This is a genomic window from Treponema sp., from assembly GCF_052169735.1.
In the GTDB taxonomy this organism is placed as follows: Bacteria; Spirochaetota; Spirochaetia; order Treponematales; family Treponemataceae; genus Treponema.
Window position 1 is genome coordinate 1 of sequence record NZ_JBQNBW010000010.1, and the last position, 50,536, is coordinate 50,536.

The following is a 50,536-nucleotide window of genomic DNA, read 5'->3' on the forward strand; positions in this document are numbered from 1 at the left end:
GCTGAGTTGCTGAGTTGCTGAGTTGCTGAGTTGCTGAGTTGCTGAGTTGCTGAGTGATTATGCCGACAAAGCTATGTGTGTCAACTACCTTTTGAAAATATGCCGCTACTGAAAATAGCGGTTGCGCTTTGGAGAGAGGCGGTTGGTGCTGCGGTAATACGGTAAATCGATTCAGCATATACGTTATTATATGGTAAGAAGGCGTAAAAAGCAACTATATTAAGTAAAGAGACCTGCTGCCGCTCTTTCTCATTTTTTTATAAAAAAGTGAAAAAAATGCTAAAGTTTTTTGCATATACCTCCGATACTAGATATGGAGATATTCTACATATTTTATTCAATGTGAGTAACATTGTAGAATACGAAGCAAGTTTGTCCTGTAAACTTGACTATTTTTAGCGGTAATTATTCAGCCGCTGAAAATGAACCTTCTGAAAAGCACGGATGCTTTTCATTACTACATTATTCCATGGAGGAATGTTATGGTCATCAATCACAATTTGAGTGCAATGTTTGCACAGCGTTCAGTGGGCGTTACAAATGTCCGTATCGGAAAAGACATTGAAAAGCTCTCATCCGGTTTAAGAATTAACCGCGCCGGAGATGATGCGTCCGGTCTCGCTGTTTCCGAAAAGCTGCGGAGCCAAATCAGGGGATTAAATCAGGCTTCTGCAAATGCTTCAAACGGCATCAGCTTTATCCAGGTTGCCGAGGCTTATTTACAGGAAACAACCGATATTATGCAACGCGTACGGGAATTAGCTGTTCAGTCAGCAAACGGTATCTATACTGCAGAAGATCGCCTGTACATTCAGGTTGAAGTTTCTCAGCTTATTGCAGAAGTTGACCGCATTGCAAGTTCAGCGCAATTCAATGGCATGAATATGTTGACAGGACGTTTTGCTCAAGCTGTCGGAGAAAATACAGCAACTGCATCAATGTGGCTGCATATCGGCGCTAATATGGATCAGCGCATTCGTGTGTACATCGGCACCATGACTGCCGGGGCATTGGGTGTCCGCGATCTCAGCGATAACCGCGTAATGTCCATCGAGACAGCTGAAGATGCAAATTATGCTATTGGAACACTCGACGAGGCATTGAAGAAAATTAATAAGCAGCGTGCAGACCTCGGCGCTTATCAGAATCGGCTTGAGATTGCAGTTACCGGTATCGATATTGCTGCAGAGAATATGCAAGCTTCAGAATCCCGTATTCGCGATGCTGATATGGCAAAGCAAATGGTTGAGTATACCAGAAATCAAATTCTTACTCAGTCTGGTACTGCAATGCTGGCGCAGGCAAATACCAATAGTCAGCAGATTCTCTCGCTTTTGCGCTAAAAGTGCCTTAATTATAAGGCAAAATATGCCGATACTCTCTTGCTATTTTTTTTGCAAGAGAGTATACTGCCTTTGTAATCGTAAAGCACTGCGAAATATCGTTGATGCTTTGACGGCATGATCTTTGAAAAACACCCTTAAGAAGCCCTGTATAACAGTATTATTAACGTTCTGTCCTCTTTCTGAGGTAGGAAGTTAATAATACTGTGTAGAAACGGTAGGAAAAGGCGCAACCGATTTCCGGTATCGTTTTTATACGGGAATAGACCGGCATGGATGCCGGATGTAGACTTCAAGGAGGGTTATATGATTATTAACCACAACATGAGCGCTATGTATGCGCAGCGTAACACAGGACTTGTCGGAACAGGAATTGCAAAAGACATAGAGAAACTTTCAAGCGGTATGCGTATCAACCGCGCCGGTGATGATGCTTCTGGTCTTGCAGTATCTGAAAAAATGAGAAGCCAAATCCGCGGTCTGAATCAGGCTGGTCAGAATATACAGAATGGTGTTTCCTTTATCCAGACAACAGAAGGATATTTAGCAGAAACTACTGACATTGTGCAGCGCTTGCGCGAATTGGCAGTTCAGGCTGCAAACGGTATTTACTCTGCTGAAGATCGCATGCAGATACAGGTTGAGGTATCTCAGCTCGTAGACGAAGTAGATCGCATTGCAAGCCATGCTCAGTTTAACGGTATGAACCTGCTCACCGGACGCTTTGCCGAAAACTCCGAAACAGGTGCTATGCAGTTGCAAGTTGGTGCAAATATGGATCAGTCCGAGAAGATTTATGTCGGCACAATGACTGCTGCTGCTCTCGGTCTTACAGGCGGTGCACAAGGTGGTGAAGGCGATATTATTACCCTTTCTTCAATGGATGGGGCTAATATGGCTATCGGTACCCTTGATAATGCTCTCAAGCAGATTAGCAAACAGCGTGCAGACCTCGGCGGATACCAGAACCGCTTTGAACTTGCTTATAACGGTGTTGCAATCGCAGCAGAAAACCTGCAGGCAGCTGAATCACGCATCCGCGATGCTGATATGGCGAAAGAAGTTGTCGAATACACCAAGAATCAGATATTGATGCAGTCCGGCACAGCAATGCTCGCACAGGCAAATACACAACCTCAGTCTGTTGTACGTCTTTTACAATAGTGCTCATAAGATTGGGATATACTCGTAATACGTGATTCAACAGCAGGTATGAGAGTAAAAGAGAATACTGGATGTTATCTCTTTTCCCGAGCTGAAAGGAAGAAGAAGACGCGCCCTTCTTCTTCCTTTTTTTTTTATTTAAATCTTTCCTTACGATCCATCTTTAAAATTCGGCAATTACGCCGATAATTGCAGCAGATAGTGTTTACTGGGCAGTCTTTAAAATACAGCAACTACCGAGGACCTCTTGAGTTTTTGAAATTTCATTTTTAGAGGTTCCCCATATTGGCACTGTCTGCAGGATTTTTATACGAGAGGGGTACGAGTGTCCGATACGGCTATTCCAGGCATAGGCGCCGGAAAATATGACAATCTTATTGAAACGCTGATGAAAAAAGAGCGTGCCCCGCGGGATTCTGCTGCTGAAGATCTCAAAAAATACGAGCAGCAAAATACTATTTGGCGTAAAATCGGGCAATTTTCTTCGGATATCCGCGATACAACACGGGAATTATATTCATTTAACACCCCTTTTGTCGAAAAAACAGTTGATTCCTCAAATGAGCGGGCTGTCACAGCTACTGCTTCGCGAGATGCCCGCCGGCAAACTTTTAAAATCTCTATCGATCAGATAGCCAAGGCTGATAGTTTTTTATCGCAAGAAGTGCCGAAAGATTTTCAGGTACCGAAGGGGCAATACGGTTTTACCGTCGGAGAAAAAACGGTTTCGCTGAATTGGCAGGGCGGTAAATACCGCAGTTTTATTGAAGCGCTTAATAAAAAAGGCAAGAACATTATCTGTGTTTCAGAGATAAAAACATCACCCGCTGCTGTTTCTCTTCTATTTGAATCTCAGCTGACCGGAGAAGCCAATAAACTTGAATTTACCGATGATGCTCTTGACTTTGCCCTTGAAAACGGCATTATCAAGAAAAATGACCGCTCTGCGATTGAACCCGCAAAAACAGACACAGCTGTGGCTGCACAATCTACCGAACGGATTGCCTTTGCACAACCGGTGCGGGCAGCCCAGCAGTATACATTGGAATACAGCATTGCCTTGCAGCCTGCAACCGCGGGGGGCGGAGCTGCTGCAGCAGGGAGCGCCTCCGCAGCATCGGAGCTGCAAAATACTGCTTCTGCCGCTCTTACCGAAGGCTCTGCCGGAACCGGAGATGCTGCGTCCGCAGCTGGGGCGGGTCTTGTGTATGAACAGCCCGGTTCTGTCTCCTATAAAGGGGTGAGCATAACCAATGCCTTAAGCGATTCCAGCCTCACTACCGAAGCGCTCGGTGCGGCAGCCGGTACCGAATCGGTTGCCCGTGTAGAAAATTACGATATTCTTTCTCTCTATGCTCCCCGTGGAACGGTTATCCCGCTGCCGCCCCTTGCCGAAACAACAGAGAGGCAAACGTTTACCATCCCCTTGAGCGAATACGGAGATATTGCCGGTATTACGGTGCAGAATACCAACACCGATAAGATAGCTGTGCTGAGTAATATCAGAATTTATGATCCGAAAGCAACAGGAGACTATATTCCGGTGAATCCTGTTTCTCAAGCGCAAGAGGCTGTGCTGAATTTTGAAGGTATACCCGTTAAACGGAGTACCAATAAAATAGATGATTTAATCCCCGGTGTAACGTTGCAGCTCGAAGATAAAACCGATAAGAAAGAAACGATCGCCGTTAAACCCGATACGGAAGCTGCAAAGAATGCTATTATCGAATTTGTTGCAAAGTATAACAGACTTTTAGCCGAAATTAATATTGTAACCAGTAATCAGCATACGGTTATTGACGAACTTGAATATTTTACCGATGACGAGCGCAAAATTGCGGAAGAAAACCTCGGAAAGCTCTTTGGCGACACAACCTTGTCCGGTCTAAAAAACAGCTTACGCCAAATTGTCAGCAATGTGTACCGAAAAAATGCAGACACCGATATACGGTCGCTTGCTCAGATCGGTATTTCGACAAAATCAGATACAAGTTCAGGCGTGAACGAATCCCGCTTGCGCGGATATTTGGAGATTGATGAAAAAAAGCTGGATGAAGCGCTCAAAACCTCGATAGAAGATGTACGATATCTTTTTGGTTACGATACCGATAACGATGTATTGATTGATGACGGCGTTGCCTTTCAAGTATTTAAGCAAATAGATCCCTACGTGCAGCGCGGGGGGATTTTTTCTACACGGACAAATGGCTTAACCGCTCAGATTAAAACCAGTAAAGATAAAATTGCGCGCTACGATAAAGAACTTGAAAAGAAAGAGCAGGCGCTGCGTCATAAATATGGAAATATGGATGGGTCTCTCCGGAGTTTGCAAAAGCAGTCGGATATGATCAGTAATTTTAGTAAGCAAAATAGGGGCAGTTCGGATAATTAGGAGATTGAGGATATGGTGATAAAGATAAATGGAGAGGTCCTTTCGTATAGCCTTGAGACGGAAAAGAATGTAGGGGAACTATTGGGTTCGATTGAAGCAGCTTGCAGGAAGGCTCAGGAGACAATAGTAACGGTTTCGGCGGATGGGAAAGAGCTTGGGGCTGAAAAGCTGGATGATCTTTTTGCACAACCTGTTGATGCCGATATTATTATTGAGCTTTCAACGGTTTCGGGAGCAGATATCCGCAGCTACATGCGAAGTCTTGCACAAGAACTGCTTGCAACTGCGGCTGCTCTCGAGCAAATTCCGGTGTATATGCAAACCGGTAAGGATACGCAAGTACTTGCCCTACTTGAATCTCTTTCTCAAAAGCTGAATGAGTTCTACCGAGCCTTGCTTTTATCCGATATAACGGGACTACCTGCTGACATTTCTATTGAAGGGAAACTGCTGGCAGAATACCAAAAGGAGATAACAGCTTTTTTGCAAGATATTGTTACCGGTATTGAAGAAAAAGATATTATACTGGTCGGTGATTTAGCCGAATATGAATTGGCACCCCTTGTCAAAGCTCTGATAAATGGGGTATTATCATTTTTAATTTAGGCGGAGACGGAAACCGTGATTGTAGAAGATATTATCGATATTCAAAAAAAGAATTCACTGATCTATTATCGTGAAGAATTTGAGGCAGTGGCCATTTATAATATTCTGGGAAGAGAACAAACCGGTAAAATTGATTTTTTGATAGAAGTTAACCCTATCGGACAAAAACAGCTTTTCCTGGAGCTTATTGATAAACCGGATTATCCGCTGTTGCCTATCCGTCTTGATCTGAAAGAAAAAATACAACGTCTCATTGATTCTTCAACCTTACCGCTTTAGAAGAAAGGAAAAGCCCGTTGCTGTTGGATTGTGCGTATTACAACACCTCAGCAGTGTAAAATAGCTGGTAAATGGAATTCGTGCAATCCGTCAAAAGAGACTGTACCGAACCTCGGTTTTGGACAGCTTCCTTGGTTGTAGCGGCGGAGTTTAAAATTAAGTCATTGCTATAACAAGACGTGATTTTAAACTCGTCATGGATGTACCGAAAACAGCTGACTTGGAACATATCTGTGTTCCGTACCGGCGGTTTGACAAGTCAATGGATTGGGAGCAGCGCATGGATGAGTATTATATTGAAGGAGGCTTTCCGGTAAAGGGAACCGTGAAAGCAAGCGGCAATAAAAATGCTGCACTTCCTTGTATTGCCGCCGCCGTCTTGACCGACAAACCGGTGACGTTACGAAATCTTCCTGAAATTGAAGATGTCTCTGTGATGTTCGATATATTTAAGTCATTCGGAGGAACTGTAACCAAACTGGCGCAAAATGAATATACTCTCCAGCTCAAAACGGTAACCGGTTGTGAAATTCCACCTCCGCTTTCTCAAAAAATACGCGCATCAATTCTCTTTGCGGGACCGCTGCTTGCACGATACGGTAAAGCCTCCATGCCTCCTCCCGGCGGGGATGTTATTGGACGACGACGACTCGATACTCATTTTTTGGCGCTGACAGAGCTGGGCGCTCAAGTAAAAATCAATGGTCATTTTCTATTTACAGCAAATAAACTCATTGGACAAGATATCTTTTTAGATGAAGCATCGGTAACGGCGACTGAGAATGCTGTAATGGCAGCGGTTACCGCTGAAGGTACCACCATTATTACGAATGCTGCAAGCGAACCCCATGTACAGGATCTGTGTAAACTGCTCATTGCAATGGGGGCGCGAATCAGTGGTATCGGCTCCAATATTCTCACGATTGAAGGGGTAAAGGAGCTGCACGGCGCTGAATACCGCATTGGGGCAGACTACATGGAGGTAGGTTCCTTTATCGGATTGGCAGCAGTAACACACGGTTCGCTTACTATCACCGACATCAACCCGCTTGATATGCGTCCGATCAAGCTGGCATTCAATAAATTGGGCATTCGCTGGGAAATCGATGGGACTAATCTAACCGTACCAGCGCAGCAAAGCTTAAAGGTTAACAGCGATCTCGGCGGGATGATCCCAAAAATTGACGATGCCCCATGGCCGGGTTTTCCTGCTGATCTTACCAGCATCATGGCAGTCATTGCCACACAGGTGGAAGGCACCGTGCTTATCCACGAGAAAATGTTTGAGTCCCGTATGTTTTTTGTAGATAAACTTATCGGTATGGGTGCCCGTATTACCCTTTGTGACCCGCACCGCGCGGTTGTTACCGGCCCCAGTACCTTGCACGGTTCCGAATTGGTTTCTCCTGATGTACGTGCGGGAATGGCGCTCGTCATTGCCGCCTGCTGTGCACGCGGAGAGAGCCTTATTAGAAACGTGTATCAAATTGAGCGGGGCTACGAGCGTCTTGTAGAGCGTTTCCGGGGGCTTGGCGTGCAAATTGAACGCCGGTCGGTACGCTGATGCTATTTTAATAAAAATATGTAAATATAAATATATATAGAATAAATTGACAGTTACCACTATTTGCAATAAAATGATAATATATAGTACACATTAGGGGTTCTGTTCCCCCTTTCAAAAAAGTACAGGAGGTCACTATGAAGCTTGAACTGGGAATTATCCCTATTCATGAGATGCGGTTTTCCGACAAGACCGCTATCAAAGGAACTTGTCTCGAAATCAACAAAGATGAGCTTATCGCTCTTATCAAAGAGGATCCGCTTATCACGAATGTTTCGCTGACAATTACAAAGCCGGGAGATAAAACCCGTATTATTTCTGTCAAGGACGTTATCGAGCCGCGTTGCAAAATCGAAGGAAGCGGTGTTTGTTTCCCCGGATTTTTTACCGGTGAAGAAGATACCGTAGGCTCCGGTAAAACAGCTGTCCTCCGCGGCGCTGCGGTTGTAACAACCGGTACGGTCGTCGGCTTCCAGGAAGGTATTATCGATATGAGCGGTCCCGGCGCTGAGTACACGCCATTCTCCCGTACAGTCAATCTCGTTGTAGAAGGTACGGTTAAAGATGATACTACCCGTGCCGTTAAAGAAAAATCCCTGCGCTTAATGGGGCTGAAAACCGCCCGCTATTTAGGCGCTGCTGCAAAATCCGTTGCTCCAGCAGAAACCGAAGTATACGAAACCTTAAATCCCATTGAACAGGCAAAGCAATATCCCAATCTCCCGAAGGTCGGCTATGTGTATGCACTCCAGAGCCAGGGCTTGCTGCATGATACCTACTACTACGGTATCGATGTTAAGCAGATTGTACCGACGATTATGTACCCCACCGAATCTATGGACGGTGCGGTTGTGAGCGGTAACTGCGTTTCTGCTTGTGATAAAAACCCCACCTACGTACACCAGAATAGTCCCGTTATCCATGAGCTGTACAAACGGCACGGAAAGGATTATAACTTTATCGGTGTTATCGTTACCAACGAGAACGTAACCTTGGCGGACAAAGAACGCTCTTCATCCTTGACTGCGCGGCTTGCTGAACAGCTTGGACTTGATGCAGTTATTATCTCCGAGGAAGGATTTGGAAATCCGGATGCTGACTTGATGATGAACTGCCGCAAGATTGCTGCAAAGGGCATTAAAACCGTATTGTTGACTGACGAATATGCAGGTCAGGACGGTGCAAGCCAGTCTCTTGCTGACGCTCATCCCTCTGCTGATGCAGTTGTGTCCAACGGAAACGCTAATCAGGTTATCAAGCTGCCGAAGATGGACGTGGTAATTGGAGATCCCAAACAGGCAAATGTTATTGCCGGTGCATGGGATGGCAGTTTGCATGAAGACGGAAGCATTGAAGCAGAGCTCCAGGTTATTACCGGAGCAACCAATGAGTTGGGCTTCTGGAAATTATCCGCACGCGGACTATAAGAGGTAGACAATGAAAAAGATTGTACATTATATCAATCAATTCTTTGCCGGAAAGGGCGGAGAAGATGTAGCAGATTACAAAATTGAGGTAATCGACGGAAATGCCGGACCCGGTATGGGTATTCAGGGCGGTCTCGGCGATGCCGGGAAGATTGTTAAGACAATTATCTGCGGTGATAACTATTTTAACGATCATACCGATGAGTGTATGGCATTTATTCAGGATGTTCTCAAGAAAGAGGAAGCTGACCTCCTGATCGCAGGTCCCGGTTTTAACGCAGGCCGTTACGGTATGGCATGCGGCGGTGCTGCAAAGGCTGCTGCAGGGCTTGGTATTCCTGCCATCTCCGGTTTGTACGAAGAAAACCCCGGGTACGATGTGTTCAAAGCATTTATGTACACGGTGAAAACAAAGAACTCTGCTGCCGATATGCGGAAAGCAGTACCGGCAATCGCAGCGGTTGCAAAGAAAGTATTAAACGGCGAAGCAATCGATGTTGAAGCTGACGGTTTACTGCCGCGCGGTATCCGCCAGAATTACTTTGCAGAAGATCGCGGTGCAAAACGTGCCGTTGATATGCTCGTGAAGCAGCTCAAGGGCGAAGCCTTTGTTACCGAATATCCGATGCCGGTGTTCGACCGCGTACCGCCGCATGCACCCGTTGCCGATATTTCCAAGGCAGTGGTTGCATTGGTTACTTCCGGTGGTGTTGTCCCGAAGGGAAACCCCGACCATATCGAAGCCTCTTCTGCTTCTCACTACGGCGAGTACTCCATTGCAGGACTTGCAGAGCTGACATCCGAAAACAGCGAAACAGCACATGGCGGTTATGACCCAACCTACTGTAATGCAAACCCCAACCGTGTTTTGCCGGTTGATGTTTTGCGTGATATGGAACGTGAGCATAAAATCGGAAAGCTGCACGACTTCTATTACACAACTGTTGGTAACGGTACCAGCGTTGCGAATGCAAAGCGCTTTGCTGCTGAAATTGCCGGAAAGCTTGTAAACGCCGGTGTTCAGGCAGTCGTTCTTACCTCCACGTGAGGCACCTGTACTCGTTGCGGTGCAACGATGGTTAAAGAAATCGAGAAAGTTTTGCCGGTTGTGCATATTGCAACCGTCGTTCCGATTTCAAAGACAGTAGGTGCAAATAGAATTGTACCGGCGGTAGCAATTCCGCACCCGCTTGGAAACCCGGCAATGAATGCAAAAGACGAAAAAGAATTACGCCGTGCGCTTGTTGAAAAGGCATTAAAAGCGTTACAAACACCGATTACAGAGCAGACAGTGTTCTAAAATATGCAGCGCAGCTTCTCTGATAGCTGCCTTTGCACTTTCTGAGCTTTTGCGGTTACCAAAATAAGCGCTAAGATACGGAGATCGTGCAAGGACTATATAAAGAAACGCCGGAATAATACCGGTGAAACAGCTCTTGTATGAAAGCCCTCTAAGACAGATGTGTTTTAGAGGGCTTTTTTCTGCATAATTTTACAGCCCTCTCCTTCTGTTTTTTGTCAAATAGAAATTCTTTTCTGCATGACCGGTACCCACTCTTTGTTAATCAGATACTCTAAAAGATTATGCTAATAATTTTCGCTAAAATATTATAAAAGAAAATAACATAAGTTATTATGCAATACAGCTTTATAATTTTAATGCTCCCACTTGCATAATCCACGTCTACTTGACATTAAGAGGGGGGGGGGGGGGTAATATGGAAGGAAATTTATTATCTTAAACTGTTGTCCCTGACTAGGCAGGTTTAAGCAGTTGGGCAGGTTCCCGGTTATGGGACTCCTTGGTCAGCTGGTGCTGAAGTAAGGTGAAAACGTATATCTATTTTGCCAAGAGTAATACGGATATTGCGGAACCGTTAAAATAAGAAACCGAACTTCATCACATACAACACAGTACAATAAACCGGAGGATTGCTATGAAAAAACACAGTGTTTTAAAAATGATTTCACTGCTATTACTTTTGATTGCCCTCACAACCATGGGAGCAAGCTGTATGTCACATAGGCATACCGTAGGAAAAGGTTCACAAACCGGCGTAGTAGAAAAGAGCCGCCAGTGGTATGCTCTATGGGGATTAGTGCCGCTAGGGAACTCAGATACAAACACAGTAGCCGGTGAGACTGCTGACTATAAAATTGAAACGTATTACGGGTTCGTTGACTGGTTGATCAATTTATTTTTAGGACCGTTCTCTATAGGCTCTAGAACAATAAAAGTCACAAAATAAAAATGCTTATCCGTGTATTATACAGTTCCGCAATATAATATACGGATACTTATCTCTGTTATGTCAATTGGCTCTATACTTCGTTATTCATCTTTGATCAAAATAAATAGAAATCTTTGTTTAGGAATATTGTTGTGCTTAATAACGCCGCTGTATGCAGAACGGTTCGCTGCCGGGGTTAAATTTATAAGTTTTAGCTTGCATCCTAAAGGTTCCCCTAATGCGCCGCTCATGCCGCTTAAATTTGATTCCCGCGGAGTGTTTGTGTATAATCCCGGAGGCACACTAAATTTCGAATATTTTATTGTTGATGATATACTTTCAGCAAAATTTGTACAGGGCTTATATGGCGATTGCGCACTGCAATTTTTAGGGTACACGCATCTTGGTTTCCGGCTCCGTCTGTTCAAAATTAAGCAATTTTCAGTAAATATAGGAATTGGTCCGACCCTGATATACCGGCAAAGTTGGTTTCGGCTGAAGGGCTATGATATAGCAGAAAAATTCTTAAAAGGCAATCCGTTCGAAAAGTGGGAATATCGTTTTATTTGGTATGGCGGTGAATTTGAATGTAATTTCTGCGTTAACAATGCATGGGATCTGTCATTATCGGTTATCCCTGCGGGATTTGATTTAATCAATCTCAGCACAGGGTTCCGATACCGTTTTGGGAAATAACCTATTCTTTACAGCCGCGGGTCGGTCGGCTCACTTTCCATAGCAAGCACGCCGAATGCACTTTCGTGAATACGCCGGAGCGGTTCTTTCCGTACAAAGCGTTCGAGCGCTTCGATACCGAGGGCGAACTCATGGAGGGCGAGGCTCCTCTTTTTTGCAAGTCCCCGTTTTTTAAGCCGGGTAAGATTTTCCGGCTTGCAATATTCCGGACCGTAGATAATCCGGAGATATTCTTTCCCACGGCATTTTACGGCAGGCTGCAAAAGCGTACCGTCCGTACCATAAGCGGTAAATTGATACGGCTTTACCACCATTCCTTCGCCGCCCCTACCCGTCAGCTCAAGCCACCACGCTACCGCATCGGCAATTTCCGCCTCGTTGTCCAAATGCACCATTTTATACGGCGTTAGTTTAAAAAGCGTGGAATCCGCATGGCATATCTCGGCGATCTGTTCCATGTGCCATTGGTGGGTTTTATCGGCATGAACAGCACCCTCTGTTGCTAAAATATGGAACGGCGCAAGTTTGTAATCATCAATGCCGGTAACCTCCCAGCAATAGGCGCGGTATGCGGAAACAAATTTTTCCGCTGCCTGCTTTTTCTCTGCAAAGGTATGCAGCATCTCGTGAGCGCCTTCTATACCGCGCTGTGCCGTTAAATGCAGCACTGCTTCCGCTTCCGCAAGTGCATTGAGCGCCGCAGATCCCGTTGCTGCATATTGCGCCTGAATAAGGCTTTGAGCCTTTACCGACCACGGCATCAGTTCTGCATCCAGACACACCCAATCGGTCTGATGCTTTTCCCAAAAGCCTGAACGGGTAAGCCCATCCCGTACCTTTGTTAGAAACGCTTGTTCGGTTTCCGGTTCGTTAAAGAAATTCCGCCCCGTGCGGGTATAACAGATACCAAAGCCTTCCCCGGTAATACCGAAGCGGTGCGCTGCGGTCTGTTCATCTTTACAGATAATGAGTACCGCACGGGAACCCATGTGCTTTTCTTCGCAAACCACCGCTTGAACCCCGCGGTTTTTGTAATAGCCGATTGCTTCGGCGGGATATTCCAAAAAGCCGTCGAGTGTGCTTGTTTCGCAGGGAGACATGGTAGGCGGCAGGTAGATAAGCCACTTGGGGTTTACTGCAAACCGGCTCATCGCTTCAAGGGCAGCGATGGAGTTTTCTTGCCGAATCAAAATGTTGTGTTTCAGCCGTGTTTGAACAATCCGCCGCCCCGTTACGTCTTCTATATCGAGTACATCATCATCTTGCTGCTGCAATGACATGATTGTATGGTGTGCAGGGTTGCTGCCATCCGCTTGCAGGTTTTTCAGCGTGTTCGATGCACCGTACACTGCCGCTCTGTTCAAAGCCGCTGTATTGACCGGCGGCTGTACAGCTTTGCTGCCAGCGGTGCGTGCTGCTGCTTTGTCCCCCGACGGCTGCGTTGTTCCGCTGCCAACTGGAGGTACTGCCTCCTCGTTCATTGGCAGCAGGACTGCTTGGCCTGTCGCGCTGCTGAGTTCTGCTACCTCAAGTGGCTTTACCGGTTCGCAGTACATTGTGTGAGCCGGTACCGAAACGAGTTCCTCTTCGGGGTAGCGCAGCGCGGTGAGGGAGCCGCCGAAGACGCAGCCCGTGTCAATATCGATGGTGTTGTTCAGCCATTGTGCGGATGGCACAGGGGTGTGTCCGTACACAACCTTTGCACGTCCACGGTATTCCGCTGCCCAGTTGTACCGCACCGGTAAGCCGAATTCATCCGTTTCTCCGGTGGTTTCTCCATACAGACAGAACGAGCGTACTGCTCCCGAACCGCGTCCCTGCATCTCCTCTTTGAGTCCCGCATGGGCAACTACGAGCTTTCCTGAATCCAACACATAGTGGCTGATAAGCCCCTGCAAAAATTCTTTTAGGTCATTTTTGAATACATCAGTTTCACCTTCCAGCTGCCGGAGTGTTTCAGCCAAGCCGTGTTTTTCCTGCACTGCTTTTCCGGTGAGCTTTTTGTAGAGTTTCATATCATGGTTGCCCGGTACACAGAGCGCAGTACCGCTTCTAACCATGCTCATAACCAGTTTGAGTACAGCGGGCGATGCGGGGCCTCGGTCAATCAAATCACCTAAAAAAATGACCGTGCGGTTTTCAGGATGGCTGACTTTTAACCCGTAGTTTGTTCCGTCATCTGCTGTTTCTTCTATTATATAGCGGAGTTTTCGCAGCAGCTCAATCAGCTCTTCGTAACAGCCGTGTACATCTCCGATAATATCGAAGGGACCATGCAGCTCAGCCTTATCGTTATAGAGCTTCTCCCGTATAATCGAAGTAACGGCATTAGACTCTTCTTCCGACCGGAATGTGTAGAGTTTTACAAAGCCTTCTTTTTTTATGCTCCGGAGGGAACGCTTTAAGTCCTGCAGCTGCCGCCGGATAACATGGGGCGAAACGTTCCGGTCTGTGCGCTCCTTATTCCTGTTTTCGCATAGCTCCTGCGGCATATCAAAGACAATGGCAACAGGCAGGACGTGAAAGGAGCGGGCAATGTTGATGAGTTTTTTCCGTGCATCAGGCTGAATATTCGTTGCATCCGCAACCGTGAGTAAGCCTTTTTTCAACCGCATCGAAATAATATAGTAGAATAGTTCAAAGGCATCGTTTGAGGCTGCCTGATTATTTTCATCATTGGAAACAATACCGCGGCACGCATCCGACGAAACGGTTTCATACTGAGCAAAATGTTTTTTAGCAAAGCTGCTCTTGCCTGAGCCGGAAGCGCCCACGAGCAGCACTAAGGCTGTCTTTGGTATACTAATTTCCATACGTAAATACCGCCATTTGAGACGGCGCTCCTATGTTTTCTTCTTCTTCACCGACTGGGAAAAATGCGACCGTATAATTGTTTTCACGCGCAACCCGTTCCGCCCATGCTGCAAATTCCGAGCGTGTCCATTCAAACCGGTGATCACTGTGCCGCACTTTTCCTGCTGAAAGATTTTCGTACCGCACATTGTATTCCCGGTTCGGCGTAGTCAGCACAATGGTCTGAGGCTTTGCGTAGGTAAACAGCGATTTTTCCAACGCAGGCAAGCGGTTGGGATCGAGGTGTTCTATTACCTCAACAACGGCTGCGGCATCGAACCCGCTGAACCGTTTATCCCGATAGGTCAGTGAACTTTGAAAGAGCGAAATCCGCTCACGCTGCTTTTCAGGCATTTCGTTCCAGTGGAGTTTGTCTTGGCTTTTTTCCAATTCCGAATACGAAACATCAATACCGGCAATCCGGGTAAACTGCTTTTCTTTTAAGAGTAGTCTGAGCAGCTTGCCGTCGCCGCAGCCTAAATCAATAACGCTTGCAGCCCCGCTCTGCTTCAATTTTTCTGCGACAAGTTTGAGCCGTATGTCATGGAGCCGCTCTTTTTTTACTTTTTGCAGCTGAGTGTGAGCGGCAGCAGTATCTTCTATTTTCGTAAGTTCATCTTGTTCAGTCTCATCATCAGTGTCGGGTATGATGCCGTCTTCCGCTGCCTGCAGTACTTCAAAGGCAGAACGCACCAGCGATTTTAGGTTGATTAGATACCGCGAAATAATAATTTCCCGTTCAGGGTGCTGCACAAGCCAGCCCTTGCCCTTTTGCAGCAATTTTTCAACTTCATTCTGTGTGATAAAATAGTGTTTTTCGGTATCCAAAACAGGAATGAGCACGTAGAGGTGCGACAGTAAATCCTTCAACGGCAGGGTATTTTTAAGTGTCAGGGTAAAATACTTTCCATAGCCCCATTCGGAAAATTGTGTGTCGAGCAGGTGCCGTTCCGCTTCAACTGTATACCCGAGCGGTTCAAAGAGCCGTTTAATCAACAGTTCACCGCCCCGCGGTGCAGGCAGCACGGAAATTTTTGCGGTTAAGGCAAGCAGCATATCGATAAATTCAGGATGCTCTTTGCAGTTGCCGTTCATCGCACTCGAAAACGCCTTTGAAATTGCGCTGCTCATAAAAGAAGACGCAACATACGGCCGATCGTTGACATACTGTCCCAATAAAAAATCTTTTCCGGCAAAATTCTTTGCGTTGCGTACCATTCCGATGGGATCAATATCCAAAAGGAGAGCCGCTGTTACTTTTTCGGTTCCGTATTCGGGATAAAATATATATGCAGCACCGACTGACAGCTCAACCTGCTGTAATTTATCGGGATGCTTATGCATCAAAAAGCTTAAAGCTGCGGCATTCTCTCCTTCCGCCGTTATGGTTAATAACATACATACTCCGTTTTTCAGTCTCTTATCGTACGTGCTTCTTCATCAGTGGAGAAACGCTCAAAAAATGGATGACGATAGCCTCGCTTGCAGCATCGCTTTTCGGTTTTGCTGGGTGCACCCTGTTCGGCGGACTATCAAGTGGGCGTTTAAGCTCACAGTTTGCAAAAAGCGGCATTATTTATAGTAACCAAACATTTGGGGCTGTAAAGCTCTCTTTTGATGACAGATACTTATCTTAATTACACATTGTTTCTACTTCGACCTCAGTAAGTCCAGTCATTAGGCAAATTTCTGCTGTCGAGTAATTCCGTTGCAGCATTAGCCGTGCTGTTTCAAGTTTTGCTTGACGGGAACCGAGAGATTTGCCTTCTGCAAGTCCGAGGGATTTGCCTTGCTCTAACCGCAATGGTGTCAATGCTGATACATTATCCAGATGCGTGTTATGCAAGGCATTATATAATGAGAGAAAATTTTCTTTTGCTGCTGTATCTTCGCTAAACAGGTCTACAAAGACGGAATCTTTATAATTTCTATTTGCCGCTTGTTTTCGCTCTTCCATGTTTTTAAGTATAGCAGAAAAAGCATACAGTGCAAACAGATGTTATTCATTAGAATAGCCGGAACCTATTTTTGTTGTTCACAATGGTGGCGGCAGAATTTTCCGCGCTATGAAGAAAAGCTAGCGGCATGGCTGGAAAGTCTTGCGGATAAGTAACGGCTCTTCTGTTCATCCGGCGTTAGAGTGGGAAGCCTCTTTTAAGGGTAGCAAGTAATACAAGAGCTTCTTCAAGAGACAGCGACGAGTCAAACTGCACACATGAGCCTCTCATCCTTTAAAATCCAACCCGATTAGATATGTTTCAAAGCTAGTGCTGCGGCATGCCTCAGGCTTAAAAGCCCGGGCAGTTTTAAAGAGTGTCCGCATGTGTTTGAGGTACTGTTGTTCGGTACCGCCCTGAAAAATTTTAATAGTGCAGTTCCCATGGCTTTCCAACTGTGTTTCCGCATAATAAAGCGCCATTTCAACAAGGGAAGCCGAACGGGCTGTATCGACGGTTTTATTCCCCGTTGTAGCAGGCGCTGCATCACAGATCACAGAGCGGTAAGGACCGTGTTGTTTTACGGCAGCCAGCATCGCAGGATCAGTGAGATCACCTTGAAAAAAAGAGAGCCGGGTGTCTTGTATCTGTTCGGAAAGGGGCTGTAAATCTACGGCGCATACTCGCCCTTGCGGAGAAAGAAACCGGAGGAGAAATGTTGTCCAGCTTCCCGGCGCTGCACCTAAATCCAAAACAGTATCGTTTTTTCCAAACAGATTGAATTTTTTCTGCATCTCTTCCAGTTTATATACTGAGCGTGCAGGATAGCCTTCCGTAAAAGCTTTCCGTGACCAATAGTCCGGTTCTTGATACTGATTTCCCATGATTTTCGTATTCCTTTCAGTTTTTCAATGATTAAACAAGTCCGGAAACTTCCTCTTCTGAACAGGTTACCTTGAAATGCGATGTTCTAAACCGTGCTATTTGTGCGAGCTAGAACTCGTCGATCTGTTCGACAACTTGCGTTATCGAACAGACCTATTATGTACAATTACAAACCTCTCAAGAACTTCTTTTTTGAACTGTCCGCCCGTCTGCTGCCGACAATGTGCGTGTTGTTTTACGTGTAGAGGTTTCCGTTTTTTAAAATATCAGCTATGATAGTACTATGAATACTTCATTTACGCAACAGCTTGAAAAAATAGAACATGCACTGCATACAGCATTTTCCCGCGTACCCGCTGAATCCAATGTAAGAGCCGGTGAAAATCATACTCCGGTGCACAATACGGATGCTTTTACCCTTCTTTCCGCACCGTGTGCAAATCTTCTTTCCGGCGGGGGCAAACGGTGGAGACCTTTATTAATGCTGCTTGCGTATACCTTTGCAGGCGGAACCGACGAGCATATTTATACGCTTGCTCCTTTAATTGAAGGCATCCATACGGCAAGTCTTATCCATGACGATATAGAAGATAATTCTGAATTGCGCCGCGGAAAACCGGCTGCCCATATTGTGTACGGATTGGATTCCGCCCTCAATGCAGGAAGCTGGCTGTATTTTCAGGCGCTCAAATCAATTGAAGTATATCAGGCTCCCGCAGACATAAAACTCGATCTGTATGCAGCAGCGCTTACACAGATACAGGCATTACATAAAGGTCAAGCGCTCGATATTCACTGGCACCGTACACCAGGCTTTTTCCCATCCCGGCAGGATTATGAGCGGATGATCAAATTAAAAACCGGTGCATTGGCAGTCCTGGCTGTGTATACCGGAATGCGGGCGGCAGGAAAAGCTCATGCAGAAGCGGCTGCCTTTTCGTCGGTGTTTGCAGACTCAGGAGTCGGTTTTCAAATTATTGATGATGTAAAAAATATCACGATAGGAAACGCCGGAAAAAAACGAGGCGATGACATTGTTGAAGGAAAAAAAAGCCTGCCGGTTATTCTCCATATAGAAAAATATCCCGATGATGCGCCTCTACTCACCGCGCTTTTTACACAAGCTCAACAGGAAGGGAGCGATTCTCCTGCGGTTGAACGCGCTATTACCCTTCTGAGTAATGCAACGGCAGAAGCGCAGCGCTATGGAAAAGCAGCGGTCTCCGCTGTAGGTAATCGGCTATCTGCGGAGTACGGCAGCAGAGCCATCGAAGCATTCAACAGCCTGTTTGAGCTGATGCAAATCGGGTAATAGCTTTACTTGAAAAATTTTATCAATTTTATTCGTGCGGAGGGGTAATGCTCACATGCCGCGTCGGGGGTGTTGATTTCATCATTCGTAAAACTGTAACAAAGTTTTCATACCGGCAGTCATACTATTTCTTTGTATAAAAATACAATTTTAGTGTTTTTATGCAATCATTTTTGTATGTTTATGCAAAATACTTGACATTTGTGATCTAAGAACTTACTATCACCATAGGAGTTATTATAGGGCATCTGTAAAATCTCAGTTTTTTTAAGATTCCCTATAGCTTAATCAACTTTGAGAAGTGACAGCTTTCTTTAGATGTTTCTTTACCATAGCAAAAAGAGGTTTAACATGAAAAAAGGAATAAATGCTTTTGCTGTTTTGGTCAGCGCTGTACTTTTAACTGCAGCAGGATGCAGCAAAAAAGCAGAAACACCTGAAACAAAGCAAGAAATCGCTGCACCAAAGAGCGGAAGAGCTTCGTATCACATTGGGATCGTAACAGGCACGGGGTCTCAGTCGGAAGATGATCTGCGCGGTGCTGAAAAACTGATCGAAATGTACGGCTCAGTTAAAACCGGCGGTATGATTCAGCATATTACCTATCCTGATGACTTTATGTCACAGCAAGAAACAATTATTACACAGATTGCATCCCTTGCGGAAGATCCTTTAATGAAGGCTATTATCGTAAACCAAGGAATACCCGGTACAGCAGAAGCATTTAAACGTGTTCGGGAACAACATCCCGGCATTTTATTATTTACAGGCGAACCCCATGAAGATCCGCTTGTTATTCAAGCTGCTGCCGATATGGCAGTTAGTAATGATTTCATTTCACGCGGTTATACCATTATCTGGGCAGCAAAAGAACTCGGTGCCAAAACATTTGTACATATTTCATTCCCGCGCCATATATCGTATGAAACCTTGAGATTACGCTGTCAAATTATGGAAACAGCATGCAATGATCTTGGATTAAAATTTATATTTGAAACAGCTCCTGACCCAATCAGCGATGTCGGTGTTGCTGGCGCACAGCAGTTTATTCTTGAGCAAGTACCGCAGTGGATCGAAAAATATGGAAAAGACACTGCATTTTTCTGTACAAACGATGCCCACACAGCCCCATTGCTGAAGCAGCTGTTTCTGTTCGGCGGTATCTTTGTTGAAGCAGATTTGCCGTCTCCGCTGATGGGATATCCTGAAGCGCTTGATATTGACCTGACCGGACAGACAGGAGACTTTGCTGCTATCTTGAAGCGAGTTGAACAGTCTGTTATTGATAGAGGCGGAGCCGGAAGATTTGGAACATGGGCATTCTCTTACGGCTTTAGTGTCAGTGCCGGGTTGGGTGAATATGCCCGCCGCATTATTGACGGTGAAGCAGAAAAAGACAGCTTGGCTGATCTTTCCAAAGCACTTGAGCTGTTTACCCCCGGCGCACGCTGGAAAAGTGCCTACTACACCGATGTAACTACCGGTATCGGTTCAAAGAACCAAGCTTTGATATTCATGGATACCTATGTCCTTGGGCGGGGGTTCTTGCCGACAACAGAACAAGAAGGTGTCCACAGGTATACAAGTATGAAATTTAATTAAGTAATGAAATTGTCAAAAAATTTCAGTTTTTGGTCAGTTTCCTGAGATTTAGATGCGATGCTTAAAATTAAGTCATTGATATATAAAGACTCGACCTATTCGATAACTGCGTTTTCGAATAGGTCGACGAGTTCTAAATCGCGCAAATAGCACGATTTAGAACATCGCATTTCAAGGTAACCTGTTCAGAAACGGAAGTTTCCGAACAGGTTTACTTAATCTTAAACTCGCTGGGGATACCCCGAAGGTAACCAACTTTTGAGGCATCCCCGCAGTACTCAATGTTTTGCATTGTATGTGCAATCCGGCACGGATGCTAGAGGTTCCATGTGTTACGGCACAGCGTGTGAACATTAACCCTTTGCACGAATACGTGAGCATTGAAAAGTTGTCTCCATGCTTCGGATGCTCTGTGCGTCTATCGGTTACCTTCGTGAAAAGATTATAAAAACAATGCAGAATACCGGTATATCCTGTCAATTCCAAAACCTTTCAGCGGGTGCAATGCGGATAGTTGACAGGTTAGGCAGCTTTTTTTACTATATTCACTTATGAATAAGAACATTACAGCAGACGAACTTCGTTCCAAGTATATCGCATTTTTTAAAAGCAAAAACCACACGGAAATTTCCGGCAAATCGGTAATCCCTGAAAATGATCCCACGGTATTGTTTACCACCGCAGGTATGCACCCGCTTGTGCCCTATCTGATGGGAGAACCGCACCCTGCCGGAACCCGCTTAACAGACTATCAAAAATGTATACGCACCGGAGACATTGAGGCAGTGGGAGATGCATCGCACCTCACTTTTTTTGAAATGCTCGGAAACTGGTCACTCGGTGACTATTTCAAAAAAGAAGCAATCGAATACAGCTTTGAGTTTCTCACCAGTCCGGACTACCTCAATATTCCGGTTGACTTACTTTCCGTTACTGTCTTTGCAGGAGACGACAAAGTACCCCGCGACACCGAATCGGCGAAGATTTGGACTCGGCTCGGTATTCCCAAAGAGCGGATTCACTTTTTGCCCCGCGAAGATAACTGGTGGGGACCGGCAGGAGAAACAGGGCCGTGCGGACCGGATACTGAAATGTTCATTGATACGGGAAAACCCGTGTGCGGTGCGGAATGCCGTCCGGGCTGCAGCTGCGGTAAATATGTCGAAATATGGAATGACGTGTTTATGCAGTACCGCAAAGAGCAGGACGGTTCATACCGCATTTTGGATCGGCACTGCGTAGATACCGGCATGGGAATAGAACGTACGGTAGCTATGCTGCAGGGCAAAAAATCAGTCTACGACACCCCGATTTTCACCCCTCTTATCAGCTCAATCGAAGGCATAACCGGCTACCGGTACGGCAGCGATTCTGAAAAAGATGTATCTGTCCGCATTATCTGTGACCATATCCGTGCAGCAACGGTTATCCTTGGAGACCCCAAATCGGTAGTGCCCTCCAACATTGGTGCAGGATACGTGCTGCGCCGTATTATCAGGCGGGCTGTCCGGCATGGGAAAAAGCTTGGTATCGACGGCATTTTCCTCTCCGCTCCGGCACGGGTTGTCATCGAACAATACAAAGGGGCGTACCCCGAATTACAAGAAAAAGCGGCGGCTATTACGGCAGAGCTGGAAGCTGAAGAAAAACGCTTCCTTGAAACACTGAAAAAAGGCGAAGCCGAATACGAAAAGATGAAGCCGAACCTCTTAAAGAACCCCAAAAAACTCATTCCCGGGCGGCTTGCCTTCAAGCTCTACGATACATACGGCTTCCCCATTGAGCTCACGCAAGAACTTGCACGGGAATCCGGTTTAACGGTCGATATGCCTGAGTTTGAAGCAGCCTTCAAAAAGCACCAGGAGTTGTCCCGTGCCGGAAGCGAGCAAATCTTTAAAGGCGGTTTGGCAGACCATTCCGAACAGACAACGGCATACCACACAGCAACACACCTTCTCCATAAGGCATTACGCATGGTGCTCGGTGATCATGTTGAGCAGAAGGGATCGAACATCACCGCAGAGCGGCTCCGTTTTGACTTTTCCCATCCGAAACCGATGACAGCTGAGGAAAAAGCCGAAGTTGAACGGATTGTCAACGAACAAATTCAAGCGGATTTACCGGTTACTATGGAGATGATGCCGCTTGAAGAAGCAAAGTCTTTAGGAGCAATGGCGTTATTCGGCGAAAAATACGAAGATGTTGTAAAGGTCTACTCCATCGGCGATTTTTCAAGAGAGGTATGCGGAGGTCCGCACGTAGAACATACAGCGGTGTTGGGACATTTTACCATCCAAAAAGAGCAATCATCCTCTGCTGGGATCAGACGTATTCGAGCTGTTCTGACAAAATAGCCAAGAATGCAAAAAAAACAAAGTTTTAATGGGTAGGTGCGTAACTTACCGGCTTTTTGTTTGTTTACTGATAATCAAAATCGCGAAGAGGATGTAATGAAACGATATTTAATTTCATTTTGTATGGTGATTGTCTTGTCTGCCGGTGCGTTTGCACAAACAACACTGCAGCCTATTGCTGAGGTTAAACTCACTGCACGGGCGCCGATTACGCTCGGTCAGCTTAAAACCCGTGTTTCAGCGCTTGAAAAAGAGCTGGGACGGAAGATGACTGTTGAAGAACGGAAACAAACTCTTGACGGTCTCATCAACGAAAAATTAATCGTACAGGCTGCCGAAAAAGACGGTATCAAAATTATGGACTCCGAAGTAAATAACTACTTCAATGAGTATGTGTCCAGTCAATTAAGGCGGCAAGTAACGGAGACTGATTTTGCTCAGCTTATCAAGGAAAATACCAATATGTCCCTTGACGAGTATATGAAAGCTCAAAACGGTATGACCCTTGCGGAATTTAAAAACTTTCTGCGGACACAGCTGACTGCGCAAGCGTATGTGATGCAGAAAAAGCAAAAAGAATTACAGTCCATTGCAAGCCCCTCTGACGACCAAATCCGCTCATACTACGAAGTCAATAAACAATCTTTTGTACAGCCCGATATCGTGCAGCTTTTTTTAGTAGTCGCACCTAAAGAAAATAAAGCCGGCGCTGCAAAAAAAACGATAGAAGATATCCAAAAAAAACTTACTGCAAATATAAAAGCAACCACTGAAATCCGGACAAAATCGCAGGAGAAAAATTCCGCTTATCAGGCTGGAGAGTTATTTGTAAGCAAAACAGAACTTGCAGCAGAGCAGCTCGGTATGCCGATGGAGGAGCTTTTAAAGATTTTCAAGATGAAAACCGGTGAAGTATCTCCTGTAATCGAAACAGGTGCGAACTATCAGTGTTTTGTTGTACTGGAAAAAAAAGATGCTAAAATACTGGGCTTAAGCGATGTTGTAGAGCCGGGAGGGAATATCAGTCTCTACGAATACATTAAAAAAATGGTTATTATGCAGCGTCAAAATGAAGCTCTTAACAACGCTCTTGTCTCTGTAACCAATGATCTGCGCAAAGCTGAAAATTTTAAAATACTGCAAACCGGCGCCGATTTCGATAAAACACTGTCGTGGTAAAAGATGGCTATTGGACGACGACGCGGAAGGATTCTCGCCTTTCAGGCACTCTATGCTTGGGATGTCGGCGCTCTTCCGCCTACCGATTTATTACAGTTTCAGTGGAGTGACCAAACCGAAAATAGTCCGCAAGACGAGGATTTTTTATTTTCCCGTCTGCTTTTTCTCGGTACTATTGAACATAGAGAAGAAATAGACGCAGAAATCAGAAAAAACCTTCAGAATTGGGATTTTAACCGGTTAATGCCGGTTGATAGAGCTGTTCTGCGGCTTGGCGCTTATTCCCTCCTGTTTCAACGGGAAACCGACCCAAGGATTATTATTAACGAGGCTGTTACTATTGCCCGTAACTACGGTACGGATGATTCTTTCAAGTTTGTAAACGGAGTACTTGACAGTATCAAAAGAGAGTGTTTAGACTGTTCGCATGAACAAGTTACAACATAAGCTTTTTTTTCTCGCCTGTATTTCTCTTTTCCTCATAATCAGTGCTGCCTCATGTTCAAAGACTGATAAAAATAAGGTTTTTCAGCAAAAGCTCGGTTCGGTTGATGCTGCAATAGAAGAAGGGCGGGAGCAGAAAGCTCTCAATACTTTACAGGCGCTCAGGAAGAAAGCGGAAACACCTCTTCATTATTTAAGTATAGCAAAGCGGGAATTGCAACTGCATGCGCCTGTTCAAGCTGTGCAATCCATTCAAGCTGGGTTAAAAAAGCATCCTGCTGATGCAATGCTGAATGCGGCTATGGTTTCTATTTTATTACAGGAAAATAAACTGAATGATGCCGCATCCGCCGCCGACAGTTTAGCAGACACCGTGTATGCCGGGCTCGGAGCAGAGGCTCTTATACAAGCAGATACGGTCAATGGGACACATCAAACACCGATTGCTCTATGGAAATATGGCTACAGGCTTACCGGTGAACATACCTTTCTAGAAAATGCGGCAGTATTGCTTGCTTATAAGGGAGATATTGCTGCCGCTGCGGCTCTCCGGTCTTCTATCAGCAAAGAAGAAGCCCTTCATAATCCCTATTTTTGGTCATGCTTAGCTTATGATATCGGCAGCTTTAAGCCTGTATTGGATGATCTTGTCTATACCCTAGCGTATGCTGATATGGCTGGTCTCCCTGAGAATAATCCCAAGGCATTTGAATACGCCCGGCGGCATATTATGCTGGCAGCTGATGCAAGCGCAGGTTTGGGTGAATTGGAACAGGCGCGCGGTTATTGGCAGGCATATATCGACCGCTATCCTGATTTATCAAATGATGTCTTCTACAATTTAGCCATGACTGCCCCTACCCAACAGGAAAAGGCGGAAATACTCATCGAATGCATGACGCAGGATCCGGGCTATTATCCTGCGGTTGCTCAATATGTCCGCTCTTATGCTGCGATTCGCGCCGCAAATACACAAAAAGATACCTTAACTGAATACTTGCAGAATAAGGATTTCTTTTCGCTCGAAATGGAAAAAGCGCTTTTTGTATCTTCAGCATTTACACTTTCAGCGGAAGAAGTGCTGGATCATGCAATCGCAATGAACAAAGAAGACCTCCGGTTCTTACTGGAAAATTTCCGGTACCGCTATCTCCTGCCGAAAAATTATACGCAAGGCAACGGAGAGATGTGGAAGTTATTGGAAGATCACCAGCACAATCCGCTTATAAATGCCTATGCCCGCTGGTACTTTGCTGTTTCAAACGATTTTAATGCCTGTTTCAGTATTGAGAAAACCGAAAATAAGGCAGAAAATGCGTTTTACAATGGAATCCGCAGCGCTGTCCAAGGCTATTCAACAGCCTCGCTCAAACACTTTGCAGATGCGGCACAAGACACGCGGTATGCAGGCGCTGCAGCGCTTAATCAGGCATATATTTATGATGCCCGCAATGAGCCGGATAAGGCTGTAACTTGCTTTAACCGCGCTGCTGTGCTCTTTTCCGATAAAAAGCTTAAAAGCAAAATATTATACGAAACAGCAAAGATATACGTCAAACGGAATGGAATTTCAGATGCAATCACCATGTTGAACCGTGCGCTTGAGCTGGACTCGGAAAATCACCGTGCAGGGGTTCTCAAACAAAAACTAACGGTTGACGGCAGCATCAACCGTTCTACCCCCTCACCGGCTGTTACCGTACCCGGCTCTAAAAGTTGAAAGATTGTTATCAACATTTACCGCGGAGACATACTATGAATGATTGGTTTGAAAATGAAGATTTTTGGGTGCAATATGCTCCCATTATGTTTGATTCTTCACGATGGGCTGAAGCCTCTGCTGTTGCTGAAGGTATTTTTAAACTTGCCGGAAAAGACCGTGATCCGCATTCACTGCATATTTTAGATGCCGGCTGCGGTTTAGGGCGTATTTCCGTTGAACTTGCCCTCTGCGGTGCACAGGTTACCGGGGTGGATATGATACGTCCCTTTTTGGATGCCGGGGCCGAGGCTGCAGCTGCAGAAAAGGTAGAAATAGAATGGGTGCAGGCAGATTTACGAAATTTTGTGCGCCCAGCAGCCTTTGATATTGCAGTAAATATGTATACCAGCTTCGGTTACTGCAAAACGATTCAAGAAGATGCTCAAATTTTACATAATATTGCAGAGTCAGTAAAACCGGGAGGCTTTTTTATCCTCGAAATGCTTGGGCGAGAAATTGCTGTGCGTGATTTTACTGCAGGTGAATGGTTTGAACGGGCTGGTTACACCGTACTTACTGATTTTTCCGTTGAAGGCGCATGGGAGGGTTTACGTTCCCACTGGCAGCTGTACACAAAAGAAGGACTCAAAGCCGATCATTGCTTTGTGCAGCGTCTCTATGCTGCTACCGAGCTGCGGGAACTCCTACTCAAAGCCGGATTCCATTCCGTTGAAATATACGGAGATTTTGACCGCTCTCCCTATAACGAAAAAGCCCGTACTATGATTCTGCTGGCACAAAAATCTTCATAGCTTAACACAGTCATTATGCGCTTACTACACTGCATGAAACAAAAAGCCCCTCACGGAGAACTCCTGAGAGGCTTTTTTATTGCTGAGAAACAGCATTTTCACTATTTTAGAGCAGAAGCGCTTACCGGTATACGAACATACACATACCGTTAAAAAATGCACACAATGGCTCTCTTAACACAAGACGGCAACTTACTATGCAAAGAACTTTTCAAGCTCCGGCATATCGATGGTCTTTAAAAGCTCTTTTCCATCTTCATCAAGAACAACAACCATCGGAGCAGCTGATACTCCATGCGCACTCATAAAATTCTTCCCTTCATCAGATGCCCCGTCCATAACTTTTTTATCGACATCAGGAAGACCGTTACAGTACGTCATTAATTTTTCACTGACAGCATCACCTGCTGTTATTACATTTACAAGCATAAAGCCTCCTTACATCCTACTTATCCGCTTACGCGGATTCGATTGAACCTGTTCCCTATTCGGTTAAAATACGAATAACTTCGGACTTATCTTTTGTATTCAGTATTTCTTGCCGTTTTTCAGCACTTTTGAATAAAAGACTTACTTCTGCTAAAAACTGCAAATGAGGTCCGGTCTTATCAATCGGTGACAGCGTCATAATAAAAATTCGGCAGGGTTCCTGATCAAGCGAATCGAAATCCACCGGATTATCCGAAATACCGATACAGGCAACAAGATCGCTCACAGAATCTGTTTTTCCGTGCGGTATAGCAATACCATGCTTCATACCGGTAGACATTTTATGTTCACGGTCTAACACACAGGCACGGGCAACAGCTTTATCTTTTACCTTTCCTGCTTGAACGAGCATATCAAGCAACTCATCGATAATTGCCTCTTTCGAGGTCCCTTTTAAATGAAGGTTGACAGTTTCAGGTGTCAAAACAGTTTTCAAGTTCATATATTTAGTGTACGGGACTTTGTAGGAAAAGTCAAGGTTTTGTTTTTTTATTTATGCAGTTTTCTCCCTACACCGGCATAGTGCTGTTGGACGCTCCTGCTTCTCCTTTTGCTGCAACTGCCGTACCTTCATTCGGCACTTTAATATGATAAAGCGTATAGTCATCCGCTATATACTTAAAGCGTATCTGCTGTTTTTGCACGGTCGTAGTAACGGCACGGATAGACCGCTTAATCGCGGGATTATCATAAAGCTTTTGAGAAATAACAATCTCATTTGCACGTGCTGTACGGTGGATATGAGCGGCAAGATTTACGGTTAAGCCGAAATAATCAAGACGATTATTCAGTGTTACAAGCAATGCGGAACCGCTATGCAGCCCCATTTTGATTTCCAAGCGTTCTGTTTCAGCTCTGTTTTGTACTTGTTGTGTTAATATCTGCTGAGCTTTTACCGCAGCATCAAACGCAAGACACGGATCGCTAAACACAGCCATGATAGAATCTCCCATGGTTTTTACCGGCACCCCATGGTAGGATTCAATAATATCAAAAAAAATGCGGATATATTCTTTTACCAGCACGAAGGCTTTTACATCCCCTTGATCGAGATAGAACCGTGTGGATGCATTGAGATCGGTGAATAAAACCGTTGCCTGCTTCAATAGAAGGGATTGCCCGCCTATCAGCAGCTCCGATGCCATCAAAGTCCGGTAGAGATTGTTTTGCACAATATCAACACCCCGCAATACATGGGGATGTTCCCAGCTGCGTAATTTCCCGTTATGAATATTTTGCCCAATATCAGCCATATACTGTGCTTGAAATGAAGGATCGAGTACTTTTAACTGCGGATGAATTGAAAAACATACCTCAATATTGTCATCAAGAGTGTTGTTAAACACCTTATTACAGGCAGTGCAGAAATTTTGAGAGGAAGCGTAATGCAGCGAAGGCGCTTCAAATGCAACATTACCGCAGATTGGGCAATGATATATCCACTCGAGGATAAAAACGCCGTCGTATACTCCCTGAATAAAAATATTGAGTACATCTTCCCGCTTCATATTGAATATTTTTGTAATTTCATACAGCGGAATATGAAATAGAAAGCGGTCAGATACATTTGAGAGAAAAGCGGTAATTTTATCAGCATCCTTTTGATTCTCTTTGTAGTGCAATTTAATTTGCATAAATTCTCCTTCAAGTAAAAAGTGGATGATACCGTTGGAAACCGGTTCAACCTGTAACAGATTGGAAGATTTCCTTGTTATGAAAAGCATGGAGTGTACACATATCCCCGGTAGGCAGATAAAAAGGCTATGAGGTAGAGCGGCTTTGTTTTATCGTACCATACTAAACAGCTGCATTTCAAAATGGTTATAAAAATTATTTGAAAAATTACATTTTTAGCAGCAGCTCCGGATTTTTTCCCCTTTACATACAATATATCTTCAGGATAGAGTACTTCTATGAAACTGCTCCATGTTGCCGATCTCCATTTAGGCAAGACCTTGCACGAAATGCCGCTGCTGAATGTGCAGGAAAAAATGCTGGATGATATCTGCGCGATTCTCAGTGCCGCAGACTATACCGCATTGCTGATTGCCGGTGATGTGTATGACCGCGCAATTCCTTCAGCTGAAAGTGTTTCGCTTTTCAGCCGATTCCTCGCACAGATACGTGAACGCTGTCCGGATATGGCAGTGTTCATTATTCCGGGTAATCACGATTCAGCACAACGGCTCGCATTTGCGCACGAAATACTCCAAACCCAGCGCATTTATATTGCTCCGAACACCGCACAACTTGACAAACCTGTCATCCTTACAAAGAAAGATGAAAAACTTGCAGTGTATATGCTGCCGTTTTTAAGTTTCGGCTCTTTTCCGGAAGAAACGAAGGCTGTATATGGTGTAACCGGTGATTCTCAGGCAGAAATGGCAGCAGTTGCATCAAAAATACTCCACCAAGCAGTACAGCCGGATATTCCAGCCCTGTTAATTGCGCACCTGTTTACCACCGGCGGGCAAAGTTCAGCAAGTGAACGCAGTTTTATCGGTACGGCAGAGTATATCAATCCCGAACTCTTTTCTTTTTTTGATTACACAGCCCTCGGTCATTTGCACCGCTGTCAGCGGGTAACGGATAGAATGTACTATGCCGGTTCTCCCCTTGCGTATTCATTTGATGAATCGGAGGATTCAAAGTGCGTCCTTTCTATCGATATTGATTGCACACCGAAAAAAAAGAATACTACAGCGCAGCAAAAAAAAGAGGCAACGAGAAAGCCGCAGAGCGGAGCAGAAACACAGCTGCCCTTGCTTACAGACAGTTTTGCCGAGAAACAAACCTGTACTGAACGCATCATGGCTCCGCTCAGCATAGAACGGATTCCTATTGCGGCAGAACGTCCGCTTAAACGGCTGGAAGACTTTTTTGCAGCCTTTTTTACCGGACATACCTATGACGAATGGAGCAGCTGCTATCTGGAAATCACCTTGACTGACCCGGAGGTTATTACCCATCCTATGCAGCTCTTGCGGCAGAAATTTCCATTTTTGCTCAGCATCCGGCAAAAGAGTTTTATGGACAGGGTGCAAAACGGAGCAGAACCGCAGCTGCAGGAACACGAGCGGACGGCAGAGGATCCGCTCACCTTACTGGAAAATTTTAACCGTTTTGAAACATTGATCAATGGAGAAACCAATCAACTAAAACAAGAGCTTTTTGAGCAGCTTTGTAAAGAGGTTCCGCATGAGACCTAAAACCCTCGTACTTCGCAATATCGGTCCGTTTAACGGTGAACACACCATCAACTTTGAAGACCTCGGTACTCTTTTCTTAATTTGCGGGCAAACCGGCGCAGGAAAGACCATGCTCTTTGATGCTATTTCCTATGCTTTTTACGGAAAGCCGCTCGGCGGCAGATCGGACAGTACGCGGAATCTGCGGAGTCATTTTGCGGATGAGTATGCCGCTGCCGACGTTATATTGACATTTTCTATCGGCTCGCAACTGTATCGGATTAAGCGCCGTCTTCCCTATACCAAGGAGGGACGGAAAACAGAAAGCGCAGAAGAAGTTTCCTTAGAACACTACGAAAACGGCAGCTGGGTCAATCAGTCTTCAACCAACAAAAAGGAAACCGATAAGTCCATCGAAAACTTGATAAAACTAACAGACATTGAATTCAGCCGCATTGTCCTTTTACCGCAGGGGGAATTTGCTCATTTTTTGCGTGCTTCATCAAACGATAAGAAGAATATATTGATGCGGCTCTTCCCCATACATCGGTATAGCGAGCTTATGGACGCAGCAAAAAAACGTTCGGATCAACTGCAAGAGGAAGTGCAGAGAATAGAAGCAAACGTGAAGAGTATGCAAGAGCATTTTGTGTATCACCGGTACGAAAGCGATCATGCAGAGCTGCTGAATGAGATTGCCCTGATGCGGGATGAACACGGTTCAGTACTGAAAGCCTTACAGACAAAGAACACAGAGCTGGAGCAGGAAAAAATCTTAGCAGATAAGCGGAAGGAACTGGCTCACGTGCAAGAAGAGCTGGAAGCATGCCGTACTCGTGAAGATTCTATCCGTGCATTAAAAGAGACAATACAAAAAGCGCAGCGTGCAGCGCCGCTTGCTGTGCAGCTTCGTCAAGTCCGTGAGTTGGAGGCTGCCTGTGCTGCTGATGCACACAAAATAGAAGAAACTCAGCAGCGGCTTTTAACGCAGACAGAACTCATACAAGGTTTGCAGCAGCGGCTGCCGGAGATAACCGAAAAAGAACAACAGCGGGATAGCCTCTATGCCGTAATAGATTCTCTACAAAAAGCTGCGGTGCTGGAGCAGGAGATTCATGCCACAGCCGATGAAGAAACCAAACTTACCGATACAGCCGCCGCTGCTGAAGCACAGTTGCAGGAAAGCGAGGCAGCGCTTGCAGCAGCTCAAGCACAAGCCGCTGCACTCATCCCGCTGATAGAAGCATATCCGGCGCGTACCCAGCGCTATGACACACTCAAAACTCAGATCGGGTTGGAAAAACAGCTGCAGGATCGTGTGGGCAAACAGGAAGAACTGACTATCTTGCTCCGCAGCCATACACAGGCAGCGGCACGCATCCGGGAACGGCTGGCAGCACTTACCAAAAGTTACAGTATTCAAACCGAACAGGTAGCCTTACTGGATGAAGAAAAACGGAGTGCAGAACGGCAAAGAACAGCCGCATCTCTAGCAGAACAGCTGGAAGAAGGAACTCCCTGTCCTGTGTGCGGTTCGGTACATCACCCTGCACCGGCACACGATAGCGTTCACAGCGCATTCAGCTTTGACGAACGCATTGCAGAAGCAAAACAGCGGGCTGATGATCTGCAAGAGCAGGCGGCTCAGGCGCGGGAGCAGCTTGCCGGAGCAGAAGCTCAAACGGCAAGCTATCAAATTCAGTACGATGAATGTGCTGCAGCTCTTGAATCTTTAGAGCAGCAGCTGCAAGCCTGCGGGGCAGCTCCATTTCCGCGTACGAAAGATGAGGCAAAACAGCGGGTGAAAGAAACGTCCCGGCAGATCAATGAAGCGCTGCAGGCAAGTAATGCATCCGGCAAGGCAGTAACTGAAAAGCAAGTATACGAAAAGGACATTATCCGCTTGCAGCATACCAGCCGCAGCTGTGAACAGCAGCTGCAAAAACTCCGGCAGCAGCTGAGCAGCGTAACTGCTGTTTTGCAGGAAAAACGCCGGTTGTTTGACCGTACCTTTTCTCAGCTGCCGGATGTTCTCACTGCCCTTCCCAGAGCAGGAGCAGCTGCTGCGGAAACTGCGGATGCCGAAACAGCATTGGAGCAGTGTGAAGCATTGCTGGAGGAACTCAAGCTGACCGTCAATGCTTATCATACCGATACAGCCGAGGCTACACAGAAACTTGAGGGAATACGTGGCTCCTTGTCTGCCGCACAAGCGCATGAGGAAGACAACCGGCAGCAGCTTGGTAAGAAACAAACCCAGCTTGAGGCAGACTATAAAAAAGAGGGCTTTGCGCATTTAGATGAACTTGAACAGGCAGTATGCAGCGAATTGGATATACGGCAGTGGAATGAGGAAGTAGAAAGCTTTTATGAACAATATACTGCGTATAAACAAGCCGCTGCTGGGCTGAAAAAAGAGCTGAGCACGGCGGAGTCCCGCAATCTTGAGGAATTAGAAGCAGCGGTTGAAGCATTACGGCAGCGGTATGATGAAATACAGTCGCGGTTGGAAGTACTGAATGCAAAAAAAACAAACCTTGAAATGCTGCATACCCAATATATGGAATACACCGAGGCGCTCAACACAAAGACAGCAGAAGCACAGGGCTGGGTCTCGTTAGCAAAAGACCTCACCGGTACCAATCCGCGAAAACTGCAATTCGACACTTGGATTCTCTCATCTTTTTTGCATGAAGTAACGGAATTTGCCAATAAGCGGCTGGAGCGGATGAGCGAAGGGCGGTATCGGCTTGCAGTCAGCGAGGAGCAGGGTTCGGGAAAAGGCTACCGGGGGCTTGATTTAGAAATTGCCGATGCCTATACGGGAAAATGCCGCCCTTCTGCAACCCTTTCAGGAGGAGAAACTTTCATGGCATCGATCAGCCTTGCACTGGGACTTGCCGACTCTCTGCAAGTACGGGCAGGCGGCATTAGGCTCGATTCGATGTTTATTGATGAAGGATTCGGCACGCTCGACGAGAAAGCGCTGGAAAATGCTATCGGTATTTTAGACGAAATACGCGGAGACCGGATGGTCGGGATTATCTCCCATGTCAGCGAACTGCAAAGCTGTATTCCGCAAAAAATCGAAGTCATAAAAACCGGTACCGGCTCTTCGATTAAGCAAATATGTTAAGGGGCGAAAGTCCCGTATACCGGGCATATTCTGCGGTTATACAAGAGGCTGTCTCAAAAGTTGGTTGCTTTTTCGGACAGCCCGTTCTCATAAGTCTTGTCAATGCCTGCCCGCTGTGATACTATGCCCCCCGTGATTTTATTTAAAAGGTTCGGACTTTTCGCTTTTCTCTTTTGCTTGACAGCTTTTTTCTTATCGTGCTCACAGGAGCAGAATGCCTATTTGTATGCCGGGCTGCATGAGCACAAGAATGAGCAAAAAACATTAGTGTCTTTGCTGCAACAAGTACAGGAAGTTCCTATCCGCTTCGCTTTAATTGATAAAATTGCGTCTAACCTGCAAGCTGAACAGAAAACAAAATCTCTTGCCGTGTTTTTGCAGTCAGTGATTGATGCTGAACCGGCTAATCCGTATAATCCGTATTTTCTTCTACGGTTGGCGGCAGCATACCGGAACATTCAAGAAGATACCATTGCTGCATACTATTTTGAATACATTGTACAAAATTATACCGATATGCAAGTCAACGGGCAATCCATTCATCTCGTATGTCTTAAAAATTTGATTGAACTGTCGGGAACCCATGCAAAATCGATTGTATACTATTCACGGCTGCTGGCTGATTTTTATGATGAGATTGATCCAGCACAGGCATATTTTATGCTGGCACAGGCGTATGAAAAACAAGGCGAATGGCAGCAGGCAATTCAAGCGTATACTCAGTTTCTTAATTTACACCGCTTTGATGTTATTATTCCGGGCATTCCCGACAGTTACGGGTATGCACGGAAAATAGTTGACTATAATGCTTCAACAAAGAACTGGACGTTTAATACGCTCGATGAATTGATAAAAACCGTCAAAACTGCCATCCGTGCCCGTGATTATACAACACTTGAACGCTGCCGGTCTAAAGTGAATTTTTTTGCTATGTCGTGGAAGCAGGAAATATCTGATACACAGCAGCAGTCAGATGTGAATTTACGGAATTTTATGTACGGAAGCGCTATTTCCATCGCTTCCGAATTAGACCCCTCTTCTACACCTTATGAAGCTTATTTACGGACTGCCGGGTGGAGTCAGTATATCCGTACATGGTATCTCTACTTTAGAAAAATTAATTTTCCTGCGGATCCCGCGATTCACGGCCGGTGGGAGTGGGCAGGTATCTATTATGGAGAAAAGATTTGATAACAAAAAGCGTGTTTGCTCATTTAAAATATGAAATATGCCGGCAAGCTCAGTACGCGGTGCTGATAACACTGCTTGGCACGTTGTGTCTCCAGCCGGTATGCGCCGCTGTACAGGTTCCGCCCGCTATGGAGGAGCCGCAGGATAAAGCTATTCTGCATGAATTTCAGCGGAACACACTCCTGCATAACACGATTGTCGGATATGGTCATCCGCTGGTCGAAAAGTTCCGTAAGCAATATATGAGCGCAGACGGATATTCCTATCTTTCAAAGATAATGAAGCGGTCGGCTCCTTACCGTAACTTTATTATCGATTTATTAGAAGCAGAGAATATGCCGGCAGAACTGCTGTTCCTCCCTGTTATTGAGTCCGGCTTTTTTGAAACAGCGACCTCAAAGTCCGGCGCAGTCGGTATTTGGCAGTTTATGAAAAATAGTATAGGCGGTTTTAATATTCATATCGACGATTGGGTAGATGAGCGCCGCGACCCGTGGAAAACGAGTATTGCAGCCGTCAAAAAACTCAAATGGAATTACAGTCAATTCCACGATTGGGCGCTCGCTCTTGCTGCGTATAACTGCGGTGTCGGCGGTGTACGCTCTGCAATCAAAAAAGCAGGCAGAGCAGACTTTTGGTATCTGGCAGAACACGGCTACTTAAAAAAGGAGACCGTGTACTATGTACCGAAATTTCTTGCCATTGCGGAGATTCTTGCCCGCAGCAATGAGTATGGCATTGATTGGGGCAGCACCGCAGATCATCCGCCTACGTCTACGATTGCAATTAAGCGAGCTATTGATGTACGGCTTTTTGCCGAAGCGCTCGGACTGGAGGCGGAAACCGTCCGAAAACTCAACCCCTCGCTGCGCTATTTTATTACCCCGCCGAGTATTACCTATCAGCTCCGTATCCCCGCCGCCTACGAAGAGGCAGCGCAGACTGTTTTAACACAGTCTGATAAGCTCTTGATAAAATACTACCAGTATCGAATTAAATCGGGAGATACTCTCTATGCGCTCGCAAAACACTACGGGGTAAGCGTCAAAAGTATCTTAAATTACAATGAAGGCTTAAGAGCCGAAACACTCAAAATAGGGAAGACGATTTTAATTCCTGCTTTAAAGGCTGTAGAAATGTATGCAGGTAAGGCTTCTGCGCATACCGGAGATTTTACCGGTAGTCATAGTATTCAGCAGGGAGATACCCTCTGGTCGATTGCTCTCAAGTATTCAGTATCGGTAGAGCAGTTAGCTGAACAGAATAACCTCAATGTGAATAGTGTACTTAAATTAGGTCATATATTAAAAGTTCCGCGCTTATAGAAAAAAGAAACGAATAGAGATATACTCTTACCATTATGCGGAAATATTTTTCTTTTATTTTGATTGGGGTTCTGGTTATTACTGCCGGGCTTGCTTCTTTAAGCTGTACGAAAAAACAGGAAACAAAGTATATCGCCTTTTATTCACTGCCTGCAGAGACTATTCAGGCGGTACAAACAGTACTCAAAGACCGTTTTCCTACCATAGAAAAGTCTTTTGAGTGGCGTATTATCGACCCGGAACTACCAGTTGTCTCCTTTATGGAACAAAATCCTCAGACGGTATTTGTATTTTCTTCTGATAACCGAGGTCTTTTTGAAGCCCGCGAGTCTTTTATCCGGCATCCGGCAGAGACCTTTCAACCGCTGCCTTCCACCTTCTTACATCATTTTTTTACACAGGAAGATGACAGCTCCTCTTATGCGTTTCCGCTCCTGCTCGATCCGGTAAAGCTCGCTTGCAGTACTGCCGTTGCGGAAAAACTCAATCGAGGTTCTTATATGCTCTATGAGGATTTTGAACGTATACAGCACGCTACCGGTTCCAATGTATCATTTCCGCTCGCCTGTGCTGGAGGCATTGACGAGCAGCTTTTTGCGATGATTTCTTCGGTTGCCTCAATGCAGGGCTTGCTGCTCAATGCTGATACCGCTACCGCTCTGGGAAAAAATCCCGATCTGCATACAAGCTGTCCCCCTGTGCTAAAAACGGTACTCGACACCCTCGTTGCATGGCGGCAGCAAGGCATTTTGCACCCTGAATGGTTCCGGCTGGTGGAAGGCGATGTTGCAATATTCATGGAGTTTAATAGTACGGCGCTTGCAGCACTGCCTCTTTCGGCAAGCAGGCGGCTTAAAAGAGAGGTTTTGGAGCATTTTACTACAATGCAGCTCCCCTTACCAGATATGCTGGTTAAAAAAAATATGCCGGCAACAACAGTTGTGTGGGCACAAGCCATTCAAACTGAAGAAGAAAAATTCCCGATTATCGGTGAAATCCGGTCTTTTCTCTATGCTCAGGAGACGGATGAGCTGTTAGCACGAGCGGCACACCTCGCGCCTGTTTTTGCCGCAGCACAGACGGAAGATGCAGAAGCCTCATCAGGACGGTATTGGGCAGCCTCATCAAATATGGTTATACCCTTCTTAGGAGATGCCGCCTGTGTAACAGCAGCGGAAAAAAAGCAGCTCGCCGAAAGCATCCGCCGATATTTAGAGGTCAATGGTGTGGGGTATTAACCCGTCTACACGAATCAGTGTGCATTGCGGTGTAAGGAATACCAAATGAACTTTGAATGGGATGACTACAAAAATGAAATCAATAGAAAAAAACATGATGGTATTACGTTCCAAATGGCTGTAAAAGTTTTTTTGGATAGAAAGCGTATTGAAAGGTTTGATATACAGCATTCAACTCCTCATGAAGAAAGGTAGAATGTGATAGGTATTGCCGAAGATGTTCTATTTGTAGTGTTTACCGAAATCGTGGAAGATACAATACGGATTATCTCTGCTCGTAAAGCTGCTAAGGAGGAAAAAAATGAGTACTATCGTAACTATGACGCTCGATGAGGTAGAAAGAAGACAGCTTACAGAAGAAGAAAAACAAATTATCCGCAATGCAAAACCGACGCCTACAGATGATTGCCCTGCGCAGAGTAAAGAAGAGTTAGTTACATTCCTACCGTGGTATGAAACACATCCTCATTTTCATAAACCGAAAAAAACGGAGCTTCATATCAGGATTGATGCTGATGTATTGGAATGGTTCAAGGCACAAGGCACGGGGTATCAGACAAAAATGAATGCTGTTTTGCGTGAATATGCCTTCGGCTCAGCATAGTGTACTGCAATGTATGGAAACGTCTGAGAGTTACTGTATGGCATTTCTAGAAACTTGGGTAGATTTTTAGAGATTTCTCTATATAATGGCGTTCGGACGAGGAAGATGCTGAAAAGATCAGGGCAGTTTAATCAACAGCATTAAACTGCCCTGCATTTGCGGGTGTATAAGAAACGGCGTCTGGATGTTGATACCGCCGTTTAATGTCCCGTTATATCCTATATATCGGATGTTACTAAGAAAGCTTTAGAACTTTTTTATTCGTGCGGAGGGTTTAATACCCCGACGCTTGCGTCGTAACGAAGGGTATTAAAGCCGACTGTAACCACCTTATGAGAACAACACCTCCGACGCTCGCGTTGGGGGTGTTGATTAGTTCAGTTGACTGAAAATTTGTTGTTTAAGAGGTCGTATGGAATCACACGTAGACATTTTAGAACAGACTGTTCCTCCGTTCGATGCACAGCTTGGTGCCATGTACAACGCAGAGGATAAAAGCTGCCGCTTTTCGCTTTGGGCGCCCTCTGCCCATGCTGTCAGTGTAAATATATACCGTAACGGAAGCGATGAGCACCCGCTGTACACTGTAGCCCTTACCCGTGATAACACTACCGGGGTATGGCAGACTACAGTAACTGATCCTGATACAGAGCTGCTGTTTTATGACTATCTTGTAACCGATGAGAAGGGTACCCGTACAGTACTCGACCCGTATGCCGTATCAATGGCAGCTCATACCGGTGATAACAGCATCGGTCGCGGGGCTATTATCAACTTACAGAAGAAAACGCTCAAACCGGAACGGGAATATCCCTTCGCTGCATTAGCAAAGCGTGAAGATGCAATCGTTTACGAAGTGTCCGTCCGCGACTTTACCGTTAGCCCAGATTCCGGTGTTCAAAATATTCCGGGCACCTACCGCGCCTTTATCGAAAAAATTCCGTACTTAAAAGAACTAGGTGTAACGCATATTCAGCTCATGCCGGTACTCAAGTTTTACAATACCGACGAAACAAACCGCCGTTACGAAGATGCCGGTACCGTGCACAACAATAACTATAATTGGGGCTATGATCCGCACAATTATTTTACCCCGGAAGGCTGGTATGCAAGCGAACCGGAAAATCCTGAAAGCCGTGTGCGGGAATTACGCGAACTCATCAACGAGTGTCATAAAGCAGGACTCGGTGTTATCCTCGATGTTGTGTATAATCACCTCGCGCGGACTGATTTTTTCGATGCTATCGTTCCGGGCTATTACTTCCGAACAAACCAGGACGGCAGTTATACAAACGGTTCCGGTTGCGGCAATGATATTGCGTCGGAGCGGCTGATGGTACGAAAGCTCATCGTAGATTCTGCCGTACACTGGGTGCGGGAGTACCGTGTTGACGGTTTCCGCTTTGATCTGATGGGCTTGCTTGATACCGAAACGGTACTGGAAGCATACCGCCGCTGCAGTGCGCTAAACCCTTCAACATTGTTTATTGGGGAAGGTTGGAAGATGTATACCGGAGCGCCCGGCACTATCGGTATGGATCAGCGGTATATGACGCAGACTGATGAGGTTGCCGTTTTTAACGATGAATTGCGGGACTTGCTCAAAGCCGGCGGTATGAATGAAGCCGGTAAAGGTTTTCTGACGGGTGGGAATCCTGATCTTCAGCAGCTCTTTTATAATTGCATCGGCTGTCCGCAGCAGAATTACACTGCTGACTGTCCCGGCGATAATGTGCAGTATCTGGTATGTCACGATGGGCTTACCCTGCATGACTGCATTGCCCATAACGCCGAGCTTGATGAGCAAAAGCCTGCGCAAAAAAAAGAGCTGATAGCCCGGATTAAGCTCGGTAATGCATTGCTATTAACCAGTCAGGGAATAGCATTTTTGCACGCTGGGCAAGAGCGGGGACGCACGAAGCCGAATATCCATAATGCTGCCGAAGAATGCACCGGTGCCTTTGTCCGAAATAGCTATGACTCCTCGGATTCTATCAACAGAATTGTCTGGACGCTTGATGAAGCGTATACCGAGCTGCTTGCATATACACGCGGACTTATTGCCTTGCGGAAACAGCATAACTTGTTTAGAATAGGAGATGCTCAGCGGATTGCACAGGCTGCTGCGTTTTTACCCCTAGATGCTGTTCCATCAGTCTATTCTGATATAGTCGGGGCAGCCGGTAATAGAACTGAGGAGTATACACAAGCCGGTGCCGGAACTACTGACTGTCCACAAGCTGCCGGCGATGCCGATGGGAATACAGCGCTTGCGTTCGGATATACCATTGATTGGGAGGATGGTACGTGGTATTTGCTGTTTAACGCAGATGGAGCCGAGCAGTCTTTTACCCCGCAGAGCGAAGTAAAAAATCCGGTTGTTTTTGTTGACAGAACGGCGGCTTCTCCCGATGGAATTAAAAATGTTACCGGTATGCGATTTGAAAAAAAGCGGATTATAGTGGATCCGTATACTGCGGTAGTGTTCCGCAGTGAATAAAGGAATATTATCGTCCATCTGTAATGCCGGATGATAATGCTCTCGTTTCATTTTTCATAACAGAACGGAGGTATTGTATGAAAAAGACAGTTACAGGTGTATGCGCCTGTCTATCACTTGTGCTTCTTCTCGGTCTTGTCGGTTGCGGCGGAGATTCCGAAAAGAAAGAAACCAAAACAGCTGATACAAAAAGCAGCGGATCGGAACCGGTCACATTAAAGATATGGGAGTCCGAAGGCGCGGAAAAAGATTTTATGCTCTTTGCAGCAGAAGAATATAAAAAGACCCATCCGAATGTGTCTTTTGTATATGAGCCGGTACAGTCAACCGATTCACGCACAAAGATCGAAATGGACGGCCCTGCTGGTGTAGGTGCTGACATTTTTGTTGCTCCTCATGATCACATCGGTGCCTTAGTTGAAGGCGGACATATTCTGGCTTTTAATGATTCATCCGTAATGGATAACTTTATCCCTGCTGCACTGACATCCGCTGCATACGAAGGACAGAATTACGGCTACCCCTTAGCAATCGAAACCTATGCTTTGTTCTATAATAAGGATGTGTTGCCGGAAGCTCCCAAAACATGGGAAGAGGTAGAAGCCTTCGCCAAAACATGGAACGATAAGGCTCAAAATAAATATGCTCTGGTATGGGAAGTCAGCAATGCATACTTCAACTATATCTTTATGAGCGGCTTCGGCGCCCCGCTTTTTGGACCGAACGGCGATGATCCTAAACAGCATAATGTCAATAGTGCAAACGCCATTACCGGTTTAACCTACTTCCAGGGACTCCGGTCAAAAATGCTGGATATCCCCTCCCTTGATGTAAGCGAAGACTTCTGTAACTCTTCTTTCACAGAAGGAAAGGCTGCAATGATTATTACCGGACCGTGGAAAATATCTGACTTTTCAAAGACAAATATTAACTTTGGTATTGCACCGATTCCGGTGTTCCCCGGCATGACCAATCCTCCTGCTTCATTCTCAGGTCTCCGTCTGGCATTTGTTAGCGCATATAGCGACCATCCGCAAGAAGCTCAGGATTTTGCAAAATTCTTGACCTCCAAGCCGATACTGGAAAAGCGCTATGAAATGACCAAGCAGATTCCCCCGCGTTCCGATATCACTATTAGTGATCCGCACAGCCAAGGAATCTTAGCTCAAGCACAATACGCAACCCCGATGCCCACTATTCCGGAAATGGGCAAGTACTGGTCTTCTATGGGCGCTGCATTTGCTAACATTTGGGACGGCGGTAATGTTAAAGAAAAACTCGATGCCGTTGCCGGAGCAATGGAAAGCATGTAAGGATTTTATCAGGACATTTTATCCAAGACTCAGTTTGTATCCCCCTTTAACGGCGACCGAGGCTATTGAAGGGGGCTTTTTATGAGAAGCTGTAGAAGAACGTTGATTTTACAGCTGTCCGGAAAATACGATACATTTTATACTTTGCATCAGTATTGACATATTTCTTTTTTTACGATATAGTCGTACTACATTTTGCGGATGTCGTATAACGGCTATTACCCCAGCCTTCCAAGCTGGAGACGAGGGTTCGACTCCCTTCATCCGCTGATATATCGTTAGAACTTATTTTATATCAAACACTACTTCTCCCAGTGTATCGGTTGGAAACAAAATCATTAGTTATCATCCTAATTACAAAAATATTTCCTTACACACAGTGCGAGGTGAGTGCATACTGCCTAATAACGAGTTTGTACGGTTATACGGCTGTATAACACAAGCTCTTGTATCCATTCTAAAACCACTAACATACTTCCCGTCTCTTTAAAAAAAAGGAAATATACTCTATAATAAGGACATGGGTGTTCTCATAAGGTGATTGCAGTCGGCTTTAATCCCCTTCGTTACGACGCAAGCGTCGGGGTATTAAACCCTCCGCACGAATAAAAAACACCCGAAACGAAATAGAGAGGAGATTCTATGCGGAAATATTTTATCGCAGGCAACTGGAAAATGCACAAAACGAAGAGCGAAGCAGCCGCTCTGGCAAAAGGTGTTGTTGAAGCCGTCAAAAACGGGAAACATAAGTATATGATAGCCCCGTCATTTACAGCGCTTGACGCAGTGTCTCAGATCGTAAAAGGAACAAATGTACTGCTTGGTGCGCAAAACATGAGTACGGATGAACAAGGCGCTCACACAGGAGAAGTTTCTGTGCTGCAGCTCAAAGACCTCGGTGTTCAGGTTGTGATACTTGGGCATTCGGAACGGCGGCATATCTACGGTGAAACGGATGAGATGATTAATAAAAAAGTAAAACTCGCATTGCAGCACGGGCTTGAGGTTATTCTTTGCGTGGGTGAATTGCTGGAAGAGCGGGAAGCGGGACATGCGGAGCAGGTTTGTGCAGAGCAAACTGAAAAAGGCTTGGCGGGTGTAAGCGGTCAAGACCTTGCGCGGGTTACCATTGCATACGAGCCGGTATGGGCAATCGGCACCGGAAAAACGGCAACGCCGGAAGATGCCGACCTTATCCATGCGCATATCCGCTCGGTTATTGAACGGCTCTACGGCAAAGCGGCTTCCGAGGCAATGATTATTCAATACGGCGGCTCTATGAAAGCGGAAAACGCACAAGCGCTGCTGGCAAAAGCCAATATCGACGGCGGTTTAATCGGAGGAGCAGCGCTCAAAGCCGAAACATTTGCGCCAATCGCCCTGTGTGAGTAATATTGCACAGGAGTGTTTTTCAGTATATACTGAAACAGTTTATTACTTTATAGGAGGAACTATAATGAACAAGAAAATACTTGCCTTATGTACCTTTATGCTGCTTGCAGCCGTGATGACAGCTCAAACAGCCCAGCCGAAACGGGAAAAAATTAAGGTCGATGGACGCGATGCCGCGTATATCTACATGACTGAAATTTACAAAACCGATAACTGGGCAGAGTATTACTGCATATACGAAGAAGATAAGACAAAGTTTAACGAAAATGCCGCTGAGAAAGCAATGTATGAATTTTTTTCAAACTATAAGCGTGAACATGCCTTTTCTTCAGTTGAAGTGGAAGACTTAAAAGGGGTTACCATCGGAAAATCAACCACAACAATGGAAAAGCGGATTATTTTCCGCCATGTCAATAAACGCTAAATCAGCAGCATATCTCTGAGCAGCTCTAAAAATCTAATAAGGTCTTTAGAGCTGTTTTTATATTGAAAAGTTTGAAAAATGGAGGAAATAACATGAAACCTACGCTCTTGGTATTAGCAGGAGGCATGGGAAGCCGCTACGGAGGCGTTAAACAAATTGATTCAGTTGGTATTCATAATGAAACCCTCTTGGACTATGCAATTTATGATGCAGTAAATAACGGCTTCGGTAAAGTAGTATTTGTTATCAGAAAAGATATTGAAGCAGATTTCCGTGAACGCTTATTTGACCGTGTTGCCCGCAATTGCAATGCGGAATATGTCTTTCAGTCTATCGACTCATTAATCACACAGGATCAGCTCAAACAAGCGGTTAACCGGAAAAAACCGTGGGGTACAATCCATGCGGTACTCTGTGCAAAGAACAACATCAAAGAACCTTTTGCCATTATCAATGCCGATGACTATTATGGCCGCAGCGCATATAAGACAATGGCAGCACACCTTGCAGCATTAGACACCTATTCTCCGAATCATGCCATGGTAGGCTATATCTTGGAAAACACCATGAGTGAATCAGGTTCCGTGTCGCGCGGCGTTTGCAATATTGAAAACGGTATGCTTGTCTCTATGAAAGAACACACGAAGATTTCTTATGGAACAGAAAATGGTCAGCGCGTTATCCTTTCTCAGCTGGACACCGGTACCGAACACCTAACCGGAAAAGAAACTGTGTCTATGAATCTCTTCGGCTTCAGTTTAAAAGCGTTCGAAGGTTTTGAATCCTTCTTTGAAGATTTTATCAAAAAACAAGCTGCAAGCGAAAAAGCAGAATGTCTCCTACCGGAAGGAGCCAGTATGCTGGTAACAAAGGGATTAGGCACTATAAAATGCTACACCACGGATGAACGTTGGTTCGGTATGACCTACCCGGAAGACCGCCTCATCGTAAAAAAAGAAATAGCGCAAAAAATTCAAGAGAACTATTACCCCGAATACCTGTGGAAATAAGGTTATAAAAAAAGGCATCTTCCCGCTTTGGAAAGATGCCTTTTTAGTTATACGGACTGAATCATACGGCAATTTTACTCCCCACGACTGTTTTAACCGAAATCAACATACCTCAACCACGAATCAACAACTTTGACCGGCGGGTGGATAAAGGGAGAAAAACCGGCTGCAAGCTCCTAAGAAGCTGTTTAGATAGAGCTTGCAGTTTTCAGCGCCCGCTTACCTTATTTGTTCATGAACTTCAACAAGTCGATAACGCGGTTTGAATATCCCCATTCGTTATCATACCAAGAGACAACCTTAAAGAAGCGTTTCTCGCCGGGAAGGTTATTCTGGAGTGTAGCCTTGCTGTCATAAATGGAGGAACGCTTGTCGTGAATAATGTCTGTAGACACAATTTCTTCGTTGCAATAGCCTAAAACACCCTTCATATAGGTTTCAGACGCTTTTTTGAACGCTGCATCCAATTCTTCGATAGAAGTATCTTTTGTTGCGCGGAATGTTAAATCAACAACAGAACCGGTCGGTGTCGGGACGCGGAATGACATACCAGTCAGCTTACCCTTTGTTGAAGGTAATACTTCACCGACAGCCTTTGCAGCACCTGTCGTAGAGGGAATGATATTGATAGCAGCAGCCCGTCCGCCGCGCCAATCTTTCAGCGAAACCCCGTCAACGGTCTTTTGTGTTGCTGTGTAAGAGTGGATTGTCGTCATCAATCCCGTTTCAATACCGAAACCTTCTTTTAAGATGACATGCACAATAGGAGCCAAACAGTTGGTTGTGCAGCTTGCATTAGAAACAACGTGGTGCTTTGCAGCATCGTATTCGTTTTCATTTACACCCATAACAATGGTCTTAATGGGCTTTGCAGCATCAGCGCTCTTACCGGGTGCGGAAATAATAACCTTCTTTGCGCCGGCTTCTAAGTGCCCGTATGCTTTCTCGTTCGTATAAAGACCGGTACTTTCGATAACAATATCGATTCCCAAATCTTTCCACGGCAGTTCGGCAGGGGTTTTGCCTTTTCCGGAAATACATTTAATTTCATGTCCGTTGATAACCAGTACATCATCGCCTTTTGTACCGATCTCGGCGTTCATTTTACCCTGAACGGAATCATATTTAAGCTGATATGCAAAATACTTTGCATCGGTTGAAAGGTCTACAACAGCCACTACATCAAACTTATCTTTTCCAAGCAAGTTCTGTTCTACTAAAGCCTGAAATACCAGCCGTCCGATTCTTCCGAACCCGTTAATTGCTACTTTCATCATTTATCTCCTTAAGTATACCTATTATATGGATAGATACCGGTTCATATCTGCGACACTATATGCAGTTTCACCGTATATCTTCAGCTTTAAGAGTAAATAAAAATAGCACGGTTGTCAATATCAGCATTTAAGAGTAAAAGTATCAGAGCATGAAACAAAACTGCAAGCAATCCTAGCCGCTATCTTGACGAGAGCGGAAAATTCGCATAAGCTGGAAATGTGGAGGGTGATCCGTGTTCAAGCTAAAAGCGCCATTAATAATCGCCGGTGCAACATGCCTTTTATCTATGCTTATCGGTTTGATAAGCGGTGTTCAGTTCATAACTATGCTAGGCAGAGGGCTTATTGCCGGTATTGGAGCCGGAGGTTTTGTATTTCTTGCACGGGTTGTTTTGGAAAGATTCATTCCTGATCTTTTTACGCCGACGGTTCAAGCGGATACAGCCCCCACTGCGGACACGGCATCCGGTACAAATGTAAACATTACACTTGATGACGATAACGGGATCCCTATAGAAGGAAAAGACGCAAGCTCAGACAGCAGCATAGCTGCAGGTTCGCAAACCGGTCATACTGAAGCGGGCAGCACACCCGATTCCGGTAATGAGGATTCTGAACAAACGGGCAGTGCAGCAGAAGCAGGTAAGATGCCGTCTTCAGCAAATGTAGAGACTGCGCCGGCATCAGCCGACACATCTCCCGCTGACAATGATACACAAAATACAGCCGATCTATCGGATTTACCTGATATGGGTGCATTTATGGATTCGAGTGATGATATTGAGCAAAGTTCGGCAGGAGGCGCAATAGGTACTCCAACAGGTTTTTCGGTAGAAAGTATTCAGACCGGCGGCGGCGACAGTAAGCTGATGGCTCACGCAATTAGAACAATCTTAGCAACTGAGGATTAAGAGGGCGGGTATAGATAGAGTATGGAAAATAGTAGTTTAGATACACGGTCGGAAGACGAGCTTTGGCTTGAATACAAACATACTCAAGATCCGCAGCTTCGTGAGTTTTTTATTGTGAAATATGCTCCTCTTGTTAAGTATGTTGCCGGTAAAGTTGCGGCTGGTATGCCGAATAATGTTGAGTTTGATGATTTAGTCGGATACGGTGTATTCGGGCTGCTTGATGCCATTGATAAATATGATCCTGAAAAGAATGTAAAGTTTAACACCTATGCCGTTACACGAATCCGCGGGGCTATTTTTGATGAATTGCGGTCAATAGATTGGGTGCCCCGCTCTGTACGCCAACAATCCCGTGAAATTGAAGAGGTTATTGCCGATTTGGAAGCACGGTTAGGGCATTCTGCAACAGATGTAGAAATTTCCGAAGCGCTGGGAATGAGTGTAGAAGAGTTTCATCAAGTATTGCTGAAAATTTCGGGAACAAATGTTATTTCCCTCACCGATCTGCGCTTTGGAACGGATGACAACGAACAAACACCCGTTGCTGATAGTATTGAAGCCCCTGCTTCACTCAATCCTGATGTCATTGTTGAACGCGAAGAAATGAAGCGCATTATTGTTGATGCCATTAACGAACTTCCTGACAGAGAAAAAAAAGTACTGATTATGTATTACTATGAAGATATGACCTTGCGGGAAATAGGGAAAGTATTAGAGGTTACGGAATCGCGGGTTTCGCAAATCCATTCAAGCGCTAATCATAAGCTGAGAGCAAAGCTCAGTAACATCCGAAAGGGTATTCGCTAGGAGTGCTGCATGATTCATTTTGAACAAATCCAAGAACAGATGAAGGAACAATACGAAAAAGATTCCAACCGTTTTTTTGTTGAAACTACCGGCGCGACCCTTGATGAAGCTATTGAAAATGCAGCAGCGGAGCTGGGATTACGCAGTTCGCTTATCAACTATGAAATTCTGCAAAAAGGGGCTTCAGGTTTTTTTGTCTTAAATCCAAAGGAATGGAAGATTCGTGCCTATGAAGTTCAAAAAGTAAAGAAAGGCAACAGCAGTATAGAAACCGCAGATGAGACCGGCAGTGAAGAGATAAAACCCGAAGATGTCAACAAAGACGGTATTGCATCGGTATTCTGTGCGCCGGATGGGGTATTCCTCAAAGTTACCCCGCCTATCGGCAACGGCAGACAAATTACGATTGTCGATGTTGTAGAAAAAATACGGGACAGAAATCTACCTGTTCCTGCTGACGATGTACTAAAACCGATTATTAAACAATGCGCAGAAGAGTATGTCCGTATTGCTCCGTATGAATATATCCCCGGTAATGATGCCCTGATGTCTGTTGAAATCACTAATGATGAAATGAAGGCATACCTCTTTGTATCTCCGCCAATGCCGGGAGGTGCAGATGTATCGGCAGATATGATTATTACCTTCCTCTCTAACAATCGGGTTATTTCCGGCGTGAACGAAAAGCGGGTAAAACAATTTCAAGATAATCCTATTTATCGGGAGAACTATCTCATTGCAGAAGGTATTGCACCTCAAAAAGGAAACGATGCAAAGATATTATACAATTTTGAAATCGATAATACACAGGTTCGCTTAAAAGAGGCTCAAAACGGACAAATTAACTTTAGAGAACTGAATCTTATCCAAAATGTTATCGAGGGACAACCGCTCGCGCAAAAAATACCGGCAGAGGAGGGAAAATCCGGCAGAACTGTTACCGGTAAGTATCTGCCTGCATCTGCCGGCAAAGATGTAGAATTGCAGCTTGGAAAAAATACCCGCTTAGCAGAAGACAACTTAACTGTTGTTGCCGAAACCAATGGGCAGGTCTTACTGATTAAAAATAAGATAAATGTTGAACCGATTATGACTATTGAAGGCGATCTTTCTCTAAAAACCGGAAATATTCAATTCCTCGGTACGGTATATATAAAAGGAAATGTTCCGGACGGGTACTCTGTTAAAGCTGCAGGAAACATTGAAGTAAAAGGCACTGTAGGAAAAGCTGTACTCGACGCAGAAGGAGATATTGTCGTAAGTCAAGGTATTGCGGGAAAAGAAGGCGGTTATATCCGGGCAGGTAAATCTATCTGGTCAAAGTTTATTCAAAATATTGAAATGGTTGAGGCAGGCGATTGTGTTATTGTGTCAGACGGTATTTTGAATTCCAAGATAATAGCCAACCACAAAGTAATTTGCCGTGGAAAACGTGCAGATATAATCGGAAGTCAAGTGACTGCGTGTGATGGTGTTTATGCACGTAATCTCGGCAGTCCGGCTGGAGGTACCGACACTGTTGTCAGTGTGGGATTTGATCCGAGAAGCAAAGAACGGCTGACCGACTTAGAGAAAAAGCTGATTGCAGCGGAAAAAAATCTTGCCGCTCTAAAGTTAGATATGCAATCGCTTGAGAACCAAAAGAAGGTACTTAAGGATATTGGCGAAGAAAAAGAAACTCTTCTCAAAAAGAAGAAACAAGAACGGTATATTGCAGAAACGGAAATTAAAGAAATGCGTACGGAAATTGAACATATCCGAGAGTATTTGGCAGCATTGAAAGTCGATGGACGAGTTTCAATTTCGGGAAATGTTTTTACCGGTGCGCGGGTTATCATTAAAGATATTATTGAGGATGTTCGGGTTGACTGCAAAGCAACGACCTTTTTCTTACAAAACGGTCTCGTACGGTATGGTCCTTATGTGGACTATACAAACGATGAGGACGTAAAGAGAGCGCCCAGTGGGTATTCAGCCAATTGATCTCCAAACCCTCTATACCCAGCTTGATAAGGTAGGCAAGCTGCAAGGCGATGCCCGGCAAACCTTTGCCGCTGAATTTGAAAAAAGCCAACAAGCGAATAAAGAAGATGCTGCACGGCGGCAACAAACAGTACAAAAAGCGGAAGCAGCCGGTGCCGAAAAAATCGCCGTCAATAAGGATGGTTCGGGGGGAGCTTTTAATCCTCCTGAACACGATTCACATCATCAAAAACAAAAACCGCCGGTAGAATTAAAACGCTCGTATTATATTCAAGATCCGTCACTCGGAAAAAAAATCGATATTTCAGGATAAAACTCTATGCTTGTTGCCTCCTTTGTGCTCCTTTGTGTCAATATTATACTTATGATCATCTTCTACCGGAAAGTAGCGCGTACTTTTTCTCAAAATGCGTATCGCGATAAGCTGCGGGAAGAAGTAAACCGTCTTATTATAGATATTGAGCGCGAATCGGATCATGCGGTAACTGTAATGGAAGATAAAATCCGTCAGATTGAAAAACTTATCAGTGATACTGACCGGCACATTGCGCTCGTGGAGCAAGAACACGAAAAATGGAACAGTCAAAAGCAGTTTATACAAGAATATCAAAGCGCACAAAGGGAAGGACAGAATCCTGCTGAACAAAAAAAGGATTCTATTGTGGTGTATACAAAACCGAGGGGAACCCCTGAGGCGGCAGTAAAAACGCCGTCAATCCTTGATCCGCGTAAACAGGTAGTAGAGCTTGCCCGGCAAGGTTTTTCTATTGACTTTATTGCCCAAAGAGTTGATCTTCCTCTTGGAGAAATTGCGCTTATTCTTTCTATTGATAAATAGGCGGCAGCAAAATAGGGCAAAGAGCCAAAGCTCTGCTATATGCTCAATACTTTTAACGCCCCCTGTTTTGTATATTAAACCTGTTCGGAAACTTCCGTTTCTGAACAGGTTACCTTGAAATGCGA

At 45.2% G+C, this 50,536-nt stretch carries 41 protein-coding genes, 1 tRNA gene and 1 pseudogene; 35 read left to right on the forward strand and 8 right to left on the reverse strand.

The window, feature by feature from the left end:
• Positions 1–482 precede the first annotated feature (482 nt).
• From ACTTJ8_RS02815 to ACTTJ8_RS02860, 10 genes are all read left to right on the forward strand, one after another.
• Positions 483–1,343: a flagellin N-terminal helical domain-containing protein gene (locus ACTTJ8_RS02815; protein ID WP_442715145.1), complete on the forward strand. Its 861-nt coding sequence runs from the start codon at positions 483–485 to the stop codon at positions 1,341–1,343.
• Between the two features lie 306 nt (positions 1,344–1,649).
• Positions 1,650–2,507 carry a flagellin N-terminal helical domain-containing protein gene (locus ACTTJ8_RS02820; RefSeq protein WP_442715144.1) on the forward strand — a complete coding sequence of 286 codons (858 nt, stop codon included), beginning with the start codon at positions 1,650–1,652 and terminating at the stop codon, positions 2,505–2,507.
• Between the two features lie 325 nt (positions 2,508–2,832).
• Complete coding sequence (gene fliD / locus ACTTJ8_RS02825) at positions 2,833–4,899, forward strand: flagellar filament capping protein FliD (RefSeq protein WP_442718838.1); 2,067 nt, start codon at positions 2,833–2,835, stop codon at positions 4,897–4,899.
• 12 nt (positions 4,900–4,911) lie between these two features.
• A complete protein-coding gene (locus tag ACTTJ8_RS02830) occupies positions 4,912–5,505 on the forward strand; it encodes a DUF8042 domain-containing protein (RefSeq protein ID WP_442718839.1) in 594 nt (197 codons plus the stop codon).
• 15 nt (positions 5,506–5,520) lie between these two features.
• The gene (locus ACTTJ8_RS02835; RefSeq protein ID WP_442715141.1) at positions 5,521–5,784 is read left to right on the forward strand and encodes a hypothetical protein; all 264 of its coding nucleotides are present in this window, start codon (positions 5,521–5,523) and stop codon (positions 5,782–5,784) included.
• 280 nt (positions 5,785–6,064) lie between these two features.
• A complete protein-coding gene (gene murA / locus ACTTJ8_RS02840; protein WP_442718849.1) occupies positions 6,065–7,348 on the forward strand; it encodes a UDP-N-acetylglucosamine 1-carboxyvinyltransferase in 1,284 nt (427 codons plus the stop codon).
• 137 nt (positions 7,349–7,485) lie between these two features.
• Positions 7,486–8,775: a glycine/sarcosine/betaine reductase component B subunit gene (locus ACTTJ8_RS02845; protein ID WP_442718840.1), complete on the forward strand. Its 1,290-nt coding sequence runs from the start codon at positions 7,486–7,488 to the stop codon at positions 8,773–8,775.
• Positions 8,776–8,785: 10 nt separating this feature from the next.
• Positions 8,786–10,075, forward strand: coding sequence for a glycine reductase complex selenoprotein B (gene grdB, locus ACTTJ8_RS02850; RefSeq protein ID WP_442720249.1), 1,290 nt, complete (start codon positions 8,786–8,788; stop codon positions 10,073–10,075).
• Positions 10,076–10,712: 637 nt separating this feature from the next.
• Positions 10,713–11,024, forward strand: coding sequence for a Bor/Iss family lipoprotein (locus ACTTJ8_RS02855; RefSeq protein WP_442715138.1), 312 nt, complete (start codon positions 10,713–10,715; stop codon positions 11,022–11,024).
• A 231-nt stretch (positions 11,025–11,255) separates the two neighbouring features.
• A complete protein-coding gene (locus tag ACTTJ8_RS02860) occupies positions 11,256–11,702 on the forward strand; it encodes a hypothetical protein (RefSeq protein ID WP_442715137.1) in 447 nt (148 codons plus the stop codon).
• Between the two features lie 8 nt (positions 11,703–11,710).
• Here ACTTJ8_RS02860 and ACTTJ8_RS02865 read toward each other — a convergent pair whose 3' ends face one another.
• From ACTTJ8_RS02865 to ACTTJ8_RS02880, 4 genes are all read right to left on the reverse strand, one after another.
• The gene (locus ACTTJ8_RS02865; protein WP_442720250.1) at positions 11,711–14,515 is read right to left on the reverse strand and encodes a polynucleotide kinase-phosphatase; all 2,805 of its coding nucleotides are present in this window, start codon (positions 14,513–14,515) and stop codon (positions 11,711–11,713) included.
• On the reverse strand, positions 14,505–15,953 hold the full coding sequence (locus ACTTJ8_RS02870) for a 3' terminal RNA ribose 2'-O-methyltransferase Hen1 (protein WP_442720251.1): 1,449 nt from the start codon (positions 15,951–15,953) through the stop codon (positions 14,505–14,507). Before ACTTJ8_RS02870 ends, ACTTJ8_RS02865 begins: the two co-directional genes overlap by 11 nt.
• A gap of 235 nt (positions 15,954–16,188) precedes the next feature.
• Positions 16,189–16,512, reverse strand: a complete 324-nt coding sequence (locus ACTTJ8_RS02875; RefSeq protein ID WP_442715149.1) for a hypothetical protein — start codon at positions 16,510–16,512, stop codon at positions 16,189–16,191.
• Positions 16,513–16,779: 267 nt separating this feature from the next.
• Entirely contained in the window at positions 16,780–17,379 is a 600-nt protein-coding gene (locus tag ACTTJ8_RS02880; RefSeq protein WP_442720268.1) for an SAM-dependent methyltransferase, read from the reverse strand.
• Between the two features lie 281 nt (positions 17,380–17,660).
• On the opposite strand from ACTTJ8_RS02880, the gene ACTTJ8_RS02885 reads away from it, so the two are divergent.
• From ACTTJ8_RS02885 to ACTTJ8_RS02915, 7 genes are all read left to right on the forward strand, one after another.
• Positions 17,661–18,689 carry a polyprenyl synthetase family protein gene (locus ACTTJ8_RS02885; RefSeq protein ID WP_442720252.1) on the forward strand — a complete coding sequence of 343 codons (1,029 nt, stop codon included), beginning with the start codon at positions 17,661–17,663 and terminating at the stop codon, positions 18,687–18,689.
• 351 nt (positions 18,690–19,040) lie between these two features.
• A complete protein-coding gene (locus tag ACTTJ8_RS02890; RefSeq protein ID WP_442720253.1) occupies positions 19,041–20,291 on the forward strand; it encodes a DUF3798 domain-containing protein in 1,251 nt (416 codons plus the stop codon).
• Between the two features lie 551 nt (positions 20,292–20,842).
• Positions 20,843–22,645 (forward strand): alanine--tRNA ligase, encoded by a 1,803-nt coding sequence (locus ACTTJ8_RS02895; RefSeq protein WP_442720254.1) that lies wholly within the window; start codon positions 20,843–20,845, stop codon positions 22,643–22,645.
• Between the two features lie 96 nt (positions 22,646–22,741).
• Positions 22,742–23,824: an MOSP complex formation periplasmic protein, TDE1658 family gene (locus ACTTJ8_RS02900; RefSeq protein WP_442720255.1), complete on the forward strand. Its 1,083-nt coding sequence runs from the start codon at positions 22,742–22,744 to the stop codon at positions 23,822–23,824.
• A gap of 3 nt (positions 23,825–23,827) precedes the next feature.
• Positions 23,828–24,271, forward strand: a complete 444-nt coding sequence (nusB, locus tag ACTTJ8_RS02905) for a transcription antitermination factor NusB (RefSeq protein WP_442718845.1) — start codon at positions 23,828–23,830, stop codon at positions 24,269–24,271.
• Positions 24,252–25,988 carry a tetratricopeptide repeat protein gene (locus tag ACTTJ8_RS02910; protein ID WP_442720256.1) on the forward strand — a complete coding sequence of 579 codons (1,737 nt, stop codon included), beginning with the start codon at positions 24,252–24,254 and terminating at the stop codon, positions 25,986–25,988. The genes nusB and ACTTJ8_RS02910 overlap by 20 nt, the downstream gene beginning before the upstream one ends.
• Before the next feature lie 35 nt (positions 25,989–26,023).
• A complete protein-coding gene (locus ACTTJ8_RS02915; protein ID WP_442720257.1) occupies positions 26,024–26,782 on the forward strand; it encodes a class I SAM-dependent methyltransferase in 759 nt (252 codons plus the stop codon).
• Between the two features lie 195 nt (positions 26,783–26,977).
• Here the strand turns inward: ACTTJ8_RS02915 and ACTTJ8_RS02920 are convergent, their stop codons facing one another.
• From ACTTJ8_RS02920 to ACTTJ8_RS02930, 3 genes are all read right to left on the reverse strand, one after another.
• A complete protein-coding gene (locus ACTTJ8_RS02920; protein ID WP_442715127.1) occupies positions 26,978–27,211 on the reverse strand; it encodes a hypothetical protein in 234 nt (77 codons plus the stop codon).
• A 55-nt stretch (positions 27,212–27,266) separates the two neighbouring features.
• On the reverse strand, positions 27,267–27,713 hold the full coding sequence (locus ACTTJ8_RS02925; protein ID WP_442715126.1) for a PTS sugar transporter subunit IIA: 447 nt from the start codon (positions 27,711–27,713) through the stop codon (positions 27,267–27,269).
• Between the two features lie 67 nt (positions 27,714–27,780).
• The gene (locus ACTTJ8_RS02930) at positions 27,781–28,905 is read right to left on the reverse strand and encodes an adenylate/guanylate cyclase domain-containing protein (RefSeq protein WP_442715125.1); all 1,125 of its coding nucleotides are present in this window, start codon (positions 28,903–28,905) and stop codon (positions 27,781–27,783) included.
• A 279-nt stretch (positions 28,906–29,184) separates the two neighbouring features.
• Between ACTTJ8_RS02930 and ACTTJ8_RS02935 the strand changes: the two genes are divergently transcribed.
• The 13 genes and pseudogenes from ACTTJ8_RS02935 to ACTTJ8_RS02995 all read left to right on the forward strand — a co-directional run bounded on the left by ACTTJ8_RS02935 (position 29,185) and on the right by ACTTJ8_RS02995 (position 44,592).
• A complete protein-coding gene (locus tag ACTTJ8_RS02935) occupies positions 29,185–30,480 on the forward strand; it encodes an exonuclease SbcCD subunit D (protein ID WP_442720258.1) in 1,296 nt (431 codons plus the stop codon).
• A complete protein-coding gene (locus ACTTJ8_RS02940) occupies positions 30,470–33,595 on the forward strand; it encodes an AAA family ATPase (RefSeq protein ID WP_442720259.1) in 3,126 nt (1,041 codons plus the stop codon). Before ACTTJ8_RS02935 ends, ACTTJ8_RS02940 begins: the two co-directional genes overlap by 11 nt.
• 123 nt (positions 33,596–33,718) lie before the next feature.
• Complete coding sequence (locus tag ACTTJ8_RS02945) at positions 33,719–34,786, forward strand: tetratricopeptide repeat protein (RefSeq protein WP_442719475.1); 1,068 nt, start codon at positions 33,719–33,721, stop codon at positions 34,784–34,786.
• An 11-nt stretch (positions 34,787–34,797) separates the two neighbouring features.
• Positions 34,798–36,111 carry a lytic transglycosylase domain-containing protein gene (locus ACTTJ8_RS02950; protein ID WP_442720269.1) on the forward strand — a complete coding sequence of 438 codons (1,314 nt, stop codon included), beginning with the start codon at positions 34,798–34,800 and terminating at the stop codon, positions 36,109–36,111.
• A gap of 35 nt (positions 36,112–36,146) precedes the next feature.
• Positions 36,147–37,349, forward strand: a complete 1,203-nt coding sequence (locus ACTTJ8_RS02955; protein WP_442720260.1) for a hypothetical protein — start codon at positions 36,147–36,149, stop codon at positions 37,347–37,349.
• A gap of 45 nt (positions 37,350–37,394) precedes the next feature.
• A pseudogene (locus ACTTJ8_RS02960) lies at positions 37,395–37,682 on the forward strand (BrnT family toxin).
• The gene (locus ACTTJ8_RS02965; protein WP_442720261.1) at positions 37,651–37,953 is read left to right on the forward strand and encodes a BrnA antitoxin family protein; all 303 of its coding nucleotides are present in this window, start codon (positions 37,651–37,653) and stop codon (positions 37,951–37,953) included. The pseudogene ACTTJ8_RS02960 and the gene ACTTJ8_RS02965 overlap by 32 nt, the downstream one beginning before the upstream one ends.
• A 412-nt stretch (positions 37,954–38,365) precedes the next feature.
• Positions 38,366–40,453, forward strand: a complete 2,088-nt coding sequence (gene pulA, locus ACTTJ8_RS02970; protein ID WP_442720262.1) for a type I pullulanase — start codon at positions 38,366–38,368, stop codon at positions 40,451–40,453.
• A 77-nt stretch (positions 40,454–40,530) separates the two neighbouring features.
• Entirely contained in the window at positions 40,531–41,766 is a 1,236-nt protein-coding gene (locus ACTTJ8_RS02975; protein WP_442720263.1) for a sugar ABC transporter substrate-binding protein, read from the forward strand.
• A gap of 197 nt (positions 41,767–41,963) precedes the next feature.
• A tRNA-Gly gene (locus ACTTJ8_RS02980) sits at positions 41,964–42,035 on the forward strand.
• Positions 42,036–42,408: 373 nt separating this feature from the next.
• Positions 42,409–43,158 carry a triose-phosphate isomerase gene (gene tpiA, locus ACTTJ8_RS02985; protein ID WP_442715115.1) on the forward strand — a complete coding sequence of 250 codons (750 nt, stop codon included), beginning with the start codon at positions 42,409–42,411 and terminating at the stop codon, positions 43,156–43,158.
• Between the two features lie 64 nt (positions 43,159–43,222).
• Positions 43,223–43,582 carry a hypothetical protein gene (locus ACTTJ8_RS02990; protein WP_442715114.1) on the forward strand — a complete coding sequence of 120 codons (360 nt, stop codon included), beginning with the start codon at positions 43,223–43,225 and terminating at the stop codon, positions 43,580–43,582.
• A 92-nt stretch (positions 43,583–43,674) separates the two neighbouring features.
• The gene (locus ACTTJ8_RS02995) at positions 43,675–44,592 is read left to right on the forward strand and encodes a nucleotidyltransferase family protein (RefSeq protein WP_442720264.1); all 918 of its coding nucleotides are present in this window, start codon (positions 43,675–43,677) and stop codon (positions 44,590–44,592) included.
• Between the two features lie 224 nt (positions 44,593–44,816).
• Here ACTTJ8_RS02995 and gap read toward each other — a convergent pair whose 3' ends face one another.
• Positions 44,817–45,866: a type I glyceraldehyde-3-phosphate dehydrogenase gene (gene gap / locus ACTTJ8_RS03000; RefSeq protein WP_442720270.1), complete on the reverse strand. Its 1,050-nt coding sequence runs from the start codon at positions 45,864–45,866 to the stop codon at positions 44,817–44,819.
• Between the two features lie 236 nt (positions 45,867–46,102).
• On the opposite strand from gap, the gene ACTTJ8_RS03005 reads away from it, so the two are divergent.
• Genes ACTTJ8_RS03005 through ACTTJ8_RS03025 form a run of 5 tightly spaced genes read left to right on the forward strand, consistent with a single transcriptional unit; the run spans position 46,103 to position 50,411 of the window.
• The gene (locus tag ACTTJ8_RS03005; RefSeq protein WP_442720265.1) at positions 46,103–46,780 is read left to right on the forward strand and encodes a hypothetical protein; all 678 of its coding nucleotides are present in this window, start codon (positions 46,103–46,105) and stop codon (positions 46,778–46,780) included.
• 21 nt (positions 46,781–46,801) lie between these two features.
• Entirely contained in the window at positions 46,802–47,590 is a 789-nt protein-coding gene (gene whiG, locus ACTTJ8_RS03010) for an RNA polymerase sigma factor WhiG (protein WP_442715111.1), read from the forward strand.
• A 9-nt stretch (positions 47,591–47,599) separates the two neighbouring features.
• Complete coding sequence (locus tag ACTTJ8_RS03015; RefSeq protein ID WP_442720266.1) at positions 47,600–49,573, forward strand: FapA family protein; 1,974 nt, start codon at positions 47,600–47,602, stop codon at positions 49,571–49,573.
• Entirely contained in the window at positions 49,554–49,886 is a 333-nt protein-coding gene (locus ACTTJ8_RS03020) for a hypothetical protein (protein WP_442715109.1), read from the forward strand. Before ACTTJ8_RS03015 ends, ACTTJ8_RS03020 begins: the two co-directional genes overlap by 20 nt.
• A gap of 51 nt (positions 49,887–49,937) precedes the next feature.
• On the forward strand, positions 49,938–50,411 hold the full coding sequence (locus tag ACTTJ8_RS03025; protein ID WP_442720267.1) for a DUF6115 domain-containing protein: 474 nt from the start codon (positions 49,938–49,940) through the stop codon (positions 50,409–50,411).
• The last annotated feature ends 125 nt before the right edge of the window (positions 50,412–50,536 follow it).

Bases quoted from the DNA above. Each gene is read 5' to 3' on its own strand.
- ACTTJ8_RS02815 (WP_442715145.1), top strand. From the start codon at position 483: ATGGTCATCAATCACAATTTGAGTGCAATGTTTGCACAGCGTTCAGTG.
- ACTTJ8_RS02820 (WP_442715144.1), top strand. From the start codon at position 1,650: ATGATTATTAACCACAACATGAGCGCTATGTATGCGCAGCGTAACACA.
- ACTTJ8_RS02830 (WP_442718839.1), top strand. From the start codon at position 4,912: ATGGTGATAAAGATAAATGGAGAGGTCCTTTCGTATAGCCTTGAGACG.
- murA (WP_442718849.1), top strand. From the start codon at position 6,065: ATGGATGAGTATTATATTGAAGGAGGCTTTCCGGTAAAGGGAACCGTG.
- ACTTJ8_RS02845 (WP_442718840.1), top strand. From the start codon at position 7,486: ATGAAGCTTGAACTGGGAATTATCCCTATTCATGAGATGCGGTTTTCC.
- ACTTJ8_RS02855 (WP_442715138.1), top strand. From the start codon at position 10,713: ATGAAAAAACACAGTGTTTTAAAAATGATTTCACTGCTATTACTTTTG.
- ACTTJ8_RS02860 (WP_442715137.1), top strand. From the start codon at position 11,256: ATGCCGCTTAAATTTGATTCCCGCGGAGTGTTTGTGTATAATCCCGGA.
- ACTTJ8_RS02865 (WP_442720250.1), bottom strand. From the start codon at position 14,515: ATGGAAATTAGTATACCAAAGACAGCCTTAGTGCTGCTCGTGGGCGCT.
- ACTTJ8_RS02870 (WP_442720251.1), bottom strand. From the start codon at position 15,953: ATGTTATTAACCATAACGGCGGAAGGAGAGAATGCCGCAGCTTTAAGC.
- ACTTJ8_RS02875 (WP_442715149.1), bottom strand. From the start codon at position 16,512: ATGGAAGAGCGAAAACAAGCGGCAAATAGAAATTATAAAGATTCCGTC.
- ACTTJ8_RS02885 (WP_442720252.1), top strand. From the start codon at position 17,661: ATGAATACTTCATTTACGCAACAGCTTGAAAAAATAGAACATGCACTG.
- ACTTJ8_RS02890 (WP_442720253.1), top strand. From the start codon at position 19,041: ATGAAAAAAGGAATAAATGCTTTTGCTGTTTTGGTCAGCGCTGTACTT.
- ACTTJ8_RS02895 (WP_442720254.1), top strand. From the start codon at position 20,843: ATGAATAAGAACATTACAGCAGACGAACTTCGTTCCAAGTATATCGCA.
- ACTTJ8_RS02900 (WP_442720255.1), top strand. From the start codon at position 22,742: ATGAAACGATATTTAATTTCATTTTGTATGGTGATTGTCTTGTCTGCC.
- nusB (WP_442718845.1), top strand. From the start codon at position 23,828: ATGGCTATTGGACGACGACGCGGAAGGATTCTCGCCTTTCAGGCACTC.
- ACTTJ8_RS02910 (WP_442720256.1), top strand. From the start codon at position 24,252: ATGAACAAGTTACAACATAAGCTTTTTTTTCTCGCCTGTATTTCTCTT.
- ACTTJ8_RS02915 (WP_442720257.1), top strand. From the start codon at position 26,024: ATGAATGATTGGTTTGAAAATGAAGATTTTTGGGTGCAATATGCTCCC.
- ACTTJ8_RS02920 (WP_442715127.1), bottom strand. From the start codon at position 27,211: ATGCTTGTAAATGTAATAACAGCAGGTGATGCTGTCAGTGAAAAATTA.
- ACTTJ8_RS02925 (WP_442715126.1), bottom strand. From the start codon at position 27,713: ATGAACTTGAAAACTGTTTTGACACCTGAAACTGTCAACCTTCATTTA.
- ACTTJ8_RS02930 (WP_442715125.1), bottom strand. From the start codon at position 28,905: ATGCAAATTAAATTGCACTACAAAGAGAATCAAAAGGATGCTGATAAA.
- ACTTJ8_RS02935 (WP_442720258.1), top strand. From the start codon at position 29,185: ATGAAACTGCTCCATGTTGCCGATCTCCATTTAGGCAAGACCTTGCAC.
- ACTTJ8_RS02940 (WP_442720259.1), top strand. From the start codon at position 30,470: ATGAGACCTAAAACCCTCGTACTTCGCAATATCGGTCCGTTTAACGGT.
- ACTTJ8_RS02945 (WP_442719475.1), top strand. From the start codon at position 33,719: ATGCCCCCCGTGATTTTATTTAAAAGGTTCGGACTTTTCGCTTTTCTC.
- ACTTJ8_RS02955 (WP_442720260.1), top strand. From the start codon at position 36,147: ATGCGGAAATATTTTTCTTTTATTTTGATTGGGGTTCTGGTTATTACT.
- ACTTJ8_RS02965 (WP_442720261.1), top strand. From the start codon at position 37,651: ATGAGTACTATCGTAACTATGACGCTCGATGAGGTAGAAAGAAGACAG.
- pulA (WP_442720262.1), top strand. From the start codon at position 38,366: ATGGAATCACACGTAGACATTTTAGAACAGACTGTTCCTCCGTTCGAT.
- ACTTJ8_RS02975 (WP_442720263.1), top strand. From the start codon at position 40,531: ATGAAAAAGACAGTTACAGGTGTATGCGCCTGTCTATCACTTGTGCTT.
- tpiA (WP_442715115.1), top strand. From the start codon at position 42,409: ATGCGGAAATATTTTATCGCAGGCAACTGGAAAATGCACAAAACGAAG.
- ACTTJ8_RS02990 (WP_442715114.1), top strand. From the start codon at position 43,223: ATGAACAAGAAAATACTTGCCTTATGTACCTTTATGCTGCTTGCAGCC.
- ACTTJ8_RS02995 (WP_442720264.1), top strand. From the start codon at position 43,675: ATGAAACCTACGCTCTTGGTATTAGCAGGAGGCATGGGAAGCCGCTAC.
- gap (WP_442720270.1), bottom strand. From the start codon at position 45,866: ATGAAAGTAGCAATTAACGGGTTCGGAAGAATCGGACGGCTGGTATTT.
- whiG (WP_442715111.1), top strand. From the start codon at position 46,802: ATGGAAAATAGTAGTTTAGATACACGGTCGGAAGACGAGCTTTGGCTT.
- ACTTJ8_RS03015 (WP_442720266.1), top strand. From the start codon at position 47,600: ATGATTCATTTTGAACAAATCCAAGAACAGATGAAGGAACAATACGAA.
- ACTTJ8_RS03025 (WP_442720267.1), top strand. From the start codon at position 49,938: ATGATCATCTTCTACCGGAAAGTAGCGCGTACTTTTTCTCAAAATGCG.